Source organism: Enterobacter sp. 04-C-12-SI-ECC (assembly GCF_047530715.1).
GTDB lineage: Bacteria > Pseudomonadota > Gammaproteobacteria > Enterobacterales > Enterobacteriaceae > Enterobacter > Enterobacter bugandensis.
The window spans coordinates 114,906-170,097 of sequence record NZ_JBLKDI010000008.1; the positions used below are offsets into that span (position 1 = coordinate 114,906).

The following is a 55,192-nucleotide window of genomic DNA, read 5'->3' on the forward strand; positions in this document are numbered from 1 at the left end:
GGTGATTGCCCAGGTCATCGGCGTGCTGATAGGGGTGCAGATTGGTCTGGGCAACATTCCCCCGCACCTCGCCCTGCCCGCCCTGTTTGCCATTAACGCCCAGGCGGCGTGCGACTTCATCCCCGTGGGGCTGTCGCTGGCCGAAGCGCGCCAGGACACCGTGCGCGTGGGCGTGCCGTCCGTGCTGGTGAGCCGCTTCCTGACGGGCGCGCCGACGGTGCTGATCGCCTGGTTTGTCTCCGGCTTTATCTATCAATAAGAGGTTCCTGCAATGAACGTCATTTACCAGACCACCATTACCCGCATCGGCCAGAGCGCAGCGGACGCGCTGAGCGACCAGATGCTGATCACCTTCCGCGAAGGCGCTCCGGCGGATATCGAAGAGTTTTGCTTTATCCACTGCCACGGCGAACTGAACGGCGAGCTGAAGGCCGGAAGCCAGCTGGAGCTGGGCGAGGCGCGCTATGCCGTCACCGCCGTCGGCGACGTGGCCGAACAAAACCTGCGCGAGCTCGGCCACATCACTCTGCGCTTCGACGGCCAGCCGCAGGCGGAATACCCCGGTACGGTTCACGTGGATGGCCCGGTTCCGCAGGCTGTCACCCCAGGCTGCACGTTAAAATTTGTTGCGTAATTAAGGAGAGTCACATGAGTCAGGTTGCCGTTGTCATTGGTGGGGGACAAACCTTAGGCGAGTTCCTCTGCCGTGGGCTTGCCGCAGAAGGTTACCGCGTGGCGGTAGTGGACATTCAGAGTGAAAAAGCCGCCCGCGTGGCGGACACCATCAATACCGAGTTTGGTGAAGGGATGGCGTACGGGTTTGGTGCCGACGCCACCAGCGAGCAGAGCGTGATGGCGCTGGCCCGCGGCGTGGACGAGATTTTTGGGCGCACCGACCTGCTGGTCTACAGCGCGGGAATTGCGAAAGCGGCGTTTATCAGCGATTTCGAGCTGGGGGATTTTGACCGTTCGCTGCAGGTGAATCTGGTGGGCTATTTCCTTTGCGCCCGCGAGTTTTCCCGCCTGATGATCCGCGACGGGATTCAGGGGCGCATTATTCAGATCAACTCAAAATCCGGGAAAGTGGGCAGCAAGCACAACTCCGGGTACAGCGCGGCGAAGTTTGGCGGCGTGGGGCTGACGCAGTCCCTGGCATTGGATCTGGCCGAATACGGGATTACCGTGCACTCGCTGATGCTGGGCAACCTGCTGAAATCGCCGATGTTCCAGTCCCTGCTGCCGCAGTACGCCACCAAGCTCGGCATCAAGGCTGAGGAAGTGGAGCAGTACTACATCGATAAAGTGCCGCTGAAGCGCGGGTGTGACTATCAGGACGTGCTGAACATGCTGCTGTTTTACGCCAGTCCGAAAGCGTCGTACTGCACTGGGCAGTCGATTAACGTGACCGGTGGGCAGGTCATGTTCTGATCGAGCGGCCTGATGCCCTCACCCTAACCCTCTCCCACCGGGAGAGGGAACAAAACAAGGAGTCGATATGGTAACCGCACTCATCACCGTCGCCGCCCTCGCCTGGCTGTGCCAGATGGCGTTTGGCGGCTGGCAGATCCACCAGTTTAACCGCGCGTTTGATGCGCTGTGTCAGAAGGGCCGCGTCGGCGTCGGGCGTTCCGGCGGACGCTTTAAACCGCGCGTGGTCGTCGCCGTAGCGCTGGACGAGCACGACCGGGTGTGCGATTCCCTCCTGATGCGTGGCATGACGGTATTTGCCCGTCCGGCCAAAATCCAGGCAATCAACGGCCTCTTGTTACAGGAATTGCAGCCTGATGTGATCTTTCCCCATGATCCACTCTGTCAGAATGCACTATCATTAGCGCTCAATCTGAAACATGGATAATTTCGTTGTGAAAGTTATAGACTTGCGAAATTATCATTTCGCAACCTAAGGAACGAAGCGCCTATGAAACCACGTCAGCGGCAGGCGGCCATTCTCGAGCATCTACAAAAGCAGGGAAAATGCTCGGTAGAGGATCTGGCACACTACTTTGACACCACCGGCACGACAATACGCAAGGACCTGGTATTGCTCGAAAACTCTGGCGCCGTTATTCGCACCTACGGCGGCGTGGTGCTCAACAAGGACGAAGCGGACCCGCCAATCGATCACAAAACGCTGATCAATACCCACCAGAAAGCGCTGATTGCCGAAGCCGCCGTGAAATTTATCCAGGACGGCGATTCCATCATCCTCGACGCAGGCAGTACCGTCCTGCAGATGATCCCCCTGCTCAGCCGCTTTAACAACATCACGGTGATGACCAACAGCCTGCACATCGTCAACGCGCTGTCGGAGTTCGACAGCGAGCAGACCATCCTGATGCCCGGCGGCACCTTCCGCAAAAAATCGGCGTCCTTTCACGGCCAGCTGGCGGAGAACGCTTTCGACCACTTCAGCTTCGATAAACTGTTTATGGGCACCGACGGCATCGACCTTAACGCAGGCGTCACGACGTTTAACGAGGTGTTCAGCGTCAGTAAAGCCATGTGCAACGCCGCGCGGGAAGTGATTTTAATGGCCGACTCGTCGAAGTTTGGCCGCAAAAGCCCCAATATTGTCTGTAGCCTCGAAAGCGTTGATAAGCTGATTACTGACGCGGGTATCGATCCGGCGTTCAAAAAAGCGCTGGAAGAGAAAGGGATCGACGTGATCGTAACCGGAGAAAGAGATGAGTGATTTTCTGTTAGAAACGGGCCGCCAGACGCTGATGCTGGAGCTGCAGGAAGCCAGCCGCCTGCCGGAACGTCTGGGCGAGGATTTTGTCCGCGCCGCCAACACCATTATCCACTGCGAAGGCAAAGTGATTGTGGCGGGCATCGGTAAATCCGGCCATATCGGCAAGAAGATTGCCGCGACGCTCGCCAGCACCGGAACCCCGGCGTTCTTCGTGCATCCGGCAGAGGCGCTGCACGGCGATCTCGGGATGATCGAAAGCCGCGACGTGATGCTGTTTATCTCTTACTCCGGTTCGGCCAAAGAGCTGGATCTGATTATTCCGCGCCTGCAGGAAAAATCTGTCGCCCTGCTGGCGATGACCGGGAAACTTCACTCGCCGCTGGCGCTGGCCGCTAAGGCGACGCTGGATATTTCCGTTGAGCGTGAAGCCTGCCCGATGCACCTCGCCCCGACCTCCAGCACCGTTAACACCCTGATGATGGGCGACGCGCTGGCGATGGCGGTAATGCAGGCGCGCGGATTCAATGAGGAAGATTTTGCCCGTTCGCATCCGGCAGGTGCGCTCGGCGCGCGACTGCTCAATAAGGTTCACCATCTGATGCGCACTGACGATGCCATTCCGCAGGTCAAACTCGATACCAGCGTGATGGACGCGATGCTGGAGCTGAGCCGCACCGGTCTGGGGCTGGTGGCGGTATGCGATGACGGCGGAAACGTGAAGGGCGTGTTCACCGACGGCGACCTGCGCCGCTGGCTGGTGGGCGGCGGCAGGCTGGAAACAAACGTGTCTGACGCCATGACCAAAGGCGGGCTGACGCTCAACGCCGACAGCCGAGCCATTGAAGCCAAAGAGGTGCTGATGAAGCGCAAAATCACCGCCGCACCGGTGGTGGACGAGCACGGCAGGCTGTGCGGCGCTATCAACCTGCAGGACTTCTACCAGGCCGGGATTATTTAACCCTTTAGCCCAAGACGCTTCGCCAGCCGGTGCAGGTTGGCGACGTCCATCTCCAGCGCCCGCGCGCACGCCGCCCAGCTGCGGTTATTCTGCTCCAGCGCGCGGGTAATCATCTGACGCTGAAACTCTTCCGTCGCTTCGCGCAGGTTTTCGATTGCGATCTCAGGCACAGCAGGCTTCACGGTCGGAGCATTTTCCTCATGCAGCGCAAAATGGCGCGCATGAATCACCACTTCATCCCCCGAGCGCGTCGCCCTCGCCAGCACCACCGCGCGGTGAATCGCATGCTCCAGCTCGCGCACGTTGCCCGGCCAGCCGTAGCTGAGCAGATGCGCTCTCGCCCCCGGGCTAAGCACCACGCGGGACAGCCCCATTTTGAGACGGCACTGTTCGCAGAAATAACCCGCCAGCAGCACCACGTCGTCTCCGCGCTCACGCAGCGGCGGCACGGACAGCGGGAACACGCTCAGGCGATGGAACAGGTCGGCGCGGAACTGCCCGGCCAGCACCGCTTCGCGCAGATCCCGGTTGGTCGCAGCAAGGACCCGCACGTCCACCCGCAGGCTGCGGTCATCCCCCACGCGCTGGATGTCGCCGTACTGCAATACGCGCAGCAGCTTGGCCTGAAGTGAAAGGGAAAGCTCGCCAATCTCATCAAGAAACAGCGTGCCGTTATCGGCCATTTCAAACTTGCCGCTGCGGTTGCTGATGGCCCCGGTAAACGCCCCTTTGACGTGACCGAACAGCTCGCTCTCCGCCACGCTTTCCGGCAGCGCGGCGCAGTTGAGGTACACCAGCGGGTTGACCGCGCGCGGCGAAGCTTCGTGGATGGACTTCGCCACCAGCTCCTTACCGGTACCGGTCTCTCCGAAGATCAGCACGTTCAGATCGGACGCGGCAACAATCTCAATCTCTTTTTTGAGCTGCGCCATGCCGGGCGAAAGGCCGATCATCTCCGTATGCGCCACCTGCTCAAACGCCGCCGGGCTGCCGGGAAGAATATTCTGGCTCTCCAGCTGCTCTATCAGCAACGCATTATTCAGCGCTCCGGCGGCCAGCGCCGCAATCAGGCGCAGCTCTTCGTCGCTGAAGGTGTCGAACTGATCCGGCGACATGCCGTCGAGGGTTAATGCGCCAATCAGATTCTGCCCGGCGAACAGCGGCAGGCCAATACAGGCGTGCACCTTCAGGCTCTCCTGCCCCGGAATCAGGCCGTCGTACGGATCGGGCAGATCGCTGTCTGCCGGGAAACGCACCACGTCGCCCGCGCGGGCGATGGTTTCCAGACGCGGGTGACCCTCCAGCGTAAAGCGCCGCCCGAGTACGTCCTTCGCCAGGCCGTCGATAGCCAGCGGAATAAACTGCCGCCCTTCGTAACGCAGCAGCGCCGACGCATCACAATCCAGCACGTGGCGCAGCGTGGAGATCAGGCGCTGAAAGCGGTCCTGATGGCCGATACCGGTTTGCAGCTCAATGGCGATCTTCGCCAGGACGTCTACGGAAAAGCTCATGCCTGCCTCACTGTCATTTTGACAATGCATAATGTCATATTGACTCTTTTTAGGATAGTCATAATGACTACTCATTATGGGGCATTAAATCACAACTTATTGAATATTAATGATTTAAAAAGTTGGCACGCAACTTGATATAAGCAAACCATCTTATTTGAAAACGCTGTATTAAGTTGAGGTTGCTATGTCTATTCTGGTTAAAAATAACATTCATTGGGTAGGTCAACGTGACTGGGAAGTGCGCGATTTCCACGGGACGGAATACAAAACGCTGCGCGGCAGCAGCTACAACAGCTATCTCATCCGCGAAGGTAAAAACGTCCTGATCGATACCGTCGATCACAAATTCAGCCGTGAGTTCGTGCAGAACCTGCGCGGTGAAATCAACCTGAATGACATCGACTACATCATCATCAACCATGCGGAAGAGGACCACGCCGGGGCGCTGACCGAGCTGATGTCCCACATTCCGGATACCCCAATCTACTGCACCACCAACGCCATTGATTCAATTAACGGCCACCACCACCATCCGGAGTGGAACTTCCACACCGTAAAAACCGGCGACACGCTGGATATCGGCAACGGCAAGCAGCTGATCTTCGTCGAAACCCCGATGCTGCACTGGCCGGACAGCATGATGACCTACATGACCGGCGACGCGGTGCTGTTCAGCAACGACGCCTTCGGCCAGCACTACTGCGACGAACGCCTGTTCAATGACGAAGTGGATCAGACCGAGCTGTTCGAACAGTGCCAGCGCTACTACGCCAATATCCTGACCCCGTTCAGCCGTCTGGTGCCCCCTAAAATTACCGAGATCCTCGGCTTCAACCTGCCGGTGGACATGATTGCGACCTCCCACGGCGTGGTGTGGCGTGAAAACCCCACCCAGATCGTCGAGCTGTACCTGAAGTGGGCCGCGGATTACCAGGAAGACCGCATCACTATCTTCTACGACACCATGTCCAACAACACCCGCATGATGGCGGACGCGATTGCCCAGGGGATCAATGAAGTTGACCCGAACGTGGCGGTGAAAATCTTCAACGTGGCGCGCAGCGATAAGAACGAGGTATTGACCAACGTCTTCCGCTCCAAAGGCGTGCTGGTGGGTACCTCCACCATGAATAACGTGATGATGCCGAAGATTGCCGGCCTGGTGGAAGAGATGACCGGCCTGCGCTTTCGTAACAAACGCGCCAGCGCCTTTGGCTCTCACGGCTGGAGCGGCGGCGCGGTAGACCGTCTTTCTACCCGTTTACAGGATGCGGGTTTTGAGATGTCCATGAGCCTGAAGGCGAAATGGCGTCCGGATATCGACGCGCTGGAAATCTGCCGCCAGCATGGCCGCGACATCGCCCGTCAGTGGGCGCTCGCCCCGCTTCCTGAAGTCACCGCAAAACCTGCGGAACAGCCACAAACCTGTTCTGCGGCAGCCAGCGCCGATCTCGGTCCGCGCATGCAGTGCAGCGTCTGCCAGTGGATCTACGATCCTGAGCTGGGCGAACCGCTGCAGGATGTTGCCCCGGGCACGCCGTGGAGCGAGGTGCCGGACAACTTCCTCTGCCCGGAATGCTCCCTCGGTAAAGACGTGTTTGATGAACTGGCAACGGAGGCAAAATGAGCAACGGCATCGTTATCATCGGCTCGGGCTTTGCTGCCCGCCAGCTGGTGAAAAATATCCGCAAACAGGATGCAAACGTGCCGTTGACGCTGATCGCCGCCGACAGCATGGACGAGTACAACAAGCCTGATTTAAGCCACGTCATTAGCCAGAATCAGCGCGCCGATGACCTCACCCGCCAGACGGCGGGGGAGTTTGCGGAGCAGTTCAACCTGCGTCTGTTTCCGTACACCTGGGTCACCGATATCGATGCCGACGCCCACGTGGTAAAAGCGAAAGAGAAAACCTGGCAGTACGACAGGCTGGTGCTGGCGACCGGGGCATCTGCGTTTGTGCCGCCGGTTGAAGGCCGCGAGCTGATGATTACCCTCAACAGCCAGCAGGAGTATCAGGCCAGCGAAACCCTGTTACGCGATGCGCAACGGGTGATGATTGTCGGCGGCGGGCTGATCGGCACCGAGCTGGCGATGGACTTCTGTCGGGCGGGAAAATCCGTGACCCTGGTTGACCACGCGGCGAGCATTCTGTCGGCGCTGATGCCCGCAGAAGTAAGCAGTCGCTTACAGCATCGTCTGACCGATATGGGCGTGCATCTGATGTTGAAATCGCAGCTACAAAGCCTGAGCAAAACCGAAGGCGGTATCCGTGCCACGCTCGACCGAAGCCGCAGCGTAGAAGTGGATGCGGTGGTTGCCGCGACGGGCCTGCGCCCGGAAACCGCGCTGGCGCATCGCGCAGGGGCTGAAATAAACCGCGGCGTGAAGGTAAATAGCTACCTGCAAACCACGCGGCCGGATATTTATGCCCTGGGCGACTGCGCGGAAATTAACGGCCAGGTGCTGCCCTTCCTGCAGCCGATTCAGTTAAGCGCCATGTATCTGGCAAAAAACCTGCTCGGCGGCAGCGCGCCGCTGAAATTACCCGCCATGCTGGTAAAGGTCAAAACGCCGGAATTGCCGCTGCATCTTGCAGGTGAAACGCAGCGTCAGGATCTGAACTGGCAAATTACCCTCGAACCGCAGGGAATGGTCGCGCGCGGCGCGGACAACGAGGGTCAGATACGCGCCTTTGTCGTCAGCGAAGACCGGATGAAGGAGGCCTTCGCCCTGCTGAAATCGCTACCTGCTTAACCCTCGTATTGCCGGGTAGCGCTCCGCTTACCCGGCCTACATGCAGACCCGCGCAAGCGTAGCGCCGCCGGGTAAAACAGGGTGGGGAGTTCAGGAACGCACCACCAGCGCGTCGTAGCCGCGCCAGCGATAGTTGGCCATGGAGATGAGCCAGCAGGCAACGAACAGCCCGACAACCACAAACCCGGCGTTGCCCAGGTTGTCATTTACCGCGCCGATCAGATCCCAGATGCCGCCGCTGAGGGCAAATTTATCCATCAGCAGGCCCAGCGCTTCCAGCCCGCCGATAAACAGCGCCACCACCACGGAGGTGCCGGTGATGGTCATGTTGTAGTAGAGCTTGCGCTGCGGTTTATCAAACGCCCAGCCGTAGGCACCGACCATCAGCAGGTTATCGAGCGTATCCACCAGCGCCATGCCGCTGGCGAAGAGCGCCGGGAAGATCATGATTGACCACACGGACATCCCGCTGGAGGCGCTGGCGGCGGAGATCCCCAGCACGCCAATTTCGGTGGCCGTGTCGAAGCCGAGGCCAAACAGGAAACCCACCAGATACATCTGCCAGCTTTTATTGACGAGGCGGAAGGTTTTACCGAACAGCCAGTTCATAACGCCCCCCTGGGCAGGCAGCGTGACGTCACCCTGCACCGTCTGGCCCTTTTTCAGCGCCTGGAAACTGCGCCAGACGCCGCGCAGGATCACCATATTCACCAGCGCCATCGCCAGCAGGAAGGTGGCGGATACCGCAGTGCCAATCAGGCTGCCGGTTTCGTGGAACCATTCCATGTTTTTCTGAAACGCCGTGGCGGTGGCGGCGATGGCAATGGAGGCCAGCACCACGATGGTGGAGTGCCCCAGCGAGAACCACGCCCCCACCCCGCACGGGCGTTTGCCTTGCTGCATCATCTTACGCGTCACGGTATCAATGGCCGCGATATGGTCGGCATCCACCGCATGGCGCAGCCCGTAGCACCACGCCAGCAGGCTGGCGGCCATCAGCGCCGTGCTGCCGCTAAAAGAGTGCCATGCCCATCCCCAGGCCAGCAGGTTTGCCATTACCAGAGCCAGCAGCAGAAGCGCGGCGCGAGGTTCGTTGCGTAACAGTCGTAACATTTTAAATCCTTTTTGAACATGACCGGGCAGCGGCAATCACCGCCTGCCCGAAGGAGATCGCTCCGTCACCTGCGGGCAGGCGCGAAGGAAAAAGAAGCGTAAAGTCAGAAAGATAATGACGCAGGCGCGCGCGCAGCAGGCGGTTGTGCAACACACCGCCGCTGAAGCAGATTGTCGAAATCGATAAGCGTCGGGCATGGCGCGCGGCGAGCTGAGCCAGCCCTTTTGCCAGCGCGTCGTGAAACGCCCACGCGCGCTCGCAGGGCTCCGCCTGCCAGTTCAGCCACTGCTGCCAGAACAGCGCAAGGTTATTTGCTTCCACAATCACCGGATGGTCAACGCCCGCGCACTGCGATGCCAGCGCCTCCAGCCTGCACGCTGCCTCGCCTTCGTAGCGCTGCGCGTCAATGCCCAGCGCGCAGGCGACCGCGTCAAACAAACGACCGCAGGACGACGCCTGCGGCGCGTTGATGCCACGCTGGATCGCCGTTGCCAGCAGCGGCCAGCTGTGGCGCTGAACCGCTCGCGTTTCCGGGTAGCGTTGCCAGTCCGGGACAAACGCCAGGCAGTGGGCGAGCAGATTACGCCACGGCTGCTTTGCCGCCAGATCGCCGCCCGGCAGCGCCACGGCAGGCAGGCCGCCGAGCCGTTCGCAGTCGAGATAGTTCACCCGCAGGCACTCTCCGCCCCACAGCGCGCCGTTCTCGCCCATGCCGATCCCGTCCAGCGTCAGAGCGATAGCGTCTCCGCCGCCGAGCGGCCAGCCGTTCTCCGCCAGGCACGCCGCCGCGTGAGCGTGATGATGCAGCACGGTTTCGACGAGCAGCGCCTGCTCCTGCGCCCACCGGTGCGCGCGATACCCCGGATGGGCATCGCACACCAGCTTATCAGGCTGGAAAGCGTAGATGTCCTGCATCGTCGAGAGCGCGCTGCGCCACTGCGCCTCTACGCCCTCGTCGCTCAGATCGCCAAAGTGCTGGCTCAGCACCGCCTGGTTGCCGCGCACCAGGCAGAAGGTGTTTTTCATCTCTGCACCGGTGCACAGCATGGCGGGGATATTCTCAAAACCCGCGGGCAACGTGACGGCATCGGGCACAAAACCCCGGGCACGACGCAGGATAGCGCCATCCCGATCCATCACCGAATCATCCATGCGCTGCAGGATGTCGCGGTTGTGCAGCAGGAAGCCGTCCGCGATGCCGCTGAGATCCTCCAGCGCCTGCGCGTTGGTGACGGCAGGCGGCCTGCCACTGAGGTTGCCGGAGGTCATCACCAGCGGGCGCCGGCAGTCCATCAGCAAAAGATGCTGGAGCGGGTTCGCGGGCAGCATCACGCCTACGCAGTCGAGCCCTGGGGCAATTTCCTCGGGAAACGCGGGAAGCGAAGCTTTCGGCGTCAGCACGATCGGTGCCGCGGGCGAGCGTAACAGCGTCTGTATCGTCTCCGGCAGATCGTCCGCATCCGGTAGCATCACCGCCAGCGGCTTCGTCGGGCGCTGCTTGCGTGCCCGCAGCGTCGCTACTGCCTGCGGGTTAAGCGCGTCGCAGACCAGATGAAATCCCCCCAGCCCTTTAACCGCCACGATCCCGCCGTTTTTCAACCTCTTCACCGCCTCGTTTAAGGCCGATTCGCGAGTGGCAATAGTGTCTCCGGCTCGCCATTCCAGCTGCGGCCCGCAGTCCGGGCAGGCCACCGGCTGGGCGTGGAAGCGGCGGTCGGCCGGGTTGCGGTACTCGGTTTCGCACGGCGCGCAGAGCGGGAATGCGGCCATCGACGTGGCCGGACGGTCGTACGGCATGGCGCGGATAATGGTAAACCGCGGCCCGCAGTGGGTGCAGTTGATAAACGGGTAACGATAGCGGCGCTCGCGGGGATCGCGCATTTCAGCCAGACACGCCGGGCAGGTGGCGGCATCCGGTACGATTTGCGTATCCATCGCCCCGCGATCGCTGTGGCGGATGGTAAAGTCCTCAGGCATGTCCGCCCAGGTGAACGGCTGCGTTTCAACGCGATCGATGCGCGCCAGCGGTGGGCAGTCCTGATGCAGCCTCGCGGTAAAGTCCCCCCCATTACCCGCGAGACGCACCAGGACACCCTCTCCGTCGTTGCAGACATCGCCCACAAGCTTCAGCCGGTGCGCCAGCTGCCAGACGAAGGGCCGAAACCCCACGCCCTGCACTTTGCCGCGCACCCGAAGCTGTACGCCGTTAACGCTCATCGCAGCTTAAAACAGCAGCGATGACGAGGTGTCGAACGCCGCGCGACGGCGTTTTTCTGCGCTCATCTGCTCAAGCTTGTCACGATCCACGCAGACCAGCGCGTGCGTCGGGCAGGCCTCCATACAGGCCGGGCCGGCTTCGCGGTGATAGCAAAGATCGCATTTATTGGCTTCGGCTTTCTCTGCCCGCACGCTCAGCCCCATGCCGCTGTTGCGCACCACCGGGCGGACAACCACCTCCATCGCGCCATACGGACAGGCCACAACGCAGGTTTTGCAGCCAATGCAGCGCTCCTGCATCACGTGCACAAAGCCCTTCTCGCGCTTAATCGCCCCGTTCGGGCAGACGTTCGCGCACGGCGCATCTTCGCACTGGCGACAGATGGCGGCGGTGGAAATATTCACACCTTTAATGACGTGAATGCGCGGCAGGAAGGTATCGGGAGTGAGAGAGGCGCAATCCTGCTCCACCTGGTGGGAAACCACGCACGCCACTTCACAGGTACGGCAACCAATGCACTTGCTGGCATCGGCCATAATAAAACGGTTCATTTGCTTCTCCGGCATAACTGTTATGCGCGAAGCTATTCATAAACCGTGCCAATATTTAACCCACTGATTTTTAACAATAATAAAAACGAAGCGTTTCTGTCATCGTCATTAATGACGATGACAGATGTCGACGTCAGCGGTGCGGGCCATCGGTAACGGAGTCGCGCAGGACAAGCTCGCCAGAAAAGGTTTGCTGATATTTGAACTCTCCGCCGTCGAGCATGAAAATCAGGCGACTGACGATCTCCTGGATCATCGCCGTCACCGGAATACGCACGCTGGAGAGCGACGGCACGATGTAGGGCGCAATCGCCACGTCGTCAAAGCCGATGACGGACACCGCGTCCGGCGTGGCGACCCCGCTGTCGTGCAGCTGCTTGATGGCGCCGATCGCCATATCGTCGTTGCTCGCCACCAGCGCGGTAAACGGTTCGCCGCGGGAGAGGAGTTGAGTGACCGCCGCCGCGCCGCTGGCCGGGTTCCACTTCCCTTCGGCGATAAGCGCGTCACGCGCTGCAATACCGTGCTGCGCCAGCGCATCCCTGTAACCGGAAAGACGCTCAACCCCGGTGGGGGAATCCAGCGAACCGGTGATAAAGGCAATCTCCCGGTGCCCTTTCGCAATCAACTGCGACACCGCGTCCTGACACGAGGCTTTATGATCGGACCAGACGCTGTGGCTGCTGTTTTTCCGCAGGCGGCGGTTAAGCACCATAATCGGCTGCTCGCATTTCTCGACGAGCTCGTCCAGCTCTTCCACGCTCAGAAAACGCGGGTAGATAATTACCGCATCGCAGCGCATATCCAGCAGATACTGGATCGCCTCGCGCTCTTCTTCGGCGCTGTGCTTACCGTCGGCGAGGATCAGCTGCCGCCCTTTTTCTTCCGTCATCCGCGCGGCGTTAAACAGCAGCTCGCTAAAGTAGACGCCGTGATACAGGGTGTTGGTCACTACCAGCCCAAGCGTCTGGGTGCGTTTGGTCGCCAGATTTCGCGCCAGCAAGTTCGGGCGATAGCCGCTCTCTTCAATGGCCTGAAAAACCCGGTCTTTGGTCTCCTGACTAACGTAGCCGTTGCCCGACAACACCCGGGAGACCGTCGCTTTCGATACGCCTGCCCGCTTCGCCACTTCCAGCATCGTGGTCATATTGTTCTTCCATCCGAAACTCATGCGGGCAGTGTACTGCACCGCGAAAAAATTGTCGCAGCGACGACGTCACGCTTTCTACACCCCACTGCGATCTTCATCACGAAAAGAAAAAATGTCCAAAAAGCGGTCTTGTTTCAACAAAAGAAACTCATGATGATTATGTGGAACCGGTTTCCTACATTTCACACAACGATAACAGGAACAGATCCGATGGCCAAAAACTACGCTGCGCTGGCAAACGACGTTATCAGCGCGCTGGGCGGCAAAGAGAACATCGTCGCCGTCACCCACTGCATGACGCGCCTGCGTTTCGTTCTGAAAGACGAAAATCTTACCGACGTTGCGCGCCTGAAAAGCATCAGCGGCGTGCTTGGCGTGGTGCGTAACGACAACCAGTGCCAGGTGATTATTGGCAACACGGTTTCACAGGCGTACCGCGAAGTAGTGAGCCTGCTGCCCGTTGACCTGCAGCCCGTGGTACCGGAAGGCCCGCAGAAGCTGACGTTACGCCGCATTGGTGCCGGGATCCTCGACGCGCTGATCGGCACCATGTCGCCGCTGATCCCGGCAATCATCGGCGGTTCGATGGTCAAGCTGCTGGCGATGATCCTCGAAATGACTGGCGTGCTGGAAAAAGGCGCGCCGACGCTCACCATTTTGACGGTCATTGGCGACGGGGCGTTCTTCTTCCTGCCGCTGATGGTAGCGGCCTCGGCGGCGGTGAAGTTTAAAACCAACATGTCGCTGGCGATTGCCATCGCGGGCGTGCTGGTGCACCCGAGCTTTATCGAACTGATGGCGAAAGCCGCGCAGGGCGAGCACGTTGAGTTCGCCTTTATTCCGGTGACGGCGGTGAAATACACCTATACCGTCATCCCGGCGCTGGTCATGACCTGGTGCCTGTCGTATATCGAACGCTGGGTGGATCGCATCACCCCGGCGGTGACCAAAAACTTCCTCAAGCCGATGCTGATCGTGCTGATTGCCGCCCCGCTCGCCATCGTGCTGATTGGCCCGCTGGGGATCTGGATCGGTAGCGCCATCTCCGCGCTGGTTTACACCATTCACGGCTACCTGGGCTGGCTCTCCGTCGCCATCATGGGCGCACTGTGGCCGCTGCTTGTGATGACCGGGATGCACCGCGTGTTTACGCCGACCATCATTCAGACCATTGCCGAAACGGGCAAAGAAGGAATGGTGATGCCGTCAGAAATCGGCGCCAACCTGTCGCTCGGCGGCTCGTCGCTGGCGGTGGCGTGGAAAACGAAAAACCCGGAACTGCGCCAGACGGCGCTGGCCGCGGCGGCCTCCGCCATCATGGCGGGGATCTCTGAACCGGCCCTGTACGGCGTAGCGGTACGCCTGAAGCGTCCGCTGATTGCGAGCCTGATCAGCGGCTTTATCTGCGGCGCGGTGGCGGGTATGGCAGGCCTTGCCAGCCACTCGATGGCGGCGCCGGGGCTGTTTACCAGCGTGCAGTTCTTCGACCCGGCCAACCCGATGACCATCGTCTGGGTGTTTGGCGTAATGGGTCTGGCCGTGGTGCTGTCATTTGTTCTGACCCTGCTGTTAGGGTTTGAGGATATCCCGGTCGAAGACGAGGCTGAAAAAGCGCGCGCCCTGCAGACCGCACCGGTACAGAACAACGCAGCAAAAGCATAAATTGAAAGCGAGGTAAGAATGTCTGTTTTTCCACAAGGATTTTTATGGGGCGGCGCGCTTGCCGCCAACCAGAGTGAAGGTGCTTACCGTGAAGGCGGCAAAGGACTGACGACGGTCGATATGATCCCCCACGGCGCGAACCGCCTGGCGGTGAAGCTGGGTAAGGAAAAGCGTTTTTCGCTGCGTGACGATGAGTTTTACCCGAGCCATGAAGCGATTGATTTTTACCATCGCTATAAAGAGGACATCGCCCTGATGGCGGAGATGGGCTTTACGGTGTTCCGCACCTCGATTGCCTGGAGCCGCCTCTACCCGAACGGCGACGAGCCGCTGCCGAATAAGGAGGGCATTGCCTTCTACCGTGCGGTGTTCGAGGAGTGCAAAAAGTACAACATTGAGCCGCTGGTAACGCTTTGCCACTTTGACGTGCCGATGCACCTGGTGACGGAGTATGGCTCCTGGCGCAACCGTAAGATGGTCGATTTCTTCGCCCGCTACGCCCGCACCTGCTTCGAGGAATTTAACGGGCTGGTGAAATACTGGCTGACCTTCAACGAAATCAACATCATGCTGCACAGCCCGTTTTCCGGCGCGGGGCTGGTGTTTGAGGAAGGTGAAAACGAGGATCAGGTGAAATACCAGGCCGCGCACCACGAGCTGGTGGCGAGCGCGCTGGCGACAAAAATCGCCCACGAGGTGAACCCGGAAAACCAGGTCGGCTGCATGCTGGCGGGCGGTAACTTCTACCCGTACTCCTGCAAGCCGGAAGACGTGTGGATGGCGCTGGAAAAAGACCGCGAGAATCTGTTCTTTATCGACGTGCAGGCACGCGGCAGCTATCCGGCCTATTCTGCCCGCGTGTTCCGCGAGAAAGGCGTCGTGATTGTTAAAGACCCAGGCGATGACGAACTGCTGAAAAACACCGTCGACTTTGTCTCGTTCAGCTATTACGCCTCGCGCTGCGCCTCGGCGGACATGAACGCGGGCAACACCAGCGCGGCAAACATCGTGAAGTCCCTGCGTAACCCGCATATTCAGGTAAGCGAGTGGGGCTGGGGCATCGATCCGCTCGGCCTGCGTATCACCATGAACATGATGTACGACCGCTACCAGAAGCCGCTGTTCCTAGTGGAAAACGGCCTTGGCGCGAAGGACGTCATAGATGAAAATGGCGAGATCAACGACGACTACCGCATCAGCTACCTGCGCGAGCATATCCGCGCGATGGGCGATGCGATTGAGGACGGCGTGCCGCTGATGGGCTACACCACCTGGGGCTGCATCGACCTGGTGTCGGCCTCAACGGGCGAGATGAGCAAGCGCTACGGGTTTGTGTACGTTGACCGCGACGACGCCGGGAACGGCACGCTGGACCGCAAGCGCAAGAAGTCGTTCTGGTGGTATAAGAAGGTGATTGCGAGTAACGGGGCGGATCTGGCGTAGCCAGTTGCCCGGTGGCGCTGCGCTTACCGGGCCTATGGTTTTGTAGGCCCGGTAAGGCGTAGCCGCCACCCGGCACTGCTCAGAGGGGAGAAAACCCTCCATCCCCAACCCATCCCGCCAGCCGCGAATACACCTCTTCCACCGCCGCCTTCACCGGCGGCGTCATCGGATAATAAAAGCCGACAATGTCCGGCTGGATCCCCAAAAACAGCACCTCGCCCACGTCGTCCCTGATCTGATCGACCAGGTAGTTCAGCGGCATATTGTGGGTGGTCATCATAAACATCTCGGCGATGTCGTCCGGGTCAATCAGGCGGATTTCGCCCGGGTTCAGCCCCATATCGGTGGCATCGACGATTAGCAGCCTTTCCGGGTGCAGCTCGCGAATGGCGACCACATCGTTTTCCGGCGCGCTGCCGCCGTCAATCACCACCCAGTCGCCCTGCGGGTTCGCGGCGCACATCTCCGCCAGCAGCGGGCCCGCGCCGTCGTCGCCCATCATGCTGTTGCCGACACACAGTAAAACGTCAGTCACGTAATCTCCTCACCATCAGGTAGATGGCGCTCTCCTGATGAATATCGTGCAGCATGCCGAGCAGCGTTTTGCTCCACGCCTGCTGCGCCGGGGTTTGCCTGCCGAGCGCCGCGTCAAAGGCGTTAGCGAGCATCGTGATATGGTTGGCGTCGATGACGATCTCGCCATACTTCGGCACGCCCTCCATCTTGCGCCGCGCGGTGCTGCCCTCCTCCAGCGTGGCGATCCACGCCAGGTATTCCTGCCACGGGCAGGTTAGCGCCGCCTCCAGACAGTCGATCACCCCGAGGTGGTGCCCAATAGCCAGGCTGTAATAGACCACCTGCTGCGCCGCATCCGGCGTGGCATCGTTCTCATCAATAAACTTACGGCTCAGCTGGCTGAACACCACCGTTTCACTCATCGGATACGCGCCTCATCCACAATGCTGTTCAGGTTTGCCACGATCTCATTGAGACGCGGATCGTTTTCCGCCTCCAGCCAGCGCGCCACCTGATGGTCGCCCTGGCTCAGCAGGCGCAGGTAATCGTCGGCAATCTGACGCCCGTAGCGATAGCCCGCCAGCCTGCGCGCCGTGCGGTCCACCTTCACGCGCAGCGGCTGGACCATGTCCGGATGCAGAATGGCCGCGGGCTGGTTGTCGATCTCGCCAGGTGCGCGGGCGTGGATTTTCTGCTCCAGCAGGCCGAGCGCCATCGCAAAGCCGTACAGCGTGGCGGCGGGCGTCGGCGGGCAGCCCGGAATATAGACATCCACCGGCACGATTTTGTCGGTGCCGCCCCAGACGCAGTAAAGATCGTGGAAGATGCCGCCGCTGTTGCCGCAGGCGCCGTAGGAGATGCAGATTTTCGGATCCGGCGCGGACTGCCAGGCGCGCAGCGCGGGCGATCGCATAGCGCGGGTCACCGCCCCGGTAAACAGCAGAATGTCCGCATGACGCGGGGACGGTACCACTTTGATGCCGAAGCGCTCGGCGTCAAATAGCGGCGACAGGGTGGCGAAGATCTCGATCTCACAGCCGTTGCAGCCGCCGCAGTCCACGCGGTAAACGTAGGCCGAGCGTTTGATTTTTTTCAGTAGCGACGCTTTCATGCTGGCGATGGACTCCTCCACCGTCAGCGGCACCGGAATGCCGTTATCGTCGCGCGGGCCGAGTAAGTTTTCCATCAGCTGGCCTCTCTCATATGGCGGGTAATATCAATGCGGTCGGACGGCAGCAGGCACTTCTGACGTTTGCACTCCGGGCAGGTTTCGAAGCTTTCGCGGTGATGCTCCGCGCGGGCGTCGCCGTTGTGCTGCAGCAGCGCAATGGCGTAGTCGATCTCTTTTTGCACGGCGAACGGACGCTTGCAGACGCGGCAATTGCACAGCGCGAAGCGCGACTGCTGGAGAAAATCCTCTTTTTTCCACACCGCCAGTTCGTACTCCTGGGAAAGTCGAATGGCGACCGTCGGGCAGACCTCCTCGCAGCGGCCGCAGAAGATGCAGCGCCCGAGGTTAAACTGCCAGGCCAGCTCGCCGGTTTTGAGGTCCGTTTCCACCGTTAAGGCGTTCGACGGGCAGGCGTTGACGCAGGCCGCGCAGCCGATGCACTGCTGCGGGTTGTGCTCCGGCTTGCCGCGAAAGTTTTTATCCACCGGGATCGGCTCCAGCGGATAGCTGCTGGTCTGCGCGCCGGTTTTGATCACTTTTTTGATAAAGGTAAACATGGCGTGTCCTTATTTCAGCGGCGAGTTCTTGCGCTCGATGCTGTAGCGCTCAAGCTCTTTGTACGGCACCACCTGGCTTTTCTTCTTGCGCACGTCCACAACGGTCATGCGGTCGGTGCAGGAGTAGCACGGGTCGAGGCTGCCGATGATCAGCGGCGCGTCGGAAACCGTGTTGCCGCGCAGCATGTAGCGCAGGGTTGGCCAGTTGGCGTAGGTCGCCGCGCGGCAGCGCCAGCGGTAAAGCTTCTGATTGTCGCCGGTCATGCTCCAGTGGATGTCGTCCCCGCGCGGCGCTTCGGCAAAGCCGAGGGCAAAGCGGTTCGGGATGTAGGTGAAGCCCTCCACCATCAGCGGGCCGCCCGGCAGGTTGTCCAGACCAAAGTCGATCATGTTCAGGGCGGTGAACACCTCGTTGATGCGCACCTTCAGGCGGGAGATGACGTCGCAGCCCTGCTCGCTGTGTACGGTCATCGGCAGCAGGCCGTAGCCGACGAACGGGTGATCGGCACGGGTATCGCGGGCGTGGCCGCTGGCGCGCACCATCGGGCCGACGTTGCTGAAGTCGCGGGCGATCTCCGGATCGAGGCGGCCGATGCCGACGGTGCGCTGCTCGATGTTGGGCGTGCTGAGCAGCATGTCCACCAGCTCCTGCACGTCGCGGCGCATCTGCTGCGCCAGCTGGCGGGTCTGGATCATGTCATTCTTCAGCAGGTCGCGGCGGATCCCGCCGATCAGGTTCAGGCCGTAGGTTTTGCGCGCCCCGGTGAGGATCTCCGCCATCTTCATCGACGCTTCGCGCACGCGGAAGAACTGCATAAACCCGGCGTCAAAGCCAACGAAGTGGCAGGCCAGGCCGAGGTTCAGCAGGTGCGAGTGCAGGCGCTCCACCTCCAGCAGAATGGCGCGGATCATCTGCGCGCGCTCCGGTACCACGATCCCCATACCGTTCTCCACCGAGGTGGTGTAGGCGGTGCTGTGGGCGAAGCCGCAGATGCCGCACACGCGGTCAGAGAGGAACGTGACCTCGTTGTAGCCCATGCGGGTTTCCGCCAGCTTCTCCATGCCACGGTGGACGTAGAACAGGCGGTAGTCAGCGTCGATGATATTTTCGCCGTCGACGAACAGGCGGAAGTGGCCTGGTTCGTCGGAGGTGACGTGCAGCGGGCCGATCGGCACCACGTTGTTCTTCTTGCTGCCCAGCTCGTTGATGAACTCGTAGGTTTCGCTGTCGGTGGTCGGGGCCGGACGCTGGCGGTAATCCATGCTGTCCTTGCGCAGCGGATAGAGTTCATCCGGCCAGTCGTCCGGCAGCACCAGACGACGCTCGTCCGGCAGGCCGACCGGCACCAGGCCGTACATGTCGCGCACCTCGCGCTCACCCCAGACGGCGGCAGGAACGCGCGGCGTCACGGACGGGTATTCCGGCTTATTCGGGTCGACTTCGACGCGCACGGTGAGCCAGCACTTCTCGCCCTGCTCCATCGACATCACGTAGTACACCGCGTAGTTGCCGCACAGCTGGCGCTCGTCGTTGCCGAACAGCACCGACAGCCAGCCGCCCTGCTGGTAATAGAGAAACTCCACCACTTCCGGCAGGTAGTTCACCTTCACGGTAATGGTGATCTGATCTTTGGTTTGCCAGGACTCCTCCAGCACCACGCCCGGGAAAGCCTGATGCAACGCGGCGAGATACTGCTGACCTTTCTTTTCTTCAGACATAAACACTCTCTTTAATCACGCCACCAGCAAGGAGACGAACGCTAAAAATGCAAAACCAAAACAGGCCCAGGTGATGCGCGAGGTTGCCGCAAAACGCAGGCGTGCCATGCTGTTTTCAAACAGGGCGATGACCAGCACGCCGACCAGCAGCTTGAGGGCGGCCACCACCACGGCCAGCAGCAGGCCGCCTGCAGAGAAGTACGTCATCTGCCCCCACGGGAAGAAAACGCCAACAAACATCTGCAACACCACCATTTGCTTAAGGCTGATGCCCCACTTCAGCACCGCAAAGCCGTAGCCGCTGTACTCGGTGAGCGGCCCTTCCTGCAGCTCCTGCTCCGCTTCCGCGAGATCGAACGGCAGCTTGCCCATCTCAATAAACGTGGCGAATGCGCAGGCGCAGAGTGCCAGCACGAGCGGGATGGAGCGGGCCACCGGCCAGTGGTAAACGGTGTCGGTGATAAAACTGATGTGGGTCGAACCTGCAACCTGCGCGGCCACCCACAGCCCCAGCAGCAGGATCGGCTCAACCAGCACGCCGAGCATCGCCTCGCGGCTGGCGCCGATGCCGGTAAACGGGCTGCCGGTGTCCAGGCCCGCAATCGCAAAGAAGAAGCGCGCGATGGCGAAGAGATAGATGAGCGTAATCAGATCGCCGAGCACCGGCAGCGGCGAGCCTGCCGTGACCACCGGCAGCGCGGTGGCGATGGTGAGCATCACGCCGACCATCACGAACGGCGTCAGGCGGAACACCCAGCCCGCGGCATCCGGCGCGACGCTCTGGCGGGAGAGCAGTTTGAAGAGATCGCGGTACTCCTGGAGCACGCCAGGCCCGCGACGGTTGTGCATTCGGGCGCGCGCCACGCGCGTGATGCCCGACAGCAGCGGCGCGGCGGCGAACAGCACCAGCGCCTGAAGAATTGCCAGTAACAGACTCATGTCAGGCTCCTCGTGAAATCACAATCACCACCAGCACCGCCAGCTCGATCAGCGCCAGTCGGCGGAACAGCACGGGCACGGCAGCACTCTGCCAGCCCGGCACCCAGCCCTGCGGGTTAAGCCACTGGCGCAGCTTCAGCACGGAGGCGAAGTTCTCCTTCACCGGCATGGCAAAACCGTGGGCGGTAATGACCATCGACGGCTCGTGTTCGTAGCCGCAGGCCCACGCCGCGCCGCGCGAGCGGGAGGCAAGACGGTCGCGTCTGAAGAACAGCATCAGCACGAACGGCAGGAGCGGCCCGGCGATCAGCAGCAGCGCCATCATCGGCTGGGAGACAACGGTATGCGCCGTCGCCAGCGGCAGCGGAACGGCGTGGCCCAGCAGCGGCAGCAGCCACGGCGCGGCAACCCCGCCCGCAATGCAGCACAGCGCCAGCGCGACCACGCTGGTGGCCATCAGTACCGGGGCGCAGCAGGCGTTCTCCGCTTCACGGGTGCGCGGCGCGCCGAGGAAGGTGACGCCATAGACTTTCGCCATGCACATCACCGCCAGCGCCCCGGTGATCGCCAGGCCCACCGCCAGCAGCGGGCCGAGCAGCCGCGCGATAAACGAGTCGCTCTGGCCGAGCGCGAAGAAGGACTGATAGATCACCCATTCCCCGGCAAAGCCGTTCAGCGGCGGCAGCGCGGCCATCGCCATCAGCCCCACCAGCATGGCGAGTGAAATCATCGGCATCTTTTTGCCAATCCCACCGAGCTTTTCGATATCCCGGTGCCCGGTGCGGAACCAGACGCTGCCCGCGCCGAGGAACAGAGTGGTTTTAAACAGGCTATGGTTGACGAGGTGATACAGACCGCCGATAAACCCGGCGGCAATCAGCGCCGGTTGGTTGAGCGCCAGCCCGGTGACGCCCGCGCCCATGCCGAGCAGGATAATCCCGATGTTTTCCAGGGTGTGGTACGCCAGCAGACGCTGGATGTTGTGCTCCATCAGGGCGTACAGGCCGCCGACAAAGGCGGTGATCATCCCCGCAATCAGCAGCGCTACCCCCCACCACAGCGGCGGCTGACCGCCCGTCAGGGTAATCGTCAAAATGCCGAACAGACCGACCTTCATTACCACCGTCGAAAACAGCGCGGCGGCGGGCGCAGAGGCATTCGCGTGCGCCTGCGGGACCCAACCGTGCAGCGGGATAATCCCGGCCAGCAGGCCAAAGCCGACTGCGCCCAGCAGCCAGACGTCGTTCCCCAGCGGCTGGCCGTTAAGCGCGGCAAAATCCAGGGTGCCGAAACGCTGCCACACCAGCCAGCAGGCCAGCGCCAGCAGCAGCGTGCCGAGGCGTCCGAGTGCAAACCACAGCTTACCGGAGGCGCTGCAGCCGGTCAGGAACACACCACACAGCGCCATGATCTCCGCCATCACCACCAGCGCGCCAAGGTTGCTGGCGATAACCGTGCAGACCGCGGCGGCCATCAGCAGATTAACCAGCAGGCCGTTGGCTTTGGTCTGCTGATGGCGGTGCCAGTCGATATTGAACAGGCTGATAAACAGCCCGCACAGGCCAAAGGTCACCAGCCAGATGGCGTTCAGCGGCGTAATCGCCACGGTGTGGCGAATCAGCGGCATGAGTGTTTCCAGGGATTGTCCGCCGAGCAGGACGACACCGCCCGCCGCCAGCGTCATCAGGCTGCCGACTGCACCGCCGATACCGGCTATCCAGCCGCTCAGGGTTTTATGGAAAGAGAACACCAGCGCCAGCGCGGCGGCAGCGGCAAAGTACGCCACGGCGCTGTTAATCATAAATATCGCGTTCATTTCGCCCCCTCGTTAAGCGCCTGCAGAAGCGAAAGATCGCCGACGTCGGTATTAATGGTCAGCTCGCGCTTGCGCCTGCTGGTGCGGGCGATATCGCGGATGTTAACCAGGATCAGCGCTTTGGTCGGGCAGGTCCGCACGCAGGCCGGGCCCTGTTCGTCAAAGCTGCACAGGTCGCACTTCACCGCAATAGCGCGGATGCCGGGCACCCAGTCCAGCAGCGTGCTCACGCGTGCCGGAGCCGGTGCCGCAGGCGGCGCTTTCGGGGTATTGGCGTTCGCCGGGATATGCAGCGGGCGGCTGCCGGAGAATTCAATGGCACCGAACGGGCAGGCGATGCCGCACAGCTTGCAGCTCACGCACAGGCTTTCGTTCAGCTGGACCGCGCCATCGACGCGGGTGATGGCATTGACGGGACAGACGCCCGCGCACGGGGCATCTTCACAGTGGTGGCAGAGCTGCGGGGCAGACTCTTTCTCATTACGCATGACGCGCAGGCGCGGCATGGACTGCAGCCCGTGCAGGCGGTGCGTTTCCGAACACGCCGCCTCACAGGTCCGACAGCCAATACAGACCGTCGAGTCAGCAATTACAAAACGGTTCACCGGGCAATCCTCTGGTGATGGTCATTTTTGACGACGAAAAACTGTCTCATCGACACTTTTCGACATTCGGTTATCAGGCAAGATTTGCGGGGGCCTTTCCCACGACGAGCTGTTTGAGGTCGACCGGCAAGTCGTGCTCAACCGCGGCGTAGAGACCGTTGTAAACCGGCGCGATTTTCTCCAGATAGTGCTCAAGCACCTGCTGGCGATCGCGGTTGCTGACGTAGCCGTCGACCATGCCGTCGGCCATCAGCTGCGCCTGCGCAATACGTTGTTTTTCACCCTCTTTATTCTCAACGTAGTACTCGATGGTGTGGCTGTTAAAGCTGTCTGCCAGGGTCACAAAGACCGTGAAATGCCCGAACAGGACAAAGCGCATATCCCCCTGCGCCGCGCAGCTCATCGCATGATGCAGTCGGGCTTTTGACAGGGTGATCCCCTGAACCAGAGAGTTACAGTAGAGGTGCCACTGATCCTGAAGCTGCTGGTGGCGCTGCGCGATGTAATCCGCTTTTTCGCTAATTTCCCAAATAGTCATAGAAGGTATCCGGTTAATGGAGATAGCGGCTGTTAAGCAGATTCCGTGCCAGCTTTTAATTTGTTGATTTGAATGATTTTTATCAAAAAAGACACTGTCAACGCCGCCGTGTCGACGTGTCATTTCGACAGCGCTGACATCGTCACGCCGTAACGCAAATCAAGCTGGCACCGTTATTGCATTTACTGGCGCAAATCATTGAGGAGGCGTCATGCACGAAATCACCCTCTGCCAGCGGGCTCTGGAACTTATCGAACAGCAGGCAGTGCAAAACCACGCGAAGCGCGTCACCGGCGTCTGGCTGAAGGTCGGCGCCTTTTCCTGCGTCGAGAGCAGCGCCCTCACCTTCTGTTTTGAGCTGGTGTGCCGCGGCACGCTGGCGGAAGGCTGCGCGCTGCATATCGACGAGCAGCAGGCGGAGTGCTGGTGTGAGCAGTGCCAGCAGTACGTCACCCTGCTCTCATCAAAGGTTCAGCGCTGCCCGCAGTGTCAGAGCACGGGTCTTCGCATCGTGGCGGATGACGGCATGCAGATCCTGCGCCTCGAAATCGAGAAGGAGTAAGTTATGTGTAGTACCTGCGGTTGCGCCGAAGGCAACCTGTATATAGAAGGGGATGAACACCGTCCCCACTCCGCGTTTCGCTCCGCGCCCTTTTCCCCTGCCCCGCGTCCTGCGGCGGCCCTGACCGGCATCACCTTTGCGCCGCAGCGTTCCGACGCGGGCGATCTGCATTACGGCCACGGCGAAGCAGGCACCCACGCGCCGGGCATAAGCCAGCGCCAGATGCTGGAGGTGGAGATCGACGTGCTGGACAAAAATAACCAGATCGCCGCCCGCAACCGCGCCCGCTTTGCCGCGCGTCAACTGCTGGTGCTGAACCTGGTCTCCAGCCCCGGCTCCGGTAAAACCACCCTGCTGACCGAAACGCTTACGCGCCTGAACGAACGCGTCTCCTGCGCGGTTATCGAAGGCGATCAGCAAACCGTTAACGACGCGGCGCGCATCCGCGAAACCGGCACGCCCGCCATTCAGGTTAACACCGGCAAGGGCTGCCACCTGGATGCGCAGATGATTGCCGACGCCGCCCCTCGCCTGCCGCTGGCGGATAACGGCATCCTGTTTATCGAAAACGTCGGTAACCTGGTATGCCCGGCAAGCTTCGACCTCGGCGAACGGCATAAAGTGGCGGTGCTCTCCGTGACCGAAGGGGAGGACAAGCCGCTGAAGTACCCGCACATGTTCGCCGCCGCCTCCCTCATGCTGCTGAACAAAGTTGACCTGCTGCCGTACCTGAACTTCGACGTGGATAAGTGCCTGGCCTATGCCCGCGAGGTGAACCCGGACATTCACATCCTGCTGGTTTCCGCCACGCGCGGCGACGGCATGGACGCCTGGCTGGACTGGCTGGAGAGCGAACGATGTGCATAGGCGTACCGGGACAAATCCATTCCCTCGACGGCAATCAGGCCAAAGTGGAGGTTTGCGGCATCCTGCGCGACGTCGACCTGACGCTGGTGGGCAGCACCGATGAGACGGGCGCGTCGCGCCTCGGCCAGTGGGTGCTGGTCCACGTGGGGTTTGCGATGAGCGTGATTAACGAAGCGGAAGCCCGCGACACGCTGGACGCGCTGCAAAACATGTTTGACGTGGAGCCGGACGTGGGCGCGCTCCTGTACGGCGAGGAGCGCTAGCCTATGCGTTACGTTGATGAATACCGCGCGCCAGAACAGGTGATGCAGCTTATCGAACATCTGAAAACGCGCGCGGCGCTGCTGGACTACACGAACGAAAGGCCGCTGCGGATCATGGAGGTGTGCGGCGGGCACACGCACGCCATCTTCAAGTTTGGCCTCGACCAGCTGCTGCCGGAGAACATTGAGTTTATTCACGGCCCCGGCTGCCCGGTGTGCGTTTTGCCGATGGGGCGTATCGACAGCTGCATCGAAATTGCCGGCCAGCCCGGCGTCATTTTCTGCACCTTTGGCGACGCGATGCGCGTGCCGGGGAAAAACGGCTCGCTGCTGCAGGCGAAGGCGCGCGGCGCGGACGTGCGGATCGTTTACTCGCCGATGGATGCCCTGACGCTGGCAGAGGCTAACCCTGAGCGCAAGGTCGTCTTTTTCGGGCTGGGTTTTGAAACCACCATGCCCGCTACGGCCATCACGCTGCAGCAGGCGAAAGCGCGCAACGTCACTAACTTTTTCTTTTTCTGCCAGCATATTACGCTCATTCCCACGCTGCGCAGTCTGCTCGAAGAGCCAGACAACGGCATCGATGCGTTTCTGGCGCCGGGCCACGTCAGCATGGTGATTGGCACAGACGCCTACGGTTTTATCGCTGAGCAGTACAATCGTCCGTTAGTGGTGGCTGGTTTCGAACCGCTTGATCTACTGCAAGGCGTAGCCATGCTGGTTGAGCAGAAAATAGCGTCCCTGAGCGCGGTTGAAAACCAGTACCGCCGCGTGGTGCCCGATGCGGGAAATGAACGGGCGCAGCAGGCGATTGCCGACGTGTTTAGCGTTGAGGGCGACAGCGAGTGGCGCGGGCTGGGGCTGATTGCGGAATCCGGCGTGCGCCTGACGCCTGCCTATCGCGAATTTGATGCCGAAGCGCACTTCCGCCCGCAGCCGCAGCAGGTGTGCGACGATCCCCGGGCCCGCTGCGGCGAGGTGCTTACCGGCAAATGCAAACCTCACCACTGCCCGCTATTTGGCAACACCTGTAACCCGCAAACCGCGTTTGGCGCGCTGATGGTCTCCTCTGAAGGGGCATGCGCCGCGTGGTATCAGTATCGCAACCAGGAGTGTGAAGCATGAACACGGTGGAAATGGCGCACGGAAGCGGTGGACAGGCGATGCAGCAGCTGATTAACCGGCTGTTCATGGAGGCCTTTAATAACCCCTGGCTCGCCGAGCAGGAGGATCAGGCGCGCATCGCGCTCTCAACCCTCACCGCACACGGCGACCGGCTGGCGTTCTCCACCGACAGCTACGTGATTGACCCGCTATTCTTCCCGGGCGGCGATATTGGCAAGCTCGCCGTCTGCGGTACGGCCAACGACGTGGCCGTCAGCGGCGCCATTCCGCGCTACCTCTCCTGCGGATTTATCCTCGAAGAGGGATTACCGATGGAGACGCTTGCGGCAGTGGTCAACAGCATGGCGCACACCGCCCGCGAGGCGGGGATCGCTATCGTCACCGGGGATACCAAAGTTGTCCAGCGCGGCGCGGCGGATAAGCTCTTCATCAACACCGCCGGCTTGGGGGCGATCCCTGCCGACATTCACTGGGGCGCGCAGCAGCTTTCGGTGGGCGACGTGCTGATTGTCAGCGGAACGCTGGGCTGCCACGGGGCAACCATCCTGAACCTGCGCGAAGGCCTGGGGCTGGACGGCGAGCTTCGCAGCGACTGCGCGGTGCTCACCCCGCTTATCCAGACGCTGCGCGACATGCCGGGCGTCAAAGCCCTGCGCGACGCCACCCGGGGCGGGGTGAATGCCGTTGTCCACGAGTTCGCCGCAAGCAGCGGGTGCGGGATTGAACTGAGCGAGCGCGACCTGCCCGTTAAGCCTGCCGTGAGGGGGCTGTGTGAGCTTTTAGGGCTTGACCCGCTAAACTTTGCCAACGAGGGCAAGCTGGCGATCGGCGTGGAACGTTCGGCGGCGGAAGCTGTACTTGAACAGCTGAGAGCGCATCCCTTAGGGAAGGACGCGGCCATCATTGGCGACGTGGTTGAGCGCAAAGGGGTGCGCCTGACCGGACTTTACGGCGTGAAGCGCACGCTGGATCTGCCGCACGCTGAGCCGTTACCCCGAATTTGCTAGAACCGCACCATAAGCGGTCAGCAGTGAAGTCTCTTTTTTGCCAGTTTCTATTGGAAAGCAATAATGCCGTATACACCGATGAGCGATCTTGGACAGCAGGGCCTGTTTGACATCACGCGCACACTTTTACAACAGCCCGATCTCGGCGCGCTGAGCGATGCCCTGACGCGGCTGGTCAGGCAATCAGCGCTGGCGGACAGCGCGGCGATTGTGCTCTGGCATAGCGGAACGCACCGCGCGAGCTACTATTCCACGCGCGAGAATGGCAAAACGTTTGAATACGAAGACGAAACGTACCTCGCGCACGGCCCGGTGCGCCGCATTCTCTCCCGGCCTGAAGTGCTGCACTGCAATTTTGAAGAGTTTCGGATGGCATGGCCGCGGCTGGCAGAGAGCAATCTCTATCAGCCTTTCGGTCATTACGGCATGCTGCCGCTGGCGGCGGAGGGCCATATTTTTGGCGGCTGCGAGTTTATCCGCAATACCGACCAGCCCTGGAGCGAGGCGGAGTACGAGCGGCTGCACACCTTTACCCAGATTGTGGCCGTCGTCGCGGAGCAGATCCAAAGCCGCGTCACCAATAACGTGGATTACGACCTGCTGAGCCGCGAGCGCGATAACTTCCGCATTCTGGTCGCCATCACCAACGCCGTACTCTCAAGGCTCGACATGGACGAGCTGGTCAGCGAAGTCGCCAAGGAGATCCACCACTATTTCAGGATCGACGCCATCAGCATCGCGCTACGCGGGAACCGCAAAGGCAAGCTAAACATCTACTCCACCCACTATCTTGATGAGGCCAATCCGGCGCACGAGCAGAGCGAGGTGGACGAAGCGGGCACCCTTTCTGAGCGGGTATTTAAAAGCAAAGAGATCCTGCTGCTGAATCTTAGCGAGCAGGACCCGGTGGCGCCGTACGAGCGGATGCTGTTTAACACCTGGGGCAACAAAATTCAGACCCTGTGCCTGCTGCCGCTGATGTCCGGCAGCACCATGCTTGGGGTGCTCAAACTGGCGCAGTGCGATGAAGCCGTGTTTACCACCGCCAACCTGAAGCTGCTGCGCCAGATCGCCGAGCGTATTTCCATCGCGCTGGATAACGCCCTCGCCTATCAGGAGATCCACCGCCTGAAAGAGCGGCTGGTGGACGAAAACCTGGCGCTGACCGAACAGCTCAACAACGTGGACAGCGAGTTTGGCGAAATCATCGGGCGCAGCGATGCCATGTACAGCGTCCTCAAGCAGGTTGAAATGGTGGCCCAGAGCGACAGCACGGTGCTGATCCTCGGTGAAACCGGCACCGGTAAAGAGCTGATAGCCCGCGCCATTCATAACCTGAGCAACCGCAACAGCCGGCGGATGGTGAAGATGAACTGCGCGGCGATGCCCGCGGGTCTGCTGGAAAGTGACCTCTTCGGCCACGAGCGCGGCGCGTTTACCGGGGCCAGCAGCCAGCGGCTGGGCCGTTTCGAACTGGCGGATAAAAGCTCGCTGTTCCTCGACGAAGTGGGCGATATGCCGCTGGAGCTGCAGCCCAAGCTGCTGCGCGTTTTGCAGGAGCAGGAGTTTGAGCGCCTCGGCAGCAACAAGCTGATCCAAACCGACGTGCGGCTGATTGCCGCCACCAACCGCGATCTGAAAAAGATGGTCGCTGACCGCGAGTTTCGCAGCGATCTCTACTATCGCCTGAACGTCTTTCCGATCTGCCTGCCGCCGCTGCGCGAGCGCCCGGAAGATATTCCGCTGCTGGTGAAGGCCTTTACCGCGAAGATTGCCCGCCGGATGGGGAGGAATATCGACAGTATTCCTGCCGAAACGCTACGTACCCTCTCGTCGATGGAGTGGCCGGGGAACGTGCGCGAGCTGGAAAACGTCATTGAACGCGCGGTACTGCTGACGCGTGGGAACGTGCTGCAGCTCTCTTTGCCTGAAGTCTCCCTTCAGGAAGCCCCCACGCTGTCGGCAGAAGTCGCGCAGGAAGGCGAAGATGAATATCAGCTCATTATGCGCGTACTGAAAGAGACCAACGGCGTGGTAGCCGGACCGAAGGGCGCAGCTCAGCGGCTGGGGCTGAAACGCACTACCCTGCTCTCTCGCATGAAGCGTCTGGGAATCGATAAAGAGAGCCTGCTTTAACCCGTCATTCCGGCGCCGCTTATGGCGCCGCTTTTCGTCACCCTGCGCAATTGTCCCTCATTGACACAATATATTTTCCTCTGTATAAAATTCCGCCTTAATAATGCGTTTCATTTGCATCAAAAATAATATTAATGAAGGGTAGCGTTTCATGAAGAAGGTCATCTGCGCGTTAGGCCTGGCGATTGCGTCGGTCAGTTCTGCTCTGGCAACCACATATCCTCTGACGATTGAAAACTGTGGCTATAAAGAGACATTCACTAAAGCGCCGGAACGCGTCGTGGCCCTCGGTCAGAACACCGTGGAAATTTTGCTCCTGCTGGGGCTGGAAGATAAGGTCAAAGCCAGTGCCTTCTGGCCGACCAAAGTGCTGCCGCAGCTGGCTGAGCAGAATGCAAAAATCAAAACCCTGACCGTCGAAATTCCGACTCTTGAATCCATCCTTGCGCAAAACCCCGATTTTGTTCCTGCCCAGCTGCCGCTGCTGCTTGGGCCGGAAAGTAAGGTCGCAAAACGTGAAGATCTGGCTACCGTCGGCGTGAACAGCTATTTATCTCCAGGCATGTGCGCCACCAAAAAAGCGGCAGGCGATATGTACGGCAGCCGCCAGACGCTGTGGGATATGACGTACCTTTATAAAGAGATTGAAGATTTCGCGAAGATTTTTAACGTTGAAGCGCGCGGCCAGGCCGTTATCGCTGATTTCAAAAAACGTGAGGCCGACCTGCGTCAGGAATTTGGTAAAAACAAAAAAGATCTCTCGTTTGTTTTCTGGTTCTCAAGCGCCTCGCCTTCGGCAGATGCCTATGTCGGCGGGAAAAACAGCGCCTCCGGTTTTATTGCTAACGTGCTGGGTGGCCATAACGCCATTACCGCTGAGACCGAATGGCCGACCGTCGGCTGGGAAAGTATTATTGCCGCGAACCCTGATGTGATTGTCGTCTCCAGTCTGGACCGCAACCGCTGGGCGCTGGATAACGCGGATGAGAAAATCAAATTCCTGAAAAGCGATCCTGCCGTGAGCCAGCTTGATGCCGTCAAAAAAGGCCATATCGTGGTGATGGACGGTCAGGCGATGAACCCGACGATTCGTACGATTTACGGTGCTGAACAGGTGGGTGAACAGCTCAGAAAACTGGGGCTGAACTGATGACGGCAGCCGTACTTCAGGCCCGCCAGGGCCTGATCCTGACCACTTCCGCTCTGCTTGCCGTTGTCCTGCTGTTTTTAGTGATTGCTCTTGGCGTCAGCGTCGGCGAGCTGTCGATTCCGCTGTCCAACGTCTTTTACGCTATTGGCAATAAGCTGGGGCTGACCGACGTTCCGCTAAACCGCATTTATGAGAGCGTAATCTGGGACTTTCGCCTGAGCCGCGCGCTGGTGGCGGCCTGCTGCGGGGCCGGTTTAGCCATCTGCGGTGCCGTGCTGCAAAGCCTGCTGAAGAACGCGCTGGCGGAACCCTACGTGCTCGGCGTGTCGGCGGGTGCCTCAACCGGGGCGGTGTCGGTCGTCGTCCTGGGCATCGGCACCGGCGCGGTATCGCTCTCTGCGGGCGCGTTTGCCGGGGCGTTCGCCGCCTTTGCGTTTGTCGCCTTTCTGACGAACGGCGCGCGCGGCGGCAATGAACGCACCATTCTGGCAGGCGTTGCTGCATCTCAGCTTTTCAACGCCATTACCGCCTACACCATCAGCACCTCCGCCAGCGCGCAGCAGGCGCGCGACGTGATGTTCTGGCTGCTGGGCAGCTTTAGCGGCGTGCGCTGGCCGGAATTCCAGCTGGCGCTGGTTGTCGTGCTGGCGGGCCTTGCCGTCTGCCTCTACTATTCCCGGGCGCTGGACGCCTTTACCTTTGGTGATGACGCGGCTGCCTCCTTAGGCATTGCCGTGCCCTGGGTGCGTCTTGCCCTGTTTACCACCACGGCCCTGATCACCGCGACCATCGTCAGCATGGCGGGCTCAATCGGCTTTGTAGGGCTGGTGGTGCCGCACGTCATGCGCTTCCTGTTCGGGCCGCTGCACCGCACGCTGCTGATTGCCAGCGCGCTGGCGGGGGCGATCCTGATGGTGCTGGCCGATATCGCCTCACGCATGCTGATTGCGCCGCAAAGCCTGCCCGTCGGCGTGGTCACCGCGCTGGTGGGCGTACCTTTCTTTGCCGTGATTATCTACCGCTCAAGGAATAAGTGATGAGTATCTGCGCTGAAAATATTACCTGGAAGGTAGGCAAAAAAGTTATCGTCAATGGTGTCTCGCTGAAGGTTTCACGCGGCGAAACGGTGGGTTTGCTTGGTCCTAACGGCTGCGGCAAATCGTCCCTTTTGCGTATCCTGGCAGGCCTGCGTCGCCCGGATTCGGGAAGCGTGACCCTGGACGGGCAGGACATTTCCCGCATCGCCAAAAAGCAGCTTGCCCGCCGGGTGGCGTTCGTTGAGCAGCACGGGATGACCGACGCCAACATGCGCGTGCGCGACGTGGTCAAACTTGGGCGTATTCCGCACCACTCCCCTTTTTCTAACTGGAGCGCGCAGGATGACGACACCGTCACCGCGGCTCTGCAGCGTGTCGATATGCTGGACCGCAGCGAGCAGGGCTGGCTGAGCCTGTCCGGCGGCGAGCGTCAGCGGGTGCATATTGCCCGCGCGCTGGCGCAAACGCCAACCGAAATCCTGCTGGATGAACCGACCAACCACCTGGATATCCATCATCAGATGCAGCTGATGCAGTTGATCAGCCAATTACCCGTTACCAGTATCGTCGCCATCCACGATCTCAACCACGCTTCAATGTTCTGCGACTCGCTGATTGTGATGCAGAAAGGGCAAATTGTGGCGACCGGAACGCCGCAGGACATCTTATCCGAGTCGTTGCTCTGGGATGTCTTCCGGGTCAAAACCAAAATTGAGATCTCGCCGTTTCATGGCAAAAAGCACATTCACTTTATCGTTTAGGGACGAGTGATCGACAATGTCCCTTCGCCCCGCCACCACGCTCTGGCCGCCCGTTTTACTGGGTAGCCAGTTTGTTTTTAACATTGGGTTTTACGCCGTCGTTCCCTTCCTGGCAGTATTTCTGCGCGACGACATGCTGCTCTCCGGCGGGCTCATCGGGCTGATCCTGGGCCTGCGCACGTTCTCGCAGCAGGGGATGTTTATCGTTGGCGGTGCGCTCTCGGACCGGTTTGGCGCGAAGGTCATCATCCTCAGCGGCTGTATAGTTCGTGTTTCAGGCTATCTGCTGCTGGCCTTCGGGGGATCGCTGTGGCCGATTATTCTGGGCGCGTGTCTGACGGGCGTCGGCGGCGCGCTATTTTCTCCCTCAATTGAGGCTCTGCTGGCGAAAGCGGGTACCCACAGCGAGGCGAAAGGGAAACGAAGCCGGGCAGAGTGGTTTGCGCTCTTTGCCGTCTGCGGGGAGCTCGGCGCGGTACTGGGCCCGGTTGCTGGCGCTCTGCTAACGGGGCTTGGCTTCCGCCAGGTGGCGCTGGCGGGGGCAGGCGTCTTTATCATTGCGCTAGTGGTGCTTTACTTCTGTCTGCCTGCTGCCGGGCAACGTTCACAGAAGATAAAAATAGTGCCCTGGTGGACGACGTTCCGCCAGCCGCGCTTTGTCGCCTTTATCATTGCCTACAGCTCCTGGCTGTTAAGCTACAACCAGCTCTATCTGGCGCTGCCGGTGGAGATCCAGCGCTCCGGCGGTAACGAGAAAGATCTCGGCCCGCTTTTTATGCTGGCCTCCGTTCTGATCATTACCTTACAGCTGCCGCTGGCGCGTTTCGCCCGACGCGTGGGCGCGGTGAACATTCTTCCGGTGGGCTTTTTGCTGCTTTCCGCCGCCTTTGCGAGCGTGGCAATGTTTGCGGCAACAGAACCGCCTGAGGGCTGGCTGCGGCTTCTGCCCTCGGTCTCGTTTGTCACGCTGCTGACGCTGGGGCAGATGCTGCTGGTGCCGTCGGCAAAAGATCTCATTCCGCGGTTCGCCGATGAATCCACGCTGGGCGCGCACTATGGCGCACTCTCCACCGCCGGAGGCATTGCGGTACTGGCTGGAAACTTGTTATTTGGCAGCCTGCTGGATCGCGCGCTGGTGCCTTCAACGCAGGCGATTTACCCGTGGCTTCTGCTGGCGCTCTTTCCACTCTGCAGCGCGCTGGCCCTGAACGTGATTTGCCGCCCGCTACGAAGCTGATCGGTTCACTTTTTCGGGCGATACTTCTCCGGCAGTTCCGGCACCGGACGACGGTCATCCATCAGATGGAGGACGGTCAGAATGGGGTGACGCCATAACATACGCGGGCCTGCCCAGCGCATAATCTGCTTCATCTCTTCACGTCTGGCAGGCTGGTAGCAGTGCACCGGGCATTGTTTACAGGCGGGCTTTTCTTCACCAAAAACGCACTTATCCAGGCGCTTATCGGCATAGGCGTTGAGCGCCTGATAATGCCCCGCTTCCTGAGAAGCCTGTGGACACTGCTTTGCGTACAACGCGATCATTTTCGCGATGGTCTCTTTTTCACGTGATATGCGTTTACCGGTCATAGCGACTTACCAAATAATAAGGTGCATCAATAATACACTTTAATACTGTGGATTTCAGGTGTTGCATTCCGTTTTCTGAAGCCTGATTCCACTATTAACCCTGCACCTCCTGAAAATCACTGGTATTTTATACAGGCATCAGGAATGACCGTTGTCCGTATAGTCTGGAGACCCTATGAAAGAGATCGCGATCGGCAAACCCTACCGCCATTTAAAAGTGGGATATTTCAGAAAACGTCACGAGAATCGAAAAACGAAGATACCGAAGCGATACAGCGTGCATGCGGCGCTGAGCTTAAAAGGAGACTGGCTTGAAAAGGCGGGCTTTACCACCAACTCCCAGGTCAGGGTGGGCGTTGAGCATGGAAAAATCGTCATTGAGTTAATGTCTGAAGGCACCTCGTAAAGCCGCCACATTTTTCTGCGCCGTACCTTTTTTTCATGCGACAATAGAACGAACAAACGGCCATTGAGCCGCTCAAAACGGTTTATTTTCAAAGAAATGGACATCATAACTCCATGAGCACAATCGACAATTTCGACGCACATACGCCGATGATGCAGCAGTACCTGAAGCTGAAGGCACAGCATCCGGAAATCCTGCTGTTTTACCGCATGGGCGATTTTTACGAGCTGTTTTATGACGATGCTAAACGTGCGTCGCAGTTGCTCGACATCTCGCTAACCAAACGTGGCGCATCCGCAGGCGAGCCCATCCCGATGGCCGGTATCCCGCACCACGCGGTTGAAAACTATTTGGCCAAGCTGGTGAATCAGGGTGAGTCCGTTGCCATCTGCGAACAAATCGGCGATCCGGCAACCTCGAAAGGCCCGGTTGAGCGCAAAGTCGTACGCATCGTCACGCCAGGCACCATCAGTGATGAAGCCCTGCTTCAGGAGCGCCAGGATAACCTGCTGGCGGCGCTGTGGCAGGACGGCAAAGGGTTTGGCTACGCCACGCTGGACATCAGCTCCGGGCGTTTTCGCCTGAGTGAGCCGGCTGACCGCGAAACGATGGCTGCCGAACTGCAGCGCACCAACCCGGCAGAATTGCTCTACGCCGAAGACTTCGCCGAAATGGCGCTGATTGAAGGCCGTCGCGGATTGCGCCGTCGCCCGCTGTGGGAATTCGAAATTGATACCGCGCGCCAGCAGCTGAACCTGCAGTTCGGCACCCGCGATCTGATTGGCTTTGGCGTGGAAAATGCTCCGCGCGGGCTGTGTGCCGCAGGTTGCCTGCTGCAGTACGTGAAAGACACCCAGCGCACCGCCCTGCCGCATATCCGCTCTATCACCATGGAGCGCCAGCAGGACAGCATCATTATGGATGCCGCCACGCGCCGTAACCTGGAGATCACCCAAAACCTGGCAGGTGGCGTTGAAAACACGCTCGCGTCGGTGCTCGACAGCACGGTGACGCCGATGGGCAGCCGCATGCTGAAGCGCTGGCTGCATATGCCGATTCGCGATACCGATACGCTGGTTTGCCGCCAGCAGACGATTGCTGCGTTGCAGGATCGCTATACCGAGCTGCAGCCGGTCCTGCGTCAGGTAGGCGATCTGGAGCGTATTCTTGCCCGTCTGGCATTGCGCACCGCGCGCCCGCGCGACCTCGCGCGTATGCGACATGCTTTCCAGCAGCTGCCGGAACTGCGTGCGCAGCTGAGCGACGTTGACAGCGCGCCGGTACAGAAACTCCGCGAAACGATGGGCGAATTCACCGAGCTTCGCGAGCTGCTGGAGCGCGCCATTATTGATGCGCCTCCGGTTCTGGTGCGCGACGGCGGCGTGATTGCCCCAGGCTACAACGAGGAGCTGGACGAATGGCGCGCGCTGGCTGACGGTGCGACGGACTACTTGGATAAGATGGAAATTCGCGAACGCGAGCGTCTTGGGCTCGACACGCTGAAAGTGGGGTATAACGCGGTACACGGTTACTACATTCAGATCAGCCGCGGGCAAAGCCATCTGGCGCCGATTCACTACGTACGTCGTCAGACCTTGAAAAACGCCGAGCGTTACATCATTCCCGAGCTGAAAGAGTACGAGGACAAAGTACTCACCTCGAAAGGTAAAGCCCTGGCGCTGGAAAAACAGCTGTATGACGAGCTGTTCGACATGCTGATGCCGCACCTTGCTGACCTGCAGCTCAGCGCCAGCGCGCTGGCGGAGCTGGACGTGCTGGTGAACCTGGCTGAACGGGCTGAAACGCTGAACTATACCTGCCCGACCTTTACCGACAAGCCCGGCATTCGCATTACGGAAGGCCGTCACCCGGTCGTTGAGCAGGTGCTGAACGAACCGTTCATCGCCAACCCGCTGAGCCTGTCGCCGCAGAGAAGAATGCTGATCATTACCGGCCCGAACATGGGCGGTAAGAGTACCTACATGCGCCAGACGGCGCTGATTGCTTTGCTCGCGTATATCGGCAGCTACGTCCCGGCGCAAAAAGTGGAGATTGGCCCCATCGATCGTATCTTCACCCGCGTTGGGGCAGCGGACGATCTGGCGAGCGGCCGCTCAACCTTCATGGTCGAGATGACCGAAACGGCTAATATTCTGCATAACGCGACGGAGCACAGCCTGGTGCTGATGGACGAAGTGGGACGCGGAACCTCAACCTATGACGGCCTGTCTCTGGCCTGGGCCTGTGCTGAAAGCCTCGCGAATAAAATCAAGGCCATGACGCTGTTCGCCACCCACTACTTCGAGCTGACGCAACTGCCGGAGAAAATGGAAGGCGTGGCTAACGTTCATCTTGATGCGCTGGAGCACGGCGACACCATCGCCTTTATGCACACGGTGCAGGATGGCGCGGCGAGCAAGAGCTATGGCCTGGCCGTTGCGGCGCTGGCAGGTGTACCAAAAGAGGTGATCAAGCGCGCTCGCCAGAAGCTGCGTGAGCTGGAAAGCCTCTCGCCGAATGCGGCGGCGACGCAGATTGATGGCACCCAGATGTCGCTGTTGGCGCCAGCTGAAGAAACGTCGCCTGCGGTGGAAGCGCTGGAGAACCTCGACCCGGATTCACTGACGCCGCGTCAGGCGCTGGAGTGGATTTATCGGTTGAAGAGCCTGGTTTAGTTTTCTGCGGTCTGTTTTGTCGGGTGGCGGCTTCGCCTTACCCGACCTACAAAACCCGTAGGCCCGGTAAGCGCAGCACCACCGGGCTTATTTTTACAACAGCGGCGGGATTGTCGGCACCTGCGGTGCATCATCAATATCCTTCTGCGTCATGCGGAACGCTTCCGGGTAATGCTCGCGGCTGGTACGACGCAGCGGTTCGGTATCGCGCCAGGTATAAAGACAATGCTGGCACTGGTAAACGGTCCAGACCCCTTTCACCGGTGACGTCGCCATCACTTCAATATGCTCATCGGCACAACGTGGACAAATCATCTTTTCCTCCTTATTGGCGTGCTGCCAGCATCGCGGTCAGTTTTTCAGCCCAGGCTTTAGTTTCAGGCAGATCCTGTACCGGCTGGCTGTAGTGGCCACGGGTGTCCGGTGCAACAGGCGTGGTGGCATCAATAATCAGTTTGTCGGTAATGCCCGCCGGGCTGGAGCCTGGGTCGAGTTCAAGCACTGACATGTTCGGCAGCTGCACCAGATCCCCTGCCGGATTGACCTTCGATGAGAGCGCCCACATCACCTGCGGGAGGTTGAACGGATCGACATCCTCATCCACCATAATCACCATCTTCACGTAGCCCAGACCGTGCGGCGTGGTCATGGCGCGTAAACCGACCGCGCGGGCAAAACCACCGTAGCGTTTTTTGGTGGAGATAATTGCCAGCAGACCGTGGGTGTACATCGCGTTCACCGCCTGCACTTCCGGGAATTCCGCCTTCAGTTGCTGGTAAAGCGGCACGCAGGTGGCTGGTCCCATCAGATAGTCAATCTCGGTCCACGGCATGCCGAGGTAAAGGGATTCGAAGATCGGTTTGGTGCGGTAAGAAACTTTGTCGATACGGACCACCGTCATATTACGGCCACCGGAATAGTGTCCGGTAAACTCGCCGAACGGCCCTTCGATTTCACGTTTGCGGCCTTCAATCACCCCTTCCAGGATCACTTCAGACCCCCACGGCACGTCGAAGCCGGTCAGCGGCGCGGTGGCAATCGGGTACGGGCTTTCGCGCAGCGCGCCGGCCATTTCATACTCAGACTGATCGTATTTCAGCGGCGTGGCGCCCATCAGGGTGATAATCGGGTCGTTGCCGAGAGTAATCGCGATCGGCAGATCTTGCCCGCGCTCTTCCGCTTTGTGCAGATGGAGGGCGATATCGTGCATCGGTACCGGCTGCAGGCCGAGCTTGCGCTTGCCCTTGACCTCCATGCGGTAGATCCCGACGTTCTGCTTGCCGAAATGGTCCGGGTCGAGCGGATCGCGCGAGACAACGCACGCTTTATCGAGATAAAAACCGCCGTCACCGTCGTTCAGGCGAAACAGCGGCAGGATATCGAACAGGTTAATGTCTTCACCGTCGACCGTATTTTGCGCCCAGGCCGGGTTAGCGCGGCGCTCCGGCGTAACGGGGAATTTGTCCCAGCGGCGAATAAACTCGTCGATCTGTTTTTTTACCGGGGTATTCGCTGGCAACCCCATCGATATGGCGTGGTTTTGCCACGAGCCGATGGTGTTCATCACCACGCGGGCATCGGTAAAGCCACGAATATTGTCGAACCACAGCGCGGGCGCGCCGTCGCCAATACGGCCTGTGGCGTTGGCTACCGCCGCCAGATCCGGCTCCGCATTCACCTCTTCCTCAATTTTCAGCAGTTGCCCTTGCTCATCGAGCGCCTGCAGGAAGCTTCTCAAATCATCAAATGCCATCTTTGTTCTCCTGTGAAAAATGTTTCGCCTCCCGCAACCCGTTCCATCGGCGCGCCTTTTTGTGCTCCAGACCAAACTGGTCGAGCACACGGGTCACGATATGCTGGGTGATGTCATCGGCGGTTTGCGGGTGGTTGTAATACGCAGGCATGGGCGGCACCATCGCCACGCCCATGCGGGAAAGCGCCAGCATGTTCTCCAGATGAATGGTGCTGAGCGGCGTTTCGCGGGGAACGAGCACCAGCTTGCGCCCCTCTTTCAGCACCACATCTGCCGCACGGCCCACCAGCCCTTCGGCGTAGCCCGCGCGGATCCCCGCCAGCGTTTTCATGCTGCAGGGAATGACGATCATGCCGTCGGTGCGAAACGAGCCGGAGGAGATGGTGGCGGCCTGGTCAGCCGGGCTGTGAACAACGTCAGCCAGCGCAGCAACGTCCTGCACGGTGTAAGGCGTTTCCAGTTCAATGGTTGTTTTTGCCCACTTCGACATGACCAGATGGGTCTCTACCTCCGGCATTTCCCTCAGCGCCAGCAGCAGCGCCACGCCCAGCGGAGCCCCCGTTGCTCCTGTCATTCCCACGATCAATCTCATTCATCACCTCAATCAATTTGTTCGTGTACGAACATTTATAGATAAACTACTCCCGGATCGCTCTACTGACAAGATCGTTCGCACACGATCACATTAATTGCTAAAAAATCCCGCGTTATCATCCCGGGCTTTAGCGGCTATCATAGGGGGTGATTTTTTCTGTCGGAGTGTTCATGGAACTAAGACAAGAGGCGTTCCACCTGTTACGTCAGCTTTTTCAACAGCATACCGCTAAGTGGCAACATTCCCTGCCGGAACTGACCAAGCCGCAGTATGCGGTTATGCGCTCCATTGCCGAGCACCCTGGCATTGAGCAGGTGGCATTGACCGAAGTGGCGGTCAGCACGAAGGCGACTCTGGCGGAGATGCTCAGCCGAATGGAGGCGCGCGGGCTGGTCAAACGCGAGCACGATCCCGCAGACAAGCGCCGCCGGTTTGTCTTCCTGACGCCGGAAGGCGAAGCCCTGCTTGCAGACTGCCAGCCGGTCGGCAACGAGGTGGATGAGGCGTTTTTAGGGCGTCTTAATAAGGCCGAACGGGAGCAATTCTCTGCGCTCATCAAAAAGATGATGCACGATTAATTCACCCTGGCGCGCATAAAATCAATAAAGGTGCGCACTTTCGCAGGCACGTGCCGGGCATCCGGATAAACCGCGTGGATGCCCTGCCGCGCGAAGGTATATTCCGGTAAAACCGGGACCAGTTTTCCCGCATCAAGCGCATCGCGCACCAGCCATTCAGGCAGTAACGCCACGCCACTTCCCGCAAGCGCAAAAGCCATAAGCGCCTGCGCGCTGTCGGCAAACAGGCGCGGCGCTTTTTTTATCTCAAGCATTTCAGGCGCACCGCTGGCATCTTTCACCTGCCAGCGCAGCGGCGAAGCTAAGCGCTCGTGAATAATCCAGTCGGCTTGCGCCAGCTGCGCAAGCGATTCGACCGGATGATTCATCCGCCATTCCGGCGTCGCGACGGGCAGGATGGAAAAATGTGAAATCAATGCGGCGTGGTAGCGCGAGTCGGTAAGCGTTCCCAACCGAATAGCCACGTCAAAGCGCTCTGAGATCAGATCGGCATGGAGTGAAGACGAGACATGACGCACGCGAAGCTCCGGGTGCAGCTGGCTAAACCTTGCCAGCAACGGTACCACGACCCGCGAACCATACTCAGGCGTGGTGGTGATCCGCAATTCCCCCGTGAGTCCTGCATGATTCGCGCGAACATCATCCTGCAGCCGTTCTGCGTCCTTCAGAAGCGCCACGCTGCGCTGATGAAAAAGCGCTCCCGCCTCGGTTAACGTCAGGCGGCGGGTGGAGCGCAGCAGCAGCGTCACCCCCAGCTCGGCTTCGAGCTGGCGAATATTGAAGCTGACTACGGCTTTTGTCAGGCCCAGCGCATCGGCTGCGGCAGTAAAGCTGCCGGTATCGGCCACCGCAACAAACATCTGCGTCCGCTGTAGGTTAATCATCATTACGCCTTTTACCGTCAAAATTTTTTTGACAGTATATCGCGCTTTGTCAGGTTTATCCGTGCTTCCGGGGTCGATACGATACGCCACCTCACGGGAGGATCCACCATGACGTATCGCAGCAAAGTCGCCGCTGTCTATCTGCTGGGCTTTTTTCTTGATTTGATCAACATGTTTATTGCCAGCGTCGCTTTTCCGGCGATGGCGCAAGCCCTTAACGCCACACCTTCAGCGCTTGCCTGGGTCAGTAACGGGTACATTGTCGGCCTGACGCTGGCGATCCCGTTTAGCAGCATGCTCACGCGCCGCTTCGGACCAAAACGGGTCATCCTGCTCTCGCTTTTTCTGTTCAGCGCGGCTTCTGCTGCGGCAGGCCTGTCTGCAACGCTGGAAAGTCTGATCGCCTGGCGCGTGCTGCAGGGCGTGGGCGGTGGCTTACTGATCCCCGTCGGACAGGCGCTGACCTGGCAACTGTTTCAGCCTCACGAGCGAGCCAGACTCTCCTCGGCGGTCATGCTGGTCGCGCTGCTTGCTCCTGCCTGCTCCCCCGCTATCGGGGGCCTGCTGGTGCAGATGCTAAGCTGGCGGTGGATATTTTTCGCGACGCTTCCGGTGGCCATCGTGACCTTTGTGTTGGCCTGCCTGTGGCTTAAACATGAAATACCCGCGATGAAAGCGGCCAGGCTGCTCAACCTGCGGTTGCTCGCGGACCCGCTTTTGCGTTTTGCCATGCTTGTCTATGTATGCGTTCCTGGCGTATTTATCGGGGTGAACGTTACGGGCATGTTTTATCTTCAGCACGAGGCGAACATGAGTCCAGCCGCAACGGGTATGCTCATGCTGCCGTGGTCCGTGGCATCGTTTATCGCCATCACAGCGACGGGACGCTATTTTAACCGTTTCGGCCCACAGCCGCTGATTGTTATCGGCTGCCTGCTGCAGGCGACGGGCATTCTGCTTTTGCTTAACGTCAGTTCGGCTACGCTGCTTCCTGTCGTTGCGTTTACCCTGATGGGCGCGGGGGGCAGCCTGTGCAGCAGTACCGCTCAGAGCAGCGCTTTTCTGACAACGCGCCGGGAAGAGATGCCGGATGCCAGCGCGCTGTGGAATCTCAATCGTCAGTTGAGCTTTTTTGCCGGTGCCCTGCTGCTGGCAGAGGTGCTGAGTCTGGCGCAGAGTTATCTGGCGCCGCTCGCCGCCTGGCACGGAATGTTTCTTTTTGCCGCAGGCATGACCCTATTGCCTGTACTGTACGTTTTCCGACTTAACAATACGCAGGTGCTCGACCAGCTGCGACAGGAGAATTCATGACGCCTTTTGAACACGACATTATCGACCTCCACATTGCGCTTGAAAACTGGTTAGGCAAAGGCGAAGGCGACTCCGACGCCCTGCTCGCCCGTTTCCGGCCAGATTTTCTGATGATCCCACCGGGTGGCGTTCATATCTACTATCACGGCCTTGTGGACTTTCTGCACAGTCAGCGAGGAAGCCGCCCCGGACTGAAGATCGTCATTGACGAATTATCCACGATCGAGCGCTGGGATCGTGGCGCGGTACTGCACTACCGGGAGACGCAAACCCGGCCGGACCTGCCCGTCAACGTGCGCTGGTCAACTGCGGTGCTTAATCAGGAAGGCGGCGGGATTACATGGCGTCTGCTGCACGAAACGGCCCAGCCGTAGCACAAAAGAAAAAGGCCCGTCTCACGACGGGCCTTTTTTGACGAAAGGTTGCTTATTCGCGGAACAGCGCTTCGATATTCAGCCCTTGCCCCTGCAGGATTTCACGCAGGCGGCGCAGACCTTCTACCTGAATCTGACGAACACGTTCACGGGTCAGGCCAATTTCGCGGCCGACGTCTTCCAGTGTCGCAGCTTCATACCCCAGTAAACCGAAACGACGTGCCAGTACTTCACGCTGTTTGGCGTTCAGTTCGAACAGCCATTTGACGATGCTCTGCTTCATGTCATCGTCCTGCGTGGTGTCTTCCGGGCCGTTGTCTTTTTCATCGGCCAGGATGTCCAGCAGCGCTTTTTCGGAGTCGCCACCCAGCGGGGTGTCAACCGAGGTAATGCGCTCGTTGAGACGCAGCATACGGCTTACGTCATCAACCGGTTTGTCGAGTTGTTCGGCAATTTCTTCTGCGCTTGGCTCGTGGTCCAGTTTATGGGACAACTCGCGCGCGGTACGCAGATAGACGTTCAACTCTTTGACGATGTGGATCGGCAGTCGGATCGTACGGGTCTGGTTCATAATAGCCCGTTCGATGGTCTGACGAATCCACCAGGTCGCGTAGGTTGAGAAACGGAACCCGCGTTCCGGGTCAAACTTCTCAACTGCGCGGATGAGACCTAAGTTGCCCTCTTCAATCAGATCCAGCAGAGCCAGACCACGATTGCCGTAACGGCGGGCAATTTTCACGACCAGTCGCAGGTTACTTTCGATCATGCGACGACGCGAGGCAACATCACCACGCAAAGCACGACGTGCGAAATAGACTTCTTCTTCGGCCGTTAGCAGTGGAGAGTAACCAATCTCCCCAAGGTAAAGCTGAGTCGCGTCCAGTACACGCTGTGTGGCGCCCTGCGATAACAGCTCTTCTTCAGCCAAATCGTTATCACTGGGTTCCTCTTCTACTAAGGCTTTTTCGTCAAAAGCCTCTGCTCCGTTCTCATCAAATTCCGCGTCTTCATTTAAATCATGAACTTTCAGCGTATTCTGACTCATAAGGTGGCTCCTACCCGTGATCCCTGAACGAGACACCCTGGCTGGCATGCCCCGTCAATTTATCGCTGCGGCAAGTACTGCAGCGGGTTTACGGATTTCCCCTTGTAACGAATTTCAAAATGCAAGCGTGTAGAACTGGTTCCGGTGCTACCCATGGTAGCGATTTTTTGCCCCGCCTTAACTTCTTGTTGTTCCCGGACCAGCATTGTGTCGTTATGGGCGTAGGCACTCAGGTAATCATCGTTATGTTTGATGATAATCAGATTACCATAACCGCGCAGCGCGTTACCGGCATACACAACGCGTCCGTCTGCGGTCGCGATGATAGCCTGTCCTTTACTGCCTGCGATATCGATCCCTTTGTTCCCACCCTCAGAGGTTGCGAAGTTCTCGATAATCTTGCCGTCGGTTGGCCAGCGCCATGCGGTGATGGACGAACTGGCATTCTGACTGCTTGCAGTCGGTTCAGTAGAGCTAACCACAGGTGCCGTGGTCGGTGCTGTGACAACAGTCGCAGTCCCTTTATTATTCGGCAACATTTTGTTAGCAGTCTGATCACCTGAATCCTCAGAATACGTAATTACAGGTTGTGAAGCAACCACCGTGGTGGATTTTTGTGCAGGCTTGACGCTGTTATTTTGAGCCGTCACATCGGCCGCTGAAACCGTATTGCCAGGCGTCAGTGGCGTACCCGTTGCGTTGCCCACCTGGAGCGTTTGGCCAACTTCCAGAGCATACGGGGCCTGGACGTTATTGCGCTGCGCGAGGTCACGGAAATCGTTCCCGGTGATCCAGGCAATGTAGAACAGCGTATCGCCGCGCTTCACGGTATAGGTGCTGCCGCCGGTATAGCTGCCTTTCGGAATGTTCCCATACTGACGGTTATAGACTATGCGGCCATTTTGGGTCTGAACAGGCTGTTCAACTGGCTGAATCTGCGTTGGCTGTGTAACAGGATGTTGCACAGGCTGAATTTGTGGTGTTTGCTGCGGCGCAGCAGTACCCATTTTAGGCGGAGGCGTGATTAACATTCCGCTGGACGTGTTACCGGAGCCGCTGTTTCCCCCGACGGAACTGACGGGCGCAGGCGCGTTATTGGAACTTGTACAGCCTGCCAGCCAGAGCGAAACCAGTGATAATGCCGCAACACGGCTGATGGTGAATTTAGGGCTTCCCGCGCTCATTTATCCCCCAGGAATGTGTTAACTACCAGTGACTTAAAATTTACCGTGATGACACGAATCTTTCGCGCCACACCATACGCTGAATTTGCCTTAATAACCCTGGATAAATCCGAGTCTCAGGCCAACTCCCCCTTTACCAGAGGCACAAAGCGCACGGCTTCCACGGTGTCGATAATATACTCGCCGCCGCGCCGACGAACGCGCTTTAATAGCTGCTGCTCGTCCCCGACGGGCAGAACAAGAATGCCCCCCTCATCCAGCTGCGACAAGAGCGCAGCGGGAATTTCAGGCGGAGCCGCCGTCACGATGATAGCGTCAAACGGGGCGCGAGCCTGCCAACCCTGCCATCCATCACCGTGTCGTGTCGAAACATTATGTAAATCAAGTTGTTTCAGGCGACGACGCGCCTGCCATTGCAAACCTTTGATCCGCTCTACGGAACAGACATGGTGTACCAGATGCGCCAGGATGGCGGTCTGATACCCCGACCCGGTGCCAATCTCCAGCACGCGTGAGTCGGGCGTGAGCTCCAGCAGCTCCGTCATCCGCGCCACCATATAAGGCTGCGAAATCGTCTGGCCTTGCCCGATGGGCAGCGCTACGTTTTCCCACGCTTTGTGTTCAAACGCCTCGTCTACAAATTTCTCACGCGGGACCTGAGCGAGCGCTTCAAGCACGTGCTCGTCGCGGATCCCCTGTGCGCGAAGTTGTTCCAGAAGAGTTTGTACACGTTTGCTTACCATTGCGCGTTCACTCCTGCGCGATCCAGCCAGCCCGACACCACATCATGCGCGCTATACGCGGTTAAATCTACGTGCAGCGGAGTGACCGAGACATAGCCATCATCCACGGCGGCAAAGTCGGTGTCCGGACCCGCATCGCACTTATCGCCAGGAGGCCCGATCCAGTAAAGCGTGTTGCCGCGAGGATCCTGCTGCGGGATCACCTGATCGGCCGGATGCCGGCTTCCGCAGCGCGTAACGCGAATGCCCTTAATTTCATTGAGAGGAAGATCCGGCACGTTGATGTTGAGAATGCGCCCGGTACGCAGCGGCTCGCGGCCGAGCGCCCGCAGGATCGAGCAGGTCACCGCGGCGGCGGTATCGTAGTGCGTGTGCCCGTTTAACGAGACCGCCAGCGCCGGGAACCCCAGATGGCGCCCTTCCATTGCCGCCGCTACCGTTCCGGAGTAAATCACGTCATCGCCGAGGTTCGGCCCGGCGTTAATGCCGGAGACGACGATATCCGGACGCGGGCGCATCAGCGCGTTCACGCCCAGAAACACGCAGTCCGTCGGCGTGCCCATCTGCACGGCAATATCGCCATTTTCAAAGGTAAAGGTGCGAAGCGACGACTCCAGCGTCAGTGAGTTAGACGCTCCACTGCGGTTACGATCGGGGGCCACAACCTGCACATCCGCAAATTCACGGAGGTGCTTCGCCAGGGTCTGAATGCCCGGCGCGTGGATCCCGTCATCGTTACTCAGCAATATTCGCATAATCACCCGAGGTGTTGATTAGTTCCCTGACAACACTGGTGGCAAAGCTACCTGCCGGCAGCCAGAAGCGTAACTCGACGGTCACGTCATCCCACCAGTTCCAGCTTAACTGCTGCGGATAGAGCAGCATCGCACGGCGCGCTGCTTCGACTTTTTCCCGCACCAGCAAGGATTGTAATTCCGGCGCATCCGCCACGGCGGACTGCTCAGCGCTCAACGCATCGCCCTGGGTGCCCCAGTCGCCTGAGCCCGGCAAAGCTGCGGTAATCATCAGCGCTTTGGCGTCCACGCGCGACTGCACATCGGCCATTTCTTCGGCCGTTGCCACAAACCAGCTTCCGCGTCCCGCTAATTGTAGCGCATCGCCAACAACAACTTGATTCGCGTCCGGTTTTTTCAGCCTTTCGCTCACAATCTGATTAAACAACGCGCTGCGGGCCGCCGACAACCAAAAACTGCGTTTATTCCTGTCGCGCACCGGCGCATCGCTTTGCGCCCAGCGCAGCGCGCCCTGTAGGTTGCTGCCGCCAATGCCAAAGCGCTGCGCGCCAAAGTAGTTCGGAACGCCGCGTTCATTGATGGCATTCAGGCGCTTTTCAACGTCTTCACGGTTAGTCACTTCGCGCAGCACCAGCGTAAACGCGTTGCCTTTCAACGCCCCCAGGCGCAGCTTGCGCTTGTGGCGGGCGTACTCCAGCACCTTACAGCCTTCAAGCTCAAATTTGCTTAAATCAGGCATCGCATTGCCGGGTACGCGGGCGCAGAGCCACTGCTCGGTGACGGCGTGTTTATCTTTCTGCCCGGCAAAGCTCACTTCCCGGGCGTGAATTTTGAGGAATTTTGCCAGCGCGTCGGCCACAAAGCGGGTGTTGCAGCCGTTTTTCAGAATACGCACCAGGATATGTTCGCCTTCGCCATCGGGCTCAAAGCCCAGATCCTCCACCACGAGGAAATCTTCCGGGCTGGCTTTCAGCACCCCGTTCCCCTGCGGCTTGCCGTGCAGGTATGTCAGATTATCGAAGTCCGTCATTTTGCCGCCTTCACCAGCAGCGCCACGGCTTCACAGGCAATCCCTTCGCCACGACCGGTAAAGCCCAGCTTCTCCGTGGTGGTGGCTTTGACGTTGACGTCGTCCATATGGCAGCCCAGATCTTCAGCGATAAATACGCGCATCTGCGGAATGTGCGGCAGCATTTTCGGGGCCTGGGCAATAATCGTCACGTCGACGTTGCCGAGGGTGTAACCTTTCGCCTGAATACGGCGCCACGCTTCGCGCAGCAGTTCGCGGCTGTCCGCCCCTTTAAAGGCCGGGTCGGTGTCCGGGAACAGCTTGCCGATATCACCCAGCGCGGCAGCGCCGAGCAGCGCGTCGGTCAGCGCATGCAGCGCCACGTCGCCATCAGAATGCGCCAGCAGCCCTTTTTCGTAAGGAATACGTACGCCGCCAATGATAATTGGGCCTTCTCCGCCAAAGGCGTGTACATCAAAACCGTGTCCAATTCGCATTATGCCTTCTCCTGATGGGTCGAACGGGTAAGATAAAATTCCGCGAGCTGTAAATCTTCCGGGCGCGTCACTTTTATATTATCAGCGCGCCCTTCAACAAGCGTGGGGTGAAAACCGCAATACTCCAGCGCGGAGGCTTCGTCCGTGATGGTCGCGCCTTCATTAAGGGCACGCGTTAAGCAGTCGTGGAGCAGTTCGCGGGGGAAAAATTGCGGCGTCAGCGCGTGCCATAAGTCGACGCGCTCAACGGTGTGGGCGATGGCACGCTTGCCCGGCTCGGCACGCTTCATGGTGTCGCGCACCGGCGCGGCCAGAATGCCGCCCACTTTACTGGTTTCGCTCAGCGCCAGCAGGCGTGCCAGGTCGTCCTGATGCAGGCACGGACGTGCCGCGTCATGGACCAGCACCCATTGGGCGCTTCCGGCAGCCTGAATGCCCGCCAGCACGGAATCGGCGCGCTCGGCGCCGCCATCAACTACGGTAATCTGTGGGTGGTTTGCCAGCGGCAGCTGCGCAAAGCGGGCATCGCCGGGACTGATGGCGATGACCACGTGCGTCACCCGCGGGTGCGCCAGCAGCGCCGCCACGGCGTGCTCAAGGATCGTTTTATCGCCAATTGAGAGGTACTGCTTGGGACATTCTGTCTGCATGCGCCGGCCAAAACCTGCGGCCGGCACCACGGCACATACGTCCGAAAAAGTTGCTGCCATGTCGTAATCCTGGGCCTGATTATCGATTGTTTTGTGCTGAGCCCTGATTGCGTTTAGACGCATCCGGAACCAGACGATAAAAGGTTTCGCCCGGCTTAGTCATACTGAGTTCATTGCGTGCGCGCTCCTCAATCGCCTCCTGGCCGCCATTGAGGTCATCAATTTCAGCAAAGAGTTGATCGTTACGCGCCTTAAGTTTGGCATTTGTTGCCTGCTGAGCCGCGACGTCATCGCTCACCCGGCTGTAGTCGTGCAGCCCGTTCTTACCGAACCACAACGAATATTGCAGCCAGACCAGCAAAGCCAGCAACAGCAGCGTTAGTTTACCCATCCTGCCCCCTGAAAAAACGGCATCATCATCCCATAACTTTCCGTTCGACTCTACTGCGGGGTTTTAATTATGTCGCAAGTTAGCCCATCAGCCATAAAAACAGCAGGCCAAAGATGACGACAACGGTGGCAATCGTGATAACCGTACTGTACAGGAGCTTGCCGTTGAAAAGGGAGTGCAGCGCAACCCCGACAACGACCGCAACGGGCATCAGCGCCAGGAAGAAGGGCCAGGTGTAGAGAAAGAAGAAAAGGGTGTTACCACCGTAGATCAAAAACGGGATACCCAGCGCCAGTAACCACGACGCAAAGCCGACTATCGCCCCAGGGAAGGACCAGGTCGTCTCATTGTCGGTGGTTAACGGTTCCGACCCGGTGGTAATAATGTAGTTTTCACTGTTGCGCATAGCTAATCCTGTGACCGTGACTCATCGTTCGGGAAGACAGCTCCCGAACGATACCGCCTCAGGATCTGATAATATCGTCCCGTCTGAGCAGGTCTAATAATTGGCTTACTAAATTTGTTACCAATTGTTGACCTTCCAGGTGAATCTCAGGCGATTCAGGCGCTTCGTAAACCGAGTCAATTCCGGTGAAGTTTCGCAGCTCGCCGGCACGCGCTTTTTTGTACAGCCCTTTCGGATCGCGCGCTTCGCAGATCTCCAGCGGCGTATCGACAAACACTTCGATAAAGCGATCCTGACCCACGCGCTCGCGCACCATCTGGCGCTCGGCGCGGTGCGGCGAGATAAACGCCGTCAGCACCACCAGCCCGGCGTCTGCCATCAGGCTGGCGACTTCACCTACCCGGCGAATGTTCTCTTTGCGGTCGTCGTCGCTGAACCCCAAATCGCTGCACAGGCCGTGACGCACGTTGTCGCCATCCAGCAGGTAGGTACTTACTCCCTGCTGATGCAGCGCCTCTTCCAGCGCGCCCGCCACCGTGGATTTACCGGAGCCAGACAGCCCGGTAAACCACAGCACCACCCCACGGTGGCCGTGAAGCTGTTCGCGCTGGGCGACGGTGACCGGATGAGGATGCCAGACGACGTTCTCATCATGGGCGGCCATTACTTGCCTCCCAGCAGATCGCGGGCGCCCCAGTGCGGGAAGTGCTTACGCACCAGCGCGTTCAGCTCCAGCTCGAAGGCGCTGAACTCAGAGGTCACGCTCGCCTGCGCGTTAGGCTCGCGCACCATGCCCGCGCCGACGGTAACGTTGGTCAGGCGGTCAATAAAGATCAGCCCGCCCGTCACCGGGTTCTGCTGATACGGATCCAGCACCAGCGGCTCGTCGAAGGTCAGATCCACCAGGCCAATACCATTCAGCGGCAGCTCGCTCACGTCACGGTGGGTCAGGTTGTTGATGTCCACCTGGAACTGAATGCCGTCCACGCGGGCGCGGGTTTTCTTGCCCGCAATTTTGATGTCGTAGCTCTGGCCTGCGGTCAGCGGCTGTTCGGCCATCCACACCACGTCCACGGAAGCGCCCTGCACCGCCGCCAGCGTCTCCTGCGCGTCGACCAGCAGGTCACCGCGGCTGATATCAATTTCGTCTTTCAGCACCAGCGTGACCGCTTCCCCTGCCCCGGCTTCCTGCAGGTCGCCGTCGAACGTCACGATGCGAGCGATTGCTGACTCCACGCCGGATGGCAGCACCTTCACGCGCTGCCCCACCTTCACGGAACCGGAAGCAATAGTGCCGGAGAAGCCGCGGAAATCGAGGTTTGGACGGTTCACGTACTGCACCGGGAAGCGCATTGGCTGAGTGTCGACCACGCGATGAATTTCAACGGTTTCGAGCACTTCCAGCAGCGTCGGGCCGCTGTACCACGGCATGTTTGCGCTCTGGGAGGCGACGTTATCCCCTTCCAGCGCCGAGAGCGGCACAAAGCGAATATCCAGGTTGCCCGGCAGCTGTTCGGCAAAGGTCAGGTAGCTCTGGCGGATCTCCTCGAATTTTTCTTCGCTGAAGTTCACCAGATCCATCTTGTTGACCGCCACCACCAGGTGCTTGATCCCCAGCAAAGTGGAGATAAAGCTGTGGCGACGGGTTTGATCCAACACGCCTTTACGGGCGTCCATCAGCAGGATCGCCAGATCGCAGGTGGATGCGCCGGTCGCCATATTGCGGGTGTACTGCTCGTGCCCCGGGGTGTCGGCGATAATAAACTTGCGCTTCTCGGTGGAGAAATAGCGATAGGCCACGTCGATGGTGATGCCCTGCTCGCGCTCCGCCTGCAGGCCGTCCACCAGCAGCGCCAGGTCAAGTTTTTCGCCCTGGGTGCCGTGACGCTTGCTGTCGTTATGCAGGGAAGAGAGCTGATCTTCATAAATCTGGCGCGTGTCGTGCAGCAGGCGGCCAATCAGGGTACTTTTCCCGTCATCCACGCTGCCGCAGGTCAGAAAGCGCAGCAGGCTTTTGTGTTGTTGGGCGTGCAGATACGCTTCCACGCCGCCTTCGTTGGCAATTTGTTGAGCAATAGTGGTGTTCATGGCGGCTCCTTAGAAATAACCCTGACGTTTCTTCAGCTCCATGGAGCCTGCCTGGTCGCGGTCAATCACGCGCCCCTGTCGCTCGCTGGTGGTGGACACCAGCATCTCTTCGATGATCTCCGGCAGCGTCTGCGCGTTCGATTCCACCGCGCCGGTCAGCGGCCAGCAGCCGAGGGTACGGAAACGGACCATCTGTTTTTTGATCACTTCACCCGGCTGCAGGTCGATACGATCGTCGTCAATCATCATCAGCATGCCGTCGCGCTCCAGCACCGGGCGCTCGGCGGCCAGGTACAGCGGAACAATCTCGATGTTTTCCAGATAGATGTACTGCCAGATATCCAGCTCGGTCCAGTTAGAGAGCGGGAAGACGCGAATGCTTTCGCCCTTGTTGATCTGGCCGTTGTAGTTGTGCCACAGCTCCGGGCGCTGGTTTTTCGGATCCCAGCGATGGAAGCGGTCGCGGAAGGAGTAGATACGCTCTTTAGCACGGGACTTTTCTTCGTCACGCCGCGCGCCGCCGAAGGCCGCGTCAAAACCGTACTTGTTCAGCGCCTGCTTCAGCCCTTCGGTTTTCATGATGTCGGTATGCTTGGCGCTGCCGTGGACGAACGGGTTAATGCCCATCGCCACCCCTTCCGGATTTTTGTGCACCAGCAGCTCGCAGCCGTAGGCTTTGGCGGTACGGTCGCGGAATTCGTACATTTCGCGGAATTTCCAGCCGGTATCCACGTGCAGCAGCGGGAACGGCAGCGTGCCCGGATAAAACGCTTTACGCGCCAGGTGCAGCATGACGCTGGAATCTTTACCGATGGAGTACATCATCACCGGGTTAGAGAACTCGGCGGCCACTTCGCGGATAATATGGATACTTTCCGCTTCGAGCTGCCGCAGGTGAGTAAGTCGTTTTTGGTCCATAACCGTTCCTTAAGCCAAATTTACAACAGAAGAACCAAAGCCTTCTGTATCGGTTGTGTGTTGGAACCAGGCGAGGGTGCTGTGCAGCTGCACCACCTCTCCCACCACGATCAGGGCAGGCATCGGGGCGTCTTTCGCCAGGGTTGCAAGGTCTTGTAATGTGCCGATAGCAACATGCTGATCGACGCGCGTACCGCGAGAAATGACGGCAACGGGCGTCGTCGCCTCGCGACCGTGCTGAATAAGCTGTTCGCTGATGTCTGCGGCCTTCATCGTGCCCATGTATATCGCCAGCGTTTGTCGGCTCTGGGCGAGGTGCGACCAGTCGAACGGCGTGCTGTCGGCCTTGTAGTGCCCGGTCACAAAGGTGACGCTCTGGGCGTAATCGCGATGGGTCAGCGGAATGCCGGCGTAGGCCGTCACGGCTGACGCCGCCGTGATGCCGGGCACCACCTGGAACGGTACGCCCGCCTCGGCTGCCGCCTGCAGTTCTTCACCGCCGCGACCGAAAATGAACGGGTCGCCCCCTTTCAGGCGCACCACGGTTTTGCCCGCTTTCGCGGCGTCAATCAGCATCTGGTTGGTATCGTGCTGCGGCACGGAGTGTTCCCCTGCCCGTTTGCCGACGCAGATTTGCTCCGCATCGCGACGGATCAGCTCGCGCACGCCATCGGTGACCAGGTGGTCGTAGAACACCACGTCCGCATCCTGCAGAACCTGCAGGCCGCGCAGCGTCAGCAAACCGGCATCCCCCGGCCCGGCTCCCACCAGAATAATTTCCCCGCCCGTACTGCCGGGGTTATCCAGTTCGTCTTCGAGAATTTTCTGCGCCGCCGTCTCATTGCCCGCCTGCATCAGGCTGGCAAAGCGGCCGCGAAATACGCGCTCCCAGAAGCGACGGCGTTCCGTCACGCTGGTCAGGCGGTTTTTCAGATGGTTGCGCCAGTAGCTGGCTTTCTCCGCCATGCGCCCGAGGCTGGTCGGCAGCAGCGCTTCGATCTTTTCCCGCAGCACGCGCGCCAGCACCGGCGCGGTGCCGCCGGAGGAGATCGCCACCAGCAGCGGCGAGCGGTCAACGATCGACGGGAAGATAAACGAGCATAAAGGCTGGTCGTCCACCACGTTCACCAGACGGTAACGGGCCTGGGCCGCGTCGGAGACCCGCCGGTTAAGTTCCCGATTTTCAGTCGCCGCAATCACCAGCACCACGCTGTCGATCTGTGACTCGTCGAAATCCGCCTCTTCAACAACCCGCACCTGTGCCCCTGCGCGCTGCAAAAACGCGATTTTGCGATCGGCAATTTCTCCCGTGCCGACAACCAGTACCGGTCGGTCTTTTAAGGCGGCAAAAAGGGGCAGATAGTCCACAGGCAACAACTCACTAACAACGAGGAATAGAGGGACTATAGGGGGCGGCTTAGATCGAATGAAATTACGAATTGGAATGAGTAGTTACTCAATGGAATAACGCCGTGAAAAAGCAAATACCAAAAAATGCTTAACACGCGAAATTTCGGGCATTTAAGAGCAATTCAAATTGTGTATGGACGATCACAGTTTCATACTATGCACGTTATTATTTTGCTCTGTTTTTAAGGACTCACTATGTTTTCCGCAACGCGCCACCGTATTGCTGCCCTGGCGCTCGGCGTTTGCTTTATCCTTCCGGCTCAGGCAAAAAATCAACCTTATGGTGAAATCGCCACTATGCAGGCGCGACATATTGCGACGGTTTTCCCTGGCCGCATGACCGGTTCACCCGCGGAGATGCTCTCCGCCGACTATATTCGCCAGCAGTTTGCACTGATGGGCTACCAGAGTGACATACGCTCGTTTCACAGCCGCTACATCTATACCTCACGCAATAAAACGCAAAACTGGCATAACGTGACCGGCAGCACGGTGATTGCGGCGCATGAGGGGAAAGCGGCTGAGCAGATTATTATCATGGCGCACCTGGATACCTATGCGCCAATGAGCGACGCCGATATTGATAATAACCTCGGGGGACTGACGCTGCAGGGCATGGACGATAACGCAGCGGGTCTCGGTGTGATGCTTGAACTGGCTGAACGCCTTAAAAATATTCCGACGAAATACGGTATTCGCTTTGTGGCGACCAGCGGCGAAGAAGAAGGAAAACTCGGCGCTGAGAATCTCCTTAAACGGATGAGCGCTGAGGAGAAGAAAAATACGCTGCTGGTGATTAACCTCGATAACCTGATCGTGGGCGATAAGCTCTATTTTAATAGTGGACAGAGCACGCCGAGCAGCGTGCGTAAACTCACCCGCGACCGTGCGCTGGCGCTTGCCCGTACGCATGGCGTCTATGCCGCAACAAACCCAGGCGGTAACCCGGATTATCCAAAAGGCACTGGCTGTTGTAACGACGGGGAAGTGTTTGATAAGGCAGGCATTCCGGTGCTGTACGTCGAGGCGACGAACTGGGCGCTGGGCAAAAAGGATGGCTATCAGCAGCGCGCTAAATCGAAAGCGTTCCCGGACGGGACCAGCT

The 55,192-nt window shown here is 59.5% G+C and carries 58 protein-coding genes (2 of these 58 only partly in view); 26 read left to right on the plus strand and 32 right to left on the minus strand.

What is annotated here, in order from left to right:
• The 6 genes from ACMWL8_RS13160 to gutQ form a co-directional block, all read left to right on the plus strand.
• Positions 1-259 carry the end of a PTS glucitol/sorbitol transporter subunit IIB gene (locus tag ACMWL8_RS13160; protein WP_045261264.1) on the plus strand. Its footprint begins 701 nt before the window's first position, so only the last 259 of its 960 coding nucleotides appear in the window; its start codon lies beyond the left edge, outside the window; it ends in the stop codon at positions 257-259.
• Positions 260-271: 12 nt separating this feature from the next.
• Positions 272-634: a PTS glucitol/sorbitol transporter subunit IIA gene (gene srlB, locus ACMWL8_RS13165; RefSeq protein WP_045261263.1), complete on the plus strand. Its 363-nt coding sequence runs from the start codon at positions 272-274 to the stop codon at positions 632-634.
• Between the two features lie 14 nt (positions 635-648).
• Positions 649-1,428, plus strand: coding sequence for a sorbitol-6-phosphate dehydrogenase (gene srlD / locus ACMWL8_RS13170; RefSeq protein ID WP_023294411.1), 780 nt, complete (start codon positions 649-651; stop codon positions 1,426-1,428).
• A gap of 67 nt (positions 1,429-1,495) precedes the next feature.
• On the plus strand, positions 1,496-1,855 hold the full coding sequence (gene gutM, locus ACMWL8_RS13175; RefSeq protein WP_028014197.1) for a transcriptional regulator GutM: 360 nt from the start codon (positions 1,496-1,498) through the stop codon (positions 1,853-1,855).
• Positions 1,856-1,918: 63 nt separating this feature from the next.
• On the plus strand, positions 1,919-2,692 hold the full coding sequence (gene srlR, locus ACMWL8_RS13180; RefSeq protein WP_010434430.1) for a glucitol operon DNA-binding transcriptional repressor SrlR: 774 nt from the start codon (positions 1,919-1,921) through the stop codon (positions 2,690-2,692).
• Positions 2,685-3,650 (plus strand): arabinose-5-phosphate isomerase GutQ, encoded by a 966-nt coding sequence (gutQ, locus tag ACMWL8_RS13185; RefSeq protein ID WP_028014199.1) that lies wholly within the window; start codon positions 2,685-2,687, stop codon positions 3,648-3,650. The genes srlR and gutQ overlap by 8 nt, the downstream gene beginning before the upstream one ends.
• Here gutQ and norR read toward each other — a convergent pair.
• Positions 3,647-5,161, minus strand: coding sequence for a nitric oxide reductase transcriptional regulator NorR (gene norR, locus ACMWL8_RS13190; RefSeq protein WP_045261262.1), 1,515 nt, complete (start codon positions 5,159-5,161; stop codon positions 3,647-3,649). The two genes, gutQ and norR, sit on opposite strands and share 4 nt — an antisense overlap.
• A 187-nt stretch (positions 5,162-5,348) precedes the next feature.
• Between norR and norV the strand changes: the two genes are divergently transcribed.
• Both norV and norW read left to right on the plus strand, forming a co-directional pair.
• Positions 5,349-6,791, plus strand: coding sequence for an anaerobic nitric oxide reductase flavorubredoxin (gene norV / locus ACMWL8_RS13195; protein WP_045261261.1), 1,443 nt, complete (start codon positions 5,349-5,351; stop codon positions 6,789-6,791).
• Positions 6,788-7,921: an NADH:flavorubredoxin reductase NorW gene (gene norW, locus ACMWL8_RS13200; protein WP_045261260.1), complete on the plus strand. Its 1,134-nt coding sequence runs from the start codon at positions 6,788-6,790 to the stop codon at positions 7,919-7,921. Before norV ends, norW begins: the two co-directional genes overlap by 4 nt.
• Before the next feature lie 90 nt (positions 7,922-8,011).
• Here norW and ACMWL8_RS13205 read toward each other — a convergent pair whose 3' ends face one another.
• The 4 genes from ACMWL8_RS13205 to ACMWL8_RS13220 all read right to left on the minus strand — a co-directional run bounded on the left by ACMWL8_RS13205 (position 8,012) and on the right by ACMWL8_RS13220 (position 12,951).
• On the minus strand, positions 8,012-9,034 hold the full coding sequence (locus ACMWL8_RS13205) for a HoxN/HupN/NixA family nickel/cobalt transporter (RefSeq protein ID WP_045261259.1): 1,023 nt from the start codon (positions 9,032-9,034) through the stop codon (positions 8,012-8,014).
• A gap of 1 nt (position 9,035) precedes the next feature.
• Positions 9,036-11,252 (minus strand): carbamoyltransferase HypF, encoded by a 2,217-nt coding sequence (hypF, locus tag ACMWL8_RS13210; protein WP_045261258.1) that lies wholly within the window; start codon positions 11,250-11,252, stop codon positions 9,036-9,038.
• 6 nt (positions 11,253-11,258) lie between these two features.
• Complete coding sequence (gene hydN, locus ACMWL8_RS13215; protein WP_045261257.1) at positions 11,259-11,804, minus strand: electron transport protein HydN; 546 nt, start codon at positions 11,802-11,804, stop codon at positions 11,259-11,261.
• Between the two features lie 133 nt (positions 11,805-11,937).
• Positions 11,938-12,951, minus strand: a complete 1,014-nt coding sequence (locus ACMWL8_RS13220; protein WP_032644912.1) for a LacI family DNA-binding transcriptional regulator — start codon at positions 12,949-12,951, stop codon at positions 11,938-11,940.
• 213 nt (positions 12,952-13,164) lie between these two features.
• On the opposite strand from ACMWL8_RS13220, the gene ascF reads away from it, so the two are divergent.
• Both ascF and ACMWL8_RS13230 read left to right on the plus strand, forming a co-directional pair.
• Positions 13,165-14,616, plus strand: coding sequence for a PTS cellobiose/arbutin/salicin transporter subunit IIBC (ascF, locus tag ACMWL8_RS13225; protein ID WP_045261256.1), 1,452 nt, complete (start codon positions 13,165-13,167; stop codon positions 14,614-14,616).
• 18 nt (positions 14,617-14,634) lie between these two features.
• Positions 14,635-16,059: a 6-phospho-beta-glucosidase gene (locus tag ACMWL8_RS13230; RefSeq protein WP_045261255.1), complete on the plus strand. Its 1,425-nt coding sequence runs from the start codon at positions 14,635-14,637 to the stop codon at positions 16,057-16,059.
• A gap of 79 nt (positions 16,060-16,138) precedes the next feature.
• Here the strand turns inward: ACMWL8_RS13230 and hycI are convergent, their stop codons facing one another.
• The 9 genes from hycI to hycA all read right to left on the minus strand — a co-directional run bounded on the left by hycI (position 16,139) and on the right by hycA (position 23,920).
• Complete coding sequence (hycI, locus tag ACMWL8_RS13235) at positions 16,139-16,594, minus strand: hydrogenase maturation peptidase HycI (protein WP_045261254.1); 456 nt, start codon at positions 16,592-16,594, stop codon at positions 16,139-16,141.
• Entirely contained in the window at positions 16,587-16,997 is a 411-nt protein-coding gene (locus tag ACMWL8_RS13240) for a formate hydrogenlyase maturation HycH family protein (RefSeq protein ID WP_045261253.1), read from the minus strand. Before ACMWL8_RS13240 ends, hycI begins: the two co-directional genes overlap by 8 nt.
• Positions 16,994-17,761 carry an NADH-quinone oxidoreductase subunit B family protein gene (locus ACMWL8_RS13245; RefSeq protein ID WP_028014210.1) on the minus strand — a complete coding sequence of 256 codons (768 nt, stop codon included), beginning with the start codon at positions 17,759-17,761 and terminating at the stop codon, positions 16,994-16,996. Before ACMWL8_RS13245 ends, ACMWL8_RS13240 begins: the two co-directional genes overlap by 4 nt.
• Positions 17,761-18,303: a formate hydrogenlyase complex iron-sulfur subunit gene (locus tag ACMWL8_RS13250; protein ID WP_041908477.1), complete on the minus strand. Its 543-nt coding sequence runs from the start codon at positions 18,301-18,303 to the stop codon at positions 17,761-17,763. The genes ACMWL8_RS13245 and ACMWL8_RS13250 overlap by 1 nt, the downstream gene beginning before the upstream one ends.
• Positions 18,304-18,312: 9 nt before the next feature.
• Positions 18,313-20,022 carry an NADH-quinone oxidoreductase subunit C gene (locus tag ACMWL8_RS13255; protein WP_045261252.1) on the minus strand — a complete coding sequence of 570 codons (1,710 nt, stop codon included), beginning with the start codon at positions 20,020-20,022 and terminating at the stop codon, positions 18,313-18,315.
• 15 nt (positions 20,023-20,037) lie between these two features.
• The gene (locus ACMWL8_RS13260; protein WP_045261251.1) at positions 20,038-20,961 is read right to left on the minus strand and encodes a respiratory chain complex I subunit 1 family protein; all 924 of its coding nucleotides are present in this window, start codon (positions 20,959-20,961) and stop codon (positions 20,038-20,040) included.
• 1 nt (position 20,962) lies between these two features.
• The gene (gene hycC / locus ACMWL8_RS13265) at positions 20,963-22,777 is read right to left on the minus strand and encodes a formate hydrogenlyase subunit 3 (protein ID WP_045261250.1); all 1,815 of its coding nucleotides are present in this window, start codon (positions 22,775-22,777) and stop codon (positions 20,963-20,965) included.
• Positions 22,774-23,382, minus strand: a complete 609-nt coding sequence (locus ACMWL8_RS13270) for a 4Fe-4S dicluster domain-containing protein (RefSeq protein ID WP_045261249.1) — start codon at positions 23,380-23,382, stop codon at positions 22,774-22,776. The genes hycC and ACMWL8_RS13270 overlap by 4 nt, the downstream gene beginning before the upstream one ends.
• A gap of 73 nt (positions 23,383-23,455) precedes the next feature.
• Entirely contained in the window at positions 23,456-23,920 is a 465-nt protein-coding gene (hycA, locus tag ACMWL8_RS13275) for a formate hydrogenlyase regulator HycA (RefSeq protein WP_041908468.1), read from the minus strand.
• Between the two features lie 211 nt (positions 23,921-24,131).
• Between hycA and hypA the strand changes: the two genes are divergently transcribed.
• From hypA to ACMWL8_RS13325, 10 genes are all read left to right on the plus strand, one after another.
• Positions 24,132-24,482, plus strand: coding sequence for a hydrogenase maturation nickel metallochaperone HypA (gene hypA / locus ACMWL8_RS13280; protein WP_045261248.1), 351 nt, complete (start codon positions 24,132-24,134; stop codon positions 24,480-24,482).
• Positions 24,483-24,485: 3 nt separating this feature from the next.
• On the plus strand, positions 24,486-25,349 hold the full coding sequence (gene hypB / locus ACMWL8_RS13285; protein ID WP_045261247.1) for a hydrogenase nickel incorporation protein HypB: 864 nt from the start codon (positions 24,486-24,488) through the stop codon (positions 25,347-25,349).
• Positions 25,340-25,612, plus strand: a complete 273-nt coding sequence (locus tag ACMWL8_RS13290) for a HypC/HybG/HupF family hydrogenase formation chaperone (protein ID WP_028014219.1) — start codon at positions 25,340-25,342, stop codon at positions 25,610-25,612. Before hypB ends, ACMWL8_RS13290 begins: the two co-directional genes overlap by 10 nt.
• Before the next feature lie 3 nt (positions 25,613-25,615).
• Positions 25,616-26,737 carry a hydrogenase formation protein HypD gene (gene hypD, locus ACMWL8_RS13295; RefSeq protein ID WP_045261246.1) on the plus strand — a complete coding sequence of 374 codons (1,122 nt, stop codon included), beginning with the start codon at positions 25,616-25,618 and terminating at the stop codon, positions 26,735-26,737.
• Positions 26,734-27,744, plus strand: a complete 1,011-nt coding sequence (hypE, locus tag ACMWL8_RS13300; protein WP_028014221.1) for a hydrogenase expression/formation protein HypE — start codon at positions 26,734-26,736, stop codon at positions 27,742-27,744. The genes hypD and hypE overlap by 4 nt, the downstream gene beginning before the upstream one ends.
• 63 nt (positions 27,745-27,807) lie before the next feature.
• On the plus strand, positions 27,808-29,880 hold the full coding sequence (gene flhA, locus ACMWL8_RS13305; protein WP_045261245.1) for a formate hydrogenlyase transcriptional activator FlhA: 2,073 nt from the start codon (positions 27,808-27,810) through the stop codon (positions 29,878-29,880).
• A 151-nt stretch (positions 29,881-30,031) separates the two neighbouring features.
• Entirely contained in the window at positions 30,032-31,030 is a 999-nt protein-coding gene (locus ACMWL8_RS13310) for an ABC transporter substrate-binding protein (RefSeq protein WP_028014223.1), read from the plus strand.
• Positions 31,030-32,067 (plus strand): FecCD family ABC transporter permease, encoded by a 1,038-nt coding sequence (locus ACMWL8_RS13315; RefSeq protein ID WP_028014224.1) that lies wholly within the window; start codon positions 31,030-31,032, stop codon positions 32,065-32,067. Before ACMWL8_RS13310 ends, ACMWL8_RS13315 begins: the two co-directional genes overlap by 1 nt.
• On the plus strand, positions 32,067-32,828 hold the full coding sequence (locus ACMWL8_RS13320) for an ABC transporter ATP-binding protein (RefSeq protein ID WP_041908454.1): 762 nt from the start codon (positions 32,067-32,069) through the stop codon (positions 32,826-32,828). The genes ACMWL8_RS13315 and ACMWL8_RS13320 overlap by 1 nt, the downstream gene beginning before the upstream one ends.
• A 16-nt stretch (positions 32,829-32,844) precedes the next feature.
• Positions 32,845-34,065, plus strand: coding sequence for an MDR family MFS transporter (locus ACMWL8_RS13325; RefSeq protein WP_045261244.1), 1,221 nt, complete (start codon positions 32,845-32,847; stop codon positions 34,063-34,065).
• A 5-nt stretch (positions 34,066-34,070) separates the two neighbouring features.
• Here ACMWL8_RS13325 and ACMWL8_RS13330 read toward each other — a convergent pair whose 3' ends face one another.
• Positions 34,071-34,415 (minus strand): nitrous oxide-stimulated promoter family protein, encoded by a 345-nt coding sequence (locus ACMWL8_RS13330; RefSeq protein WP_028014227.1) that lies wholly within the window; start codon positions 34,413-34,415, stop codon positions 34,071-34,073.
• A gap of 175 nt (positions 34,416-34,590) precedes the next feature.
• Between ACMWL8_RS13330 and ACMWL8_RS13335 the strand changes: the two genes are divergently transcribed.
• Together ACMWL8_RS13335 and mutS are read left to right on the plus strand one after the other, a co-directional pair.
• A complete protein-coding gene (locus ACMWL8_RS13335; protein WP_045261243.1) occupies positions 34,591-34,821 on the plus strand; it encodes a SymE family type I addiction module toxin in 231 nt (76 codons plus the stop codon).
• 113 nt (positions 34,822-34,934) lie between these two features.
• On the plus strand, positions 34,935-37,496 hold the full coding sequence (mutS, locus tag ACMWL8_RS13340) for a DNA mismatch repair protein MutS (protein ID WP_414751594.1): 2,562 nt from the start codon (positions 34,935-34,937) through the stop codon (positions 37,494-37,496).
• Positions 37,497-37,589: 93 nt separating this feature from the next.
• Here mutS and ACMWL8_RS13345 read toward each other — a convergent pair whose 3' ends face one another.
• Genes ACMWL8_RS13345 through ACMWL8_RS13355 form a run of 3 tightly spaced genes read right to left on the minus strand, consistent with a single transcriptional unit; the run spans position 37,590 to position 39,841 of the window.
• Positions 37,590-37,811, minus strand: a complete 222-nt coding sequence (locus ACMWL8_RS13345) for a non-oxidative hydroxyarylic acid decarboxylases subunit D (RefSeq protein ID WP_045261241.1) — start codon at positions 37,809-37,811, stop codon at positions 37,590-37,592.
• Positions 37,812-37,821: 10 nt separating this feature from the next.
• The gene (locus ACMWL8_RS13350; RefSeq protein WP_414751595.1) at positions 37,822-39,249 is read right to left on the minus strand and encodes a non-oxidative hydroxyarylic acid decarboxylases subunit C; all 1,428 of its coding nucleotides are present in this window, start codon (positions 39,247-39,249) and stop codon (positions 37,822-37,824) included.
• The gene (locus tag ACMWL8_RS13355; protein WP_045261240.1) at positions 39,239-39,841 is read right to left on the minus strand and encodes a non-oxidative hydroxyarylic acid decarboxylases subunit B; all 603 of its coding nucleotides are present in this window, start codon (positions 39,839-39,841) and stop codon (positions 39,239-39,241) included. Before ACMWL8_RS13355 ends, ACMWL8_RS13350 begins: the two co-directional genes overlap by 11 nt.
• A 173-nt stretch (positions 39,842-40,014) precedes the next feature.
• Between ACMWL8_RS13355 and ACMWL8_RS13360 the strand changes: the two genes are divergently transcribed.
• The gene (locus ACMWL8_RS13360; protein ID WP_028014232.1) at positions 40,015-40,422 is read left to right on the plus strand and encodes a MarR family winged helix-turn-helix transcriptional regulator; all 408 of its coding nucleotides are present in this window, start codon (positions 40,015-40,017) and stop codon (positions 40,420-40,422) included.
• Here ACMWL8_RS13360 and ACMWL8_RS13365 read toward each other — a convergent pair.
• A complete protein-coding gene (locus ACMWL8_RS13365; RefSeq protein WP_045261239.1) occupies positions 40,419-41,306 on the minus strand; it encodes a LysR family transcriptional regulator in 888 nt (295 codons plus the stop codon). The genes ACMWL8_RS13360 and ACMWL8_RS13365 overlap by 4 nt on opposite strands.
• Positions 41,307-41,414: 108 nt before the next feature.
• Between ACMWL8_RS13365 and ACMWL8_RS13370 the strand changes: the two genes are divergently transcribed.
• Entirely contained in the window at positions 41,415-42,617 is a 1,203-nt protein-coding gene (locus ACMWL8_RS13370) for an MFS transporter (protein WP_045261238.1), read from the plus strand.
• Complete coding sequence (locus ACMWL8_RS13375; protein WP_045261237.1) at positions 42,614-42,991, plus strand: DUF4440 domain-containing protein; 378 nt, start codon at positions 42,614-42,616, stop codon at positions 42,989-42,991. The genes ACMWL8_RS13370 and ACMWL8_RS13375 overlap by 4 nt, the downstream gene beginning before the upstream one ends.
• A 52-nt stretch (positions 42,992-43,043) precedes the next feature.
• On the opposite strand, the gene rpoS is transcribed toward ACMWL8_RS13375, so the two are convergent.
• The 13 genes from rpoS to cysG all read right to left on the minus strand — a co-directional run bounded on the left by rpoS (position 43,044) and on the right by cysG (position 54,036).
• Positions 43,044-44,036, minus strand: a complete 993-nt coding sequence (gene rpoS / locus ACMWL8_RS13380; protein WP_013098493.1) for an RNA polymerase sigma factor RpoS — start codon at positions 44,034-44,036, stop codon at positions 43,044-43,046.
• A gap of 59 nt (positions 44,037-44,095) precedes the next feature.
• Positions 44,096-45,220 (minus strand): murein hydrolase activator NlpD, encoded by a 1,125-nt coding sequence (gene nlpD, locus ACMWL8_RS13385; RefSeq protein WP_041908436.1) that lies wholly within the window; start codon positions 45,218-45,220, stop codon positions 44,096-44,098.
• Between the two features lie 116 nt (positions 45,221-45,336).
• Entirely contained in the window at positions 45,337-45,963 is a 627-nt protein-coding gene (locus ACMWL8_RS13390) for a protein-L-isoaspartate(D-aspartate) O-methyltransferase (protein ID WP_028014237.1), read from the minus strand.
• The gene (surE, locus tag ACMWL8_RS13395; protein ID WP_041908434.1) at positions 45,957-46,718 is read right to left on the minus strand and encodes a 5'/3'-nucleotidase SurE; all 762 of its coding nucleotides are present in this window, start codon (positions 46,716-46,718) and stop codon (positions 45,957-45,959) included. The genes ACMWL8_RS13390 and surE overlap by 7 nt, the downstream gene beginning before the upstream one ends.
• Positions 46,699-47,748 (minus strand): tRNA pseudouridine(13) synthase TruD, encoded by a 1,050-nt coding sequence (truD, locus tag ACMWL8_RS13400; RefSeq protein ID WP_045261236.1) that lies wholly within the window; start codon positions 47,746-47,748, stop codon positions 46,699-46,701. Before truD ends, surE begins: the two co-directional genes overlap by 20 nt.
• The gene (gene ispF, locus ACMWL8_RS13405) at positions 47,745-48,224 is read right to left on the minus strand and encodes a 2-C-methyl-D-erythritol 2,4-cyclodiphosphate synthase (protein WP_006811766.1); all 480 of its coding nucleotides are present in this window, start codon (positions 48,222-48,224) and stop codon (positions 47,745-47,747) included. The genes truD and ispF overlap by 4 nt, the downstream gene beginning before the upstream one ends.
• Positions 48,224-48,934, minus strand: coding sequence for a 2-C-methyl-D-erythritol 4-phosphate cytidylyltransferase (gene ispD, locus ACMWL8_RS13410; protein ID WP_028014240.1), 711 nt, complete (start codon positions 48,932-48,934; stop codon positions 48,224-48,226). Before ispD ends, ispF begins: the two co-directional genes overlap by 1 nt.
• 19 nt (positions 48,935-48,953) lie before the next feature.
• Positions 48,954-49,265: a cell division protein FtsB gene (gene ftsB / locus ACMWL8_RS13415; protein ID WP_003862095.1), complete on the minus strand. Its 312-nt coding sequence runs from the start codon at positions 49,263-49,265 to the stop codon at positions 48,954-48,956.
• Positions 49,266-49,344: 79 nt separating this feature from the next.
• Entirely contained in the window at positions 49,345-49,671 is a 327-nt protein-coding gene (locus ACMWL8_RS13420) for a DUF3561 family protein (RefSeq protein WP_028014241.1), read from the minus strand.
• A 58-nt stretch (positions 49,672-49,729) separates the two neighbouring features.
• Positions 49,730-50,335: an adenylyl-sulfate kinase gene (gene cysC / locus ACMWL8_RS13425; RefSeq protein WP_028014242.1), complete on the minus strand. Its 606-nt coding sequence runs from the start codon at positions 50,333-50,335 to the stop codon at positions 49,730-49,732.
• Positions 50,335-51,759 (minus strand): sulfate adenylyltransferase subunit CysN, encoded by a 1,425-nt coding sequence (gene cysN / locus ACMWL8_RS13430; protein WP_045261235.1) that lies wholly within the window; start codon positions 51,757-51,759, stop codon positions 50,335-50,337. Before cysN ends, cysC begins: the two co-directional genes overlap by 1 nt.
• Before the next feature lie 9 nt (positions 51,760-51,768).
• The gene (gene cysD, locus ACMWL8_RS13435) at positions 51,769-52,677 is read right to left on the minus strand and encodes a sulfate adenylyltransferase subunit CysD (protein WP_008499613.1); all 909 of its coding nucleotides are present in this window, start codon (positions 52,675-52,677) and stop codon (positions 51,769-51,771) included.
• Positions 52,678-52,686: 9 nt separating this feature from the next.
• Positions 52,687-54,036, minus strand: coding sequence for a siroheme synthase CysG (cysG, locus tag ACMWL8_RS13440; protein WP_162196524.1), 1,350 nt, complete (start codon positions 54,034-54,036; stop codon positions 52,687-52,689).
• A gap of 246 nt (positions 54,037-54,282) precedes the next feature.
• Here cysG and ACMWL8_RS13445 point away from each other — a divergent pair, with 246 nt between their 5' ends.
• A protein-coding gene (locus ACMWL8_RS13445; protein ID WP_045261234.1) for an aminopeptidase crosses the window boundary here: on the plus strand, positions 54,283-55,192 show its 5' portion. 134 nt of this gene lie beyond the right edge of the window; the window shows 910 of its 1,044 coding nt (coding positions 1-910); it begins with the start codon at positions 54,283-54,285; the stop codon falls past the right edge of the window.

Coding starts and splice junctions, on each gene's coding strand:
- srlB (WP_045261263.1), top strand. CDS start 272: ATGAACGTCATTTACCAGACCACCATTACCCGCATCGGCCAGAGCGCA.
- srlD (WP_023294411.1), top strand. CDS start 649: ATGAGTCAGGTTGCCGTTGTCATTGGTGGGGGACAAACCTTAGGCGAG.
- gutM (WP_028014197.1), top strand. CDS start 1,496: ATGGTAACCGCACTCATCACCGTCGCCGCCCTCGCCTGGCTGTGCCAG.
- srlR (WP_010434430.1), top strand. CDS start 1,919: ATGAAACCACGTCAGCGGCAGGCGGCCATTCTCGAGCATCTACAAAAG.
- gutQ (WP_028014199.1), top strand. CDS start 2,685: ATGAGTGATTTTCTGTTAGAAACGGGCCGCCAGACGCTGATGCTGGAG.
- norR (WP_045261262.1), bottom strand. CDS start 5,161: ATGAGCTTTTCCGTAGACGTCCTGGCGAAGATCGCCATTGAGCTGCAA.
- norV (WP_045261261.1), top strand. CDS start 5,349: ATGTCTATTCTGGTTAAAAATAACATTCATTGGGTAGGTCAACGTGAC.
- norW (WP_045261260.1), top strand. CDS start 6,788: ATGAGCAACGGCATCGTTATCATCGGCTCGGGCTTTGCTGCCCGCCAG.
- ACMWL8_RS13205 (WP_045261259.1), bottom strand. CDS start 9,034: ATGTTACGACTGTTACGCAACGAACCTCGCGCCGCGCTTCTGCTGCTG.
- hypF (WP_045261258.1), bottom strand. CDS start 11,252: ATGAGCGTTAACGGCGTACAGCTTCGGGTGCGCGGCAAAGTGCAGGGC.
- hydN (WP_045261257.1), bottom strand. CDS start 11,804: ATGAACCGTTTTATTATGGCCGATGCCAGCAAGTGCATTGGTTGCCGT.
- ACMWL8_RS13220 (WP_032644912.1), bottom strand. CDS start 12,951: ATGACCACGATGCTGGAAGTGGCGAAGCGGGCAGGCGTATCGAAAGCG.
- ascF (WP_045261256.1), top strand. CDS start 13,165: ATGGCCAAAAACTACGCTGCGCTGGCAAACGACGTTATCAGCGCGCTG.
- ACMWL8_RS13230 (WP_045261255.1), top strand. CDS start 14,635: ATGTCTGTTTTTCCACAAGGATTTTTATGGGGCGGCGCGCTTGCCGCC.
- ACMWL8_RS13240 (WP_045261253.1), bottom strand. CDS start 16,997: ATGAGTGAAACGGTGGTGTTCAGCCAGCTGAGCCGTAAGTTTATTGAT.
- ACMWL8_RS13245 (WP_028014210.1), bottom strand. CDS start 17,761: ATGGAAAACTTACTCGGCCCGCGCGACGATAACGGCATTCCGGTGCCG.
- ACMWL8_RS13250 (WP_041908477.1), bottom strand. CDS start 18,303: ATGTTTACCTTTATCAAAAAAGTGATCAAAACCGGCGCGCAGACCAGC.
- ACMWL8_RS13255 (WP_045261252.1), bottom strand. CDS start 20,022: ATGTCTGAAGAAAAGAAAGGTCAGCAGTATCTCGCCGCGTTGCATCAG.
- ACMWL8_RS13260 (WP_045261251.1), bottom strand. CDS start 20,961: ATGAGTCTGTTACTGGCAATTCTTCAGGCGCTGGTGCTGTTCGCCGCC.
- hycC (WP_045261250.1), bottom strand. CDS start 22,777: ATGAACGCGATATTTATGATTAACAGCGCCGTGGCGTACTTTGCCGCT.
- hycA (WP_041908468.1), bottom strand. CDS start 23,920: ATGACTATTTGGGAAATTAGCGAAAAAGCGGATTACATCGCGCAGCGC.
- hypA (WP_045261248.1), top strand. CDS start 24,132: ATGCACGAAATCACCCTCTGCCAGCGGGCTCTGGAACTTATCGAACAG.
- hypB (WP_045261247.1), top strand. CDS start 24,486: ATGTGTAGTACCTGCGGTTGCGCCGAAGGCAACCTGTATATAGAAGGG.
- ACMWL8_RS13290 (WP_028014219.1), top strand. CDS start 25,340: ATGTGCATAGGCGTACCGGGACAAATCCATTCCCTCGACGGCAATCAG.
- hypD (WP_045261246.1), top strand. CDS start 25,616: ATGCGTTACGTTGATGAATACCGCGCGCCAGAACAGGTGATGCAGCTT.
- hypE (WP_028014221.1), top strand. CDS start 26,734: ATGAACACGGTGGAAATGGCGCACGGAAGCGGTGGACAGGCGATGCAG.
- flhA (WP_045261245.1), top strand. CDS start 27,808: ATGCCGTATACACCGATGAGCGATCTTGGACAGCAGGGCCTGTTTGAC.
- ACMWL8_RS13310 (WP_028014223.1), top strand. CDS start 30,032: ATGAAGAAGGTCATCTGCGCGTTAGGCCTGGCGATTGCGTCGGTCAGT.
- ACMWL8_RS13315 (WP_028014224.1), top strand. CDS start 31,030: ATGACGGCAGCCGTACTTCAGGCCCGCCAGGGCCTGATCCTGACCACT.
- ACMWL8_RS13320 (WP_041908454.1), top strand. CDS start 32,067: ATGAGTATCTGCGCTGAAAATATTACCTGGAAGGTAGGCAAAAAAGTT.
- ACMWL8_RS13325 (WP_045261244.1), top strand. CDS start 32,845: ATGTCCCTTCGCCCCGCCACCACGCTCTGGCCGCCCGTTTTACTGGGT.
- ACMWL8_RS13330 (WP_028014227.1), bottom strand. CDS start 34,415: ATGACCGGTAAACGCATATCACGTGAAAAAGAGACCATCGCGAAAATG.
- ACMWL8_RS13335 (WP_045261243.1), top strand. CDS start 34,591: ATGAAAGAGATCGCGATCGGCAAACCCTACCGCCATTTAAAAGTGGGA.
- mutS (WP_414751594.1), top strand. CDS start 34,935: ATGAGCACAATCGACAATTTCGACGCACATACGCCGATGATGCAGCAG.
- ACMWL8_RS13345 (WP_045261241.1), bottom strand. CDS start 37,811: ATGATTTGTCCACGTTGTGCCGATGAGCATATTGAAGTGATGGCGACG.
- ACMWL8_RS13350 (WP_414751595.1), bottom strand. CDS start 39,249: ATGGCATTTGATGATTTGAGAAGCTTCCTGCAGGCGCTCGATGAGCAA.
- ACMWL8_RS13355 (WP_045261240.1), bottom strand. CDS start 39,841: ATGAGATTGATCGTGGGAATGACAGGAGCAACGGGGGCTCCGCTGGGC.
- ACMWL8_RS13360 (WP_028014232.1), top strand. CDS start 40,015: ATGGAACTAAGACAAGAGGCGTTCCACCTGTTACGTCAGCTTTTTCAA.
- ACMWL8_RS13365 (WP_045261239.1), bottom strand. CDS start 41,306: ATGATTAACCTACAGCGGACGCAGATGTTTGTTGCGGTGGCCGATACC.
- ACMWL8_RS13370 (WP_045261238.1), top strand. CDS start 41,415: ATGACGTATCGCAGCAAAGTCGCCGCTGTCTATCTGCTGGGCTTTTTT.
- ACMWL8_RS13375 (WP_045261237.1), top strand. CDS start 42,614: ATGACGCCTTTTGAACACGACATTATCGACCTCCACATTGCGCTTGAA.
- rpoS (WP_013098493.1), bottom strand. CDS start 44,036: ATGAGTCAGAATACGCTGAAAGTTCATGATTTAAATGAAGACGCGGAA.
- nlpD (WP_041908436.1), bottom strand. CDS start 45,220: ATGAGCGCGGGAAGCCCTAAATTCACCATCAGCCGTGTTGCGGCATTA.
- ACMWL8_RS13390 (WP_028014237.1), bottom strand. CDS start 45,963: ATGGTAAGCAAACGTGTACAAACTCTTCTGGAACAACTTCGCGCACAG.
- surE (WP_041908434.1), bottom strand. CDS start 46,718: ATGCGAATATTGCTGAGTAACGATGACGGGATCCACGCGCCGGGCATT.
- truD (WP_045261236.1), bottom strand. CDS start 47,748: ATGACGGACTTCGATAATCTGACATACCTGCACGGCAAGCCGCAGGGG.
- ispF (WP_006811766.1), bottom strand. CDS start 48,224: ATGCGAATTGGACACGGTTTTGATGTACACGCCTTTGGCGGAGAAGGC.
- ispD (WP_028014240.1), bottom strand. CDS start 48,934: ATGGCAGCAACTTTTTCGGACGTATGTGCCGTGGTGCCGGCCGCAGGT.
- ftsB (WP_003862095.1), bottom strand. CDS start 49,265: ATGGGTAAACTAACGCTGCTGTTGCTGGCTTTGCTGGTCTGGCTGCAA.
- ACMWL8_RS13420 (WP_028014241.1), bottom strand. CDS start 49,671: ATGCGCAACAGTGAAAACTACATTATTACCACCGGGTCGGAACCGTTA.
- cysC (WP_028014242.1), bottom strand. CDS start 50,335: ATGGCCGCCCATGATGAGAACGTCGTCTGGCATCCTCATCCGGTCACC.
- cysN (WP_045261235.1), bottom strand. CDS start 51,759: ATGAACACCACTATTGCTCAACAAATTGCCAACGAAGGCGGCGTGGAA.
- cysD (WP_008499613.1), bottom strand. CDS start 52,677: ATGGACCAAAAACGACTTACTCACCTGCGGCAGCTCGAAGCGGAAAGT.